Genomic DNA, 46,111 nt, shown 5'->3' with positions numbered 1-46,111 from the left:
ACCCGCGGCGCACCGACCGGATGCGCCGCGGGTAGTGTCTGCCGGAATCGAGGCCCGCGCCCAGCGCCACAAGCTGGAAGGCGTCCGGCGGGTGCACCCCTGACGCGGGCGCGTTCGGAAGAAGGGACCCGCCGAAGGCGGGTAGTGTCTGCCGAAGGCGGCCGCGATCAGGGGAATGCACGCGCCAGAGGCATCCGGCAAGTGGTCTCCCCAAGACGTGCAGTTCATATCCGACAAGTGGGGGGGATGGTTTCCTCTTAAGCGTTCCTTCCGACACGGCGAGAGGTACTGAGGCGGCCGATTCCGTGGAGAAGGGGCCCGCGCGAAGCGCGGGAAGTATCTCCGCGGAATCGCGGCCCGCGTCAGGGCCTCGAGCTTGTCGGAACGACGGCGCTCGCGCGTGTGTGATAGCGCGAGCGCCGTCGGGTACCGGCAGGGGAGCCGGCTGCCGTCGTGAGCTGGCCGATGTCAGTGGAAGGGACCCGCGCGAACGTGTGAGCGCGGGTAGGGTCCGCTGAGATCGTGCCAGGTCAGGAACGGCACGGCGGCTTCCCCCGCCCGTCCCGTGGACGCTTAAGAGGAAAGAAATTAATTTTTGCTCGGCGGCTTCTGGCGGGTGGCCCGTACCGCCAGAACGAAGCCCGGTGCGGGGCCCTGCCCGCCGAGGTACGGGAGTCGCGAACCCGGCAGATGCGGCCGATGAACAACGTGAACCACCCGCGCACGGCCGATTCCGGGAGAAGGGACCCGCCGAAGGCGGGTAGTGTCTGTCGGAATCGAGGTCCGGGTGCGGGTCGGTGAACGCAGATGAATCGGCCGCATATGGCCGGGCTGAGTCGTGCGTCGCCGCGCGCTGAACCGGTCGATTTCGTGTGGAAGGGGCCCGCGCGAGCTTGCGAGCGCGGGAAGGTATCCGCGCGAAATCGTGACCCGGTCCGGTTCAGCGTGCTGGCGACGTATGACTCAGGCGAACGGAGTGAGCGACGCGATCTCCCGTGCCTTCGGCTCGGCAGGCCCCGTGCCCGGCTTCGCCCCGACTCGCCGGGAGGCCGACAGAGGCGCCCGATTTCCGTGGAAGGGACCCGCCCCGGTGGGGGCGGGTAGGGTCCGCGGAAATCGCTGGTGGCTCCGGCGGCCCCTCCCGGTGAGTGCGCGGCGCGCGCTACTGCACGCGCCAGCGCAAGGGGGCCGACCGAGTGAGGAAACCTGGTCGTAGCACGACCCGATGTCTCCCGAGGCCGCCGAATCCGCTCGATGAGCGGTGTTACGAGGCGCCGTCGCGGACTGGAAGGGACCCGCGAGCGGGTTGCGCTCGCGGGTAGGGTCCGGTTCGCGTCGGTGTCTCGTGACCGCGCAATCCGCGGACTTCGGCGGGTGAGTGGACGACATCGGCTCCCACGGACTGGCCGGTGAGGCGGCCGATTTCGGGGAAAGCTACGCGATTCCCCGAAATCGTGGCCCGCCGTCAGCGGCCAGAGCGTGTGGAGCAGGTCCCGGAAATCAGCCGCCGCTACGACGCGGTCCTAATTCACCCACGGAGACCGTCCGACGAGCTCTGCTCGTCGCGGCGGTCTCGATCCAAAGCGCGCGCGACCCCGACGCGCGCGGCACCCTTCTCGAGACACACCGATTGGGCATCCATACGCGCCAGAGCAGCGAGCCGACGGCCGTCACGCCGGAACGCGGTGGCGACAGCGACCACTCGGCCGCCGAGGCCACACCACTATGCTCTCTCGACAGCCCACGGCGTCTCACGACGGCGCGACCCCCCGCCTCGAGTACAGCCGACAGCCCCTCGCGAAGTCGACGTCACCGTGCCCGGTCCTCACGCTGAGAACGAACCACGAGGCGAGAGCCGCGATACGCAGCACGTCCCTAGCCTGTTTGAGATACGCACCCTGACGTCCCCGTGCGATAGCCAGCAGACCCTAGTGTAGGCACCACCGCGACACGACCATCCACTCCCACTCGCTCGTACGCAAAGCCGTATGTTCCCCACGCGCGCTCGATGCTACACCTCGACGCCACCCACCAGCTCCCACGTTACGACAGGCCGCGCTCTCCACGCGACACACAACGGCTATTCACCTCGGCTTCGGCTACCGACTTCTCCACAATCTGATACGCATCAGACACTCGTCTTCGACGACCGCCCAGGGGGCCAGCCTGTACCCGCTGCCAGGGTACCCGCTCGCCGGAACACATCGGTACCCCCCTTTCACACGAATCTGCCCCCTCTATACTAGTGGGAAAGGGGGTGTTCCAGTTTCTCAATAGCCGGGGATAATCACTAGACTGCGTAGCGTTCCAGTTTCGAGAGTGCGGAGAGTCGCTCGAAGGGTGTTCTGAGCACGGAGTTGACTATAGGCCCGAAATCGCAAGACTGCGCGGAGTTCCAGTTTATCGAGATGCTGGTGTGTGGTGGTGCGTAGATGTGTCCAGGTTTCCGGTGAAAACCGCAAGACTGCACGGTGTTCCAGTTTGCAAAAGGATCCGGTCCTTTCGGGAGTGTATGCTAATGATTGACGTTCCAGTTTACCATCCCGACGCTATATGGTGATTTTGTGAGTCCTCAGAGATTCGCGTTCCAATTCACCGTTCCAGTATTGTATTACCGTTCCGTCCGGTGGTTTATCCAAAATATGCTATTCAGTAATAGTTCTAGAAAATCGAGGATTAAGGGACACCGTCAGAAGGGAAATTATCGGAAATATCAGTTTGAGTTCATAGTATTAGACGGGAGATCGAGGCGGTAGACTGAGAGAGAAAATCAAGAGGCTACTCGCGCCACTCGAGGTGCGTATAGCACCGCGTAGGCGACCCGTGGATCCGCCGGCGTTTCCGTTCGACCGAGACGCCGAACAGCACCGCACCCCAGATTTGGAGGAACCGTTTGAACGTCACACTCGAACCTCGGTCAGGGAGAGACTCGAATCCCCAGTCGGTGACGGTGTCGACGTATTCGTCATAGGTTTCCGAACTCGGAAGCGCTCCGTCAGGGTCGGACGTGAGCTGGTTCGCAATGAACGCCGCACCACCTGCCGACTGCTCGGGCGCTGCTTCCGTCAAGAACGACGTGTCTTCTTCTGTGGGATCAACCATCTTCACACCCAATATAACGGTTCGAGTGCTGTCTTCGTTTCCACCTGACGTTGAGACAATATTGAATCCCTCTTCGAGGGCACTGATGACGTCGCGATCGATGTCGAAGAGGTCTCCGTCGATTCCGGTGTCCGTGTCGAACGCATCGAAGAGGGAATCGATCGTTTCTGCGAACTCGTCCTCTGATTCTGGTGAGACGAGGTTGTGCGTGCTCGCGAATTCCTGACAACGGTCGAAGGCGATATCCACGTCCACGACGTTGTTCGGTGCAGGACGGAGGTAAGCCGCGATGAACGCGGCGGTAGCTGCTTTCCCCTCATCCTGGAGTGGTTCGGAAGTATCGTCTGTCTCTCCCTCCTCGGACTGCGTTGTGTCAGTATCATCGCCGTCAAGCTCTTCGTCCTTGTTGTCGGATGGCTCGGGAGTGGATTCGTCTGGTGCCTCGTCCGTCGATGATGACGCGCCAGTGTCTTCCTCATCCACTTCAGAGTCTTGTGCTTCGTCGGTCGAGACTTCGTCTTCGTGAGTCCTCTCGGGTGCCGTTCCAGGGCCAGCGGACGCCGGCTTGAGTTCGCCCGTCTGAATCGCTTCGATGAGGTCCTCGACGGGCCGAAGCGTCCCCATCTCCTCGTCGCCCGAGGTCCGATGATCGAACCAGGCAATACGTGCCTGTGCGTCGTCGCCGGCGCGGGGCAGCTCGTATCGGACGAGGATGGCATATGCGGTTTCCGGATAGTCCGGGTGCCGGAACTTGATGTCGGGTACGAATGGCTTGTTGACGCGGACCCAATCCTCACGGAACCGCTTTTCCGTCTCGTACTTGTACGTCTGCTCGCTTCCCGGAGTCTCAACGATGTAGCGAGCTGACTCGTTTGCACTTCCCGGGGGACAGGTAGCCCGGTACGGGATGCTCGAGGGAGTGAGGTTCTGGAAGTCACCGGGGGCGATACGGAGCTGAATATCCTCGTCGTCGGGGTGGCCGATGTCGTCGGCAGTCGGGTCGACGAGGAGGCAATCGTTCGAGTCGGGGTCCGGGTCGCGAATCCAGATTGACGTGCCTGCGCCCTCTTCGATCGATCGGGGGACGACAGCGGTGACACCGCCGTCGCGGGCGCCGCCGTCGAATTCGATTGGCGTGTTCGATTGCGAGTAGAACCGGCGACCCAACCACTGAGTGTTCATCGGATCACGGAGGATGTTCGATAATGCGGTGGCAGGTCCAAGGTCGGGGGCCCCCGCGTCTTCGTCCCACGGCGTTTCGGCGACGAAGATGGGGAGGCGACATTCGCCACTCTTCGTAGTAGTGTTAAGCGCCTTCTTGAGGTTACGGAGTTTCTTCGTGGGGTGTCGACGTGGGTCGGTCTCCTCTTCGACTGTGCATGAGATGATGTCGTCAGCGAAGCACTCCGTAGGCTCGCTGGCGAAGACTGTGAGGACGGCGTCCGGGATGTCCCCGGTGTCTTGGTCGATGATCCGGCCACTGACTCGGGTGGGGACTGCGTCTTCGAGTGCCGTCATAGCGTCTCGAAGGCCGGTATCGTGAGTATCGGTCCCAGCGGTTGCGACCCAGCCAGTCGAAAAGACGTTTTCGAGAAGGAGACGAGCACCCTCGGGAGTCAACCGAATGGCGTAGCCCTCGTCGCCGGGGACGTCGTCACGGTGCTTCGCGAGTTCGATCTCGAAGATACCGTCTGTTTCCGGGATGGGAGTGTCGCCAGCGACGCCCCGATGGGTCATAATGGTGCCTAACGCTTCGATCTCATCGGCGCACGCCTTGAGCGAGGGGAGGGCATCGCGGCGACGATTACGTTCTCCCTCGTTGAGGTCCTCTGTGGCGAGGACTTTCTCGACTTCGAGGCGAAGCCGGCGGTACATCTCGTCAAGGCGCACCCAGCGGTACGTTCCGGGTCGTGGTTCCTCCCCATCGAACGGGTCGATCCCAACAGAATTTCTCTCACTGGTCCGGCGGCGTTCGATCGCCGCGGACACACTCTCGTTATCCACAGTGGCGCTTTGCTGTTCGGGAGACGATTTGTCTGCTGGCGCAGTTTCGGACTCCGTGTCGAGACGATCACGAACCGCAGTCGGTGGCCAGTTCCCGGTATCCCGTGCGAGATCGATGAGTTCCTGAATCCGGGCCACTTCATCCTCGGTGAGGATACCTTGGTTGAGGAGAGTCGCGACACGGCTGTTGAGCGCACGGGCTTGGATGGATTCCTCGTCTTTCCGGTACGTCGGGAGGTCGGTGTGAATCGCCCATTCTTCTGGGGAAAGCGACTTCCCCTTCTCGAGGAGGTCGGTAAGCTCCTCCCACTCGTCAGTCGTCATACTGCCCTTCAGGACGTGATGAAGACTGGACGCAGGGCCTGAGCTCTCAGCGGCCGAGGGAGGAGTCTGGCGCTCGGTATTGGATTGGGTGAGCTCGGTCTTCGCCTCATCCCACTGGTCGCGAGCCCACCCACCTGAGTCGAACAGCGTATCTGGCTGCTCGCTCGTAGTGGATGGAGAATCGTTCTCGCGACTGGTAGATACCGATTCAGCTGTGTATTCATCGGGTCCTGCATCGTCCGATAGGACATCTATCGCGCTGACTTCCTCAGCCGGGGAGTCCTCTATCGTCGAATCATTATTTGGTTCAACTGGGTCTTCGAGGTCAGGGAGCTTGCTGTCGGTGTTGGAGACGCTGTGCAGAGTTTCTTCACCGGGCCCGTTGGGTGGGTCACGAGCGACTATCCAAGTCGCCCACGCGAGGACAACCGGGAGGAGTGGGTCGTCTATTGTGAGATGGTGGGCGAGTTCGGGGATGTTGAGAATCGCCCGGTTACGGACAGCCGATTCTGACTCGTCGTCGGGGATTCCGTACTCTTCGTTCGTCTGGTCGATGACATCGGCGCGAACCTCTCGGAAGGCCTCCTCGAAATCTTCGCGAGAATCGTATCCTTCGGGGGCTTCCTCGGCATCCTGATGCCAGTTCGGAAGGGGAATGCGGGCGATTTCGATGGTCTGAGACCGTGTTCCTTCGGAAGGTGTCGGATACTGGACGAGCCGGTGGTCGACGGGGAGATCGCGGACGTGATCCATGAAGTCCTCGACCTCGAGGTCGGCCGGACAAAGCGCCTTTGCCTGCTGACGCGTGATTTCACCGGCACGCACGACGGTCGTCTGAATATTACCGATGATCTCGGCGTACGTCGGGTCGTCGCCAACACTGTTGTCGGTGTCGGCGTCGAAGAGCTGGTCGGGCGTCTGGACGGCAAGTGAGAGGGAGACAGAGTGGTTGCGGGCGACGGCGATCATCTTTGCAAGGTCATCCGGCTCGACGAGGCGGCCGGCCTCGTCGATGAAGACGCTGACGTAGTAATCGTCCGCAGTTGCCTCCTCTTTGAGGAAGGACTTGTAGAGTTCGAGTTCGTACTGCATTAGGAGTTCGTGTGTAAGGACGAAGTCACGCTGGGCGTCCGGATCGAGATCCTCAACGTCGAAAATGAGGACGTCGTTCTGGCGATCGCCAGAAAGGAAGTCGGCAAAGGAGAACCGCCGGGTCGTGTTATTGAAGAGGGGCGCGAGACGGGCGTCCGTCGTAAGCGCGTTCAAACGGTTGGTGACACCGCCGAGGATCTGCTGGGCGGTGTGCTGTTGATTGTTGAACGGCGTCTCCATATTCCGCTTGACTGCGTGCGAGCCCGGATCAGGCAGTATATCCTTAGGATTGATCGGAATATCCGGATCCATCAACCTCGTCAGTTCGGTGACCTGCTGGGTCTGCTCTTGGAGCTGCCAGAGGGGATAGACGTTCGGGCTGGCGTCGTACCCCCAGCGGAACGGCATCACGGTGGGCTGTCGAGATCTTGAATCGTCCTCGTTTTCATCGTTGGAGCGATTTCCGCCGCTCACGAGGTCGTCGGCAGTTGGGAGCGTGTTATTGCTGGTATCACCGCCTTTCCGCTTGTACGCAGGCGTGCCATCGACGCCTGTCGGATATGTGTGTGGTGAAAAGCCAGCCGTCCCGAGGGCCCGAAGGACATCACGAGACACGCGGGCGTTCTGGAAGTCGCTCTCACCCATCAGAAGTTCAGCGATCTTCCGGACAGTCTGCATAACCTGTGAGCCGTGTGTCTCCCAGCTGGTGTCCTTGGAAGCGATATCAGGGCGCTGGGGAGAGATGTCGTCGGTCGCGACGCTCTCTGCAGCCTGGGGGTTGCCGTGGGCGTCGTCAGCCTGTTGGGCGGGTCGTGTGTCGAAGACCGTTAGTCCGGGGAGGACCTCGGGCATATCGAACCAGTGGACGTGCTCGCGCACCCAGTCTTCGCCGAATTCATCCAAGAGACCGCGCACAGCAAGTTCACCGACGTTTGCGCCGGGGCCGGCGTAGATGATAATGGGGCCGTTCGTGGCCTTCCGACGCTCGACGATCTCGTGAGCTTGGTCGACAGACTTCCCGGAGCCGGGGAGCCCTTGGTGGAGGATCGACCGGTCCATATAGTCCGTGCGATGTTTGACGGGACGAGTGAGGTCGCTAGCGTGGAGACGATCGAACGCATAGCCGAGCGTGGCCCCGTCAATGTCCGTACCGATGATTTCGTTGTCCTCGGCAGGAGAGAGTTCAGAGAGTGGGGCTGTGTGGGAGAGTTGGCGTTCCATATGGGCTGCGAGGTCGTCCGAGACAGCGCTGGTACTCGGGAGTGCTGTGAACGAAGGGAGTTCGTCGGCGGCGGCGAGGACGATCGGCCAGCGGCGACGGAGAGAGTAGTGTAGGCCGAATGTGGGTGCCCTACCAGCATACTCCTGAGCGCGGTGAAAACGGTACGAGTCACGGAGCTGTCCGAGCGTATGTCTCCGCCATCCAAACTGCCGTGCCCACTTTGCGAGGCGACTGTTCTCTGGTGGTTCAGTGAGCTTGTTGAACTCGCCGTCAGCAGCAGTCGCCCACGTTTTTGCGAGCCGCCAGGCGTCGTCGCGAGCCGTAGTCCGCTGGCTGGCTGCGGCTTTAGCGAGCGTCTCGGGAGTCACTCGGAGAGTGTCACCTCGACTCGCTAAGGTCTCGATGTCGGTGTCGGAACCAGATAGATCGGCAGTACTGTCTATCTCGTTGAGATCGGGCTGTTCTTCGGTGAAGACGCCCCCGTCACTCGCCGTATTTGTCGAGGCAGAGGTGGAGTCCCCATCTGAATTGAAGAGGAGGGAGGGGACGGGGTGGGCCTCTGAGGAGGGTTCAACTGACCCTCCAGCAGTCTCTTCGAGGGCATCGTTCAAGAAGGGTGTGGGTTGGGTGAAGACATCCATCGTGACTTTGAAACTCCGAGTCACACCCTTGTTCTGGAGTTCTTCGTTCCGTGTCCCTTCCGCGCTCGCGACTTCCCCACGGACCCGACTACTCTCTCGTTCTCGAGCAGCAGCCCGGTCTTCCTCGGTGGTATTCTCTCCCGAGCTTGGTGTCGCACGGCTACGCCCACGGCGATTTGTTCGTTTGTCGAACTGGGTGCTTTCCTCACCCTCGATGACGTCGAGTTTCTGCCGAATGATGTCGCTGAGGTCGCCTGCGGATGTAATCCGGGCACGGAGTAGTGCAGGTTCGTCGGTCTCGAGGAGTGCATCGAGAGCGGCTTCCATCGGAGGGGCTTCTTCGGCAGCGGTTTCGTCGAAGACGTTGAGTCGCTGGAGGAAGTCCCAACGGCGGGTTCCTCGGGAACCGAGTGGATAGCTCACGGGCGCTTCCGGGCAAACCGCAGTGAACTGATCCTCAAGATGCTCTCGGAAGTACCGTTGAGGAATCACCTCGGCTGCAGCTGCACGTTCGCTCGGTGTGGGCGTGTCCTCGTCGAGAGTCCGCCCACCGTCTGTCGCGGCGTCCGATGATTGCGCGTTACTCCAAGGGAACGTCGCTGATGGGGTCGCATCATTCCCGAGAAGATGCTTGCACCGCCGGTACGGCCGGGCGCGGAGGAGTCGCTGGAGCGTCGTCGAGACGGGTGTGACGTCGTAGTCGGGACCACCGAAGGCTTGTCGTACCCAGTTGTGTTTCGTCCGGTCGAGCGTGCTCGTCTGGCCGTCCTCGATGAAGTGGATTAGAACCTCGATTGCGAGTCGGTTGCCATCGCCTTCAGTAGTTTGAAGCTCGCTTTCTTCTCCTCCGATCTCGGGGTCGTGAGGTGCCGATCGGATGATGACTTCTAGCCCGTCAGTGAGATTGGGTAGACCTTCGATCTGTTTGGTGATTGTCTCCGGTGAGGCCGGCTGATCGGAGGCCGTAATGCGGTACCAGAGGTCGTCTCCTGGTCGCGGTGGTTCATCCTCATCGAGTTCGTACACGGCTGGTGCATCGAGAGGATCGAGGAGGCGCTTGCTCTTCGCGTACGCTGTCTCCGAGACGGCGGCATCAGCTGTGCTACTGGCGCTTGCGTGAGCGGGTGGTGCGATATACGACCACGTGCTGGAGTCTTCGTCGGTGACGTAGTCTGTGATCGTACGGTCGACACGGTGGAACCCTTCGCGGATTGCCCAGCCTGTTATCGCTGCGAGCGCGTGAGCATAGACGTTGAGAGTGCGACGGAATCGGAAGAATTTGATTTGTGTTCGCCGGAGCGTTCCGATGCCAATAGTATCGGCCACCCAGACGATCGCGCGGACGAATCGAGACCAGACCGCAAGCATCGCCGTCCACGTCCGCCGCATCCGACGGGCGACTCCGAGAAGGAGGAACACGACGAGAGACGTGAAGATGACAATCCCTGCGATAATGGGATTCTTGAAGCTCCAAATGAGGAGCCCACCGATGAACTCCTGCACTCCACTCATCCATCCACGAAATTGATTTGCGGCGTCGACGATCCCACTAAGATACGGAGCATACCAAGCGCTACTTGAACTCGACTCGGCGGTACTCTCCGATTCCCCTCCGTTTGAGCCCCCTCCTGCGGTTGCGTTGGTCGTGGTAGTCGTGGATGATTCTGAGTTCGGCCGCCAGCCCTGATCCCACTGAACGGCGTAGTAGTTGAGGAGGGCCATCCGGAGTTCGTTTACCGTCGCGTTATGAGTTGCCGCAAACCGGACGGCTCGAGCATCCTCCGGAAAGACGGAGAGAGATTGAGCGGTCTCGTACTCGTGAACTGTTTCGTTCGTGAGTGGATAGAGCTTGAGCTTCGGGGTTTGCTCAATCTGTTCCTCTGACGGCATCCACCAGTCGGGGTATTGCTCCGTACGATAGTATCGGAAGAGCCAATCCTCGATGGTTTCAGCCGACTCTCCGTTCTTCGCAGCTTCCCGGGCCTGTGTTGCGTCTTCTGGGAAGATCGAGAGATCCTGATCCTGCTGGTAGAGATGAACTTGGATACACGCGTAGTGTTCCGTCCATCCGTACGAGTTATTGTTCTGAGTTTGGCACGGCGAGGTTACATTCGTGGATTGCAGCGAAGTAGAAGAGAGGTTCTGGCTCTCTGTGGTACTCGTGGAGTCAGCGGGGTGTGCTGCGATAGCTGGGCCAGTGGCCGCCGTGAGTAGGATACCGATGACGCTGAGGGTCAACAGAACACCGTAGAGGGGACGTCGGTTCCTCGGGCGGCCTGAGCGAGGGGACCGAGACGTCTGGGTCGGCTCTACCGACCGCGACGGATGCGAAGTGCGATCTGTCCTTGTATCGGGCGGCGACTGGGTATGGTCATCGGTGAGCGGGGCCGGCGAGAGCCAAGCTCGAGTGAAGGCTGGGAGCGTCGGCATAGCCAGTAGTGGCCTCTACAGATATTTCATCTGCTCAGCGTAAAATACTATTCGGGAGTTTTGGGCCGATTGATTGCTCGCTCAGTCGAGGCGCGGTGTCTCCTAAGCACTCGTTTTCATAGCCAGTTGTGGGTCGAGGGACTGGAGCCCCCGGACAATTTTTGGGTTCAGATAGCATGATCTACGGTAAAAGATGACCTCGAATGGCGACTCAAGCCCCTGTCCACGGTGGCGACGAGTCCTATCCGAGGCTCGTTCGTCGCTTGCGTGGATACCTTCGCCGGTCGATACGTTGGTCTGGTGGGGGCTGGGTGTGTTTCTTACTGCCCCCATAGTGGCGGGCTTTAGTTATGTTCTGGTCAGATTCGTGTTTGGGGTTACATCGGCGACGGCGCTGCTCTTCGTCGGGGTGACGGTCCCGATGCTTATCGCAGTGGGACTTGGCTGGCAGATCGGTGCTGTGGTAAACCGTTACGATGAGTATAGGTTGAACCGCGAAGAGGCATCGGCGTCGACGGAATCATCGGAAAACACGGATCAAACCGCCTCGGAAGAATATGAAGTGTCCGAAGGCTTTCGGTGGGTCTCTTGGCTTCCAGATCACTTGAACAACTTCTTCGTGCTGTTCTTAGGGGGGTCTATCGTCAGTGGTGGATTCACCACTCTGGTCTGGGTGTTCTTTGTTAGACTAACGCCAGAATATCCGATGCCCTCACCGAATGTCGTCGTCAAAGGACTCTTTCCGATGCTCATCCTTGCGAGCTATTTCGGGTGTTTGGCGGTGACAGGTGCGCCGTTCATCTCGATGTTTTGGAGGGAGACGACAAGTCATCTTGAGACGCCGGAGGCGCGCCACGATCACGCTCTCCGGGTTGCGTTGGTCGTTGGTGGACTCTTTATATTAGTTGTAGCACCGTGGACGGCGCTGCCGATTCCATCTGAGCTCAGAATGCCGGTGACCTGGGCGCTCACGTTCACCTACCTGTTCTTCGCAATCACGCTCTTGCCGTTTCTGAATATGGCGCGGCCGCTCACACCTGAAGAATACGCAGCGATCGTACCAGAGGAGATCGATGCTGACCCCCACACGTCGATTTGGGTTGCCACGGTGGGGCTTCGTTCGACGGCGATGGCGGCGGGTGTCTGGCCCTTTCGCCGGGTCTTCGTTGGCGAGACCCTCCTCGAAGATGACAGTATTTCGCCAGAATCACTCCGCGCAATCCTCCACCACGAGCACGGGCATCACGTTCTTGGACATCTTCGCCTCGCTGCTGGGGCCGGATTGATTTTCTTCGGTGGTGTCGGTGGGATACTCGCGGTTGTTTCGCCATCGATGCAGACACTCGGTGTGGTGATGGGCATTCTCGCGTTCGGGTTCCGGTTCGGCCTCGTACGGTGGGTTCGCCGAGCTGAGTTGGCTGCCGACGAATACGAACGACAACGGGTGGGAAGTGAGACTGCGATAACCGCATTGCAGTCGGTTGCCGATCTCCGAGCGAAGGAGAGTTCGAAGAAGACCGGGACGTCGTCCCTTCCGTGGGGGGCTCCGTTTGTTATCGAGTGGTTCCTTCGAGTTCACCCCTCAGTCGAGGATAGGATTGCGGTGCTCCGAGAGCGACAGGGGTGTGGCAGCTCGCGTTAGCAAGAGCGTGGTCAAGGTTGTAGTTACTGATGACGCCGAGAAGGTGGGGACGGCAAGGCGGTAGTCTGCCAGCGCCAGTGATCCACTCAACGCCGTTACGTGGTGGGCGCACAAGTGCCGCCGGTCGCCCACTGGATGAGGTTAGCGATAGCGCCCCAAAGGAGGATGACGCCGGCGATCGCGACCGCGCCAACCATCAGCCGGAGGCCCCGCTTTTTCCAAGACTGGTTCCAGCCGTAGAAGTAGAGGATACCTCCGAGGACGAATCCTCCGGGGACGAGCGTCCACCCAAGGAGGAAGATGAAGTCGTTGATGTTGTGGATGGACTGGATGACTTCATTTGAGCTAACCTCAGTCCCATCTGGACAGTCTGCCTGCAAGATCACACTCATCTGCCGAGTCCAAATCGGCGCGGCCTGAGCCATCAGGTCGGCTTTTATCGTCGCGAACTGTGCGCGGGCAGCCGTGAGGAGTCCAAGCCCGCGTAGGCCACCAGGGAGGGCATCCGCGATGGCAAAAGCTACGAGCTGGACACCGAGGAGTACGCTGGTCATATCTGTCTCCCGGTTAGTTTGAACCATGCTGGTCTAACACTTAACTCCACCGGGGAGTACAGGCGAAAACCCGCTCTCTCCGACTGTGCTGGTGGACTACAGGGGAGGTGAGAAATGACGAGAGGCAAGGTAGACGGAGCGAGAAGAGAATGGAAGAGTATTATTCGGAGTTAGTGTCGTCAGCAGCGTCCCCAGAGGAGGGTGACCCCCCACTTCCGTCTGTGATGGGGTCAGTTGGAGGCTCACTAGTTTCGCTGGATTTCGTACTGGAGTCAGTAGTTTCCTTCTCAGCAACTTCTTCGCCTAAACCACCGGCAGTCTCAGCGCTCTCCTCTGGTTGGGTGGTAGTCTGTTCACTGCGAGCGGTGGCAGCCTGCTGGCGACGCTGTTCAACCAACTGAGCGGTTGCGGCGGCCGTCTCAGGTTCAGTAAGGAGATCAACCGTGAGCTCGCTCGCGTGGATTTCGAGATGTCGACGCGCGATTCCGGTGACGCTCAGGAGACATTCACTGAACTCGGATTCCTGTCCACGTGCAAAGCTCTGGATGGCCTCGACATCAGCTGGGGAGAGGTCGTAGTAGTCGATTACCTCGTCTGAAATTGATTCCTGGTAAAACAGCTGCTTGATGTCGCACTGGTCGTAGATCGCGCGTGGTGAGTGGACATCGTCAGTCTCCTGCATGAATTCTTCTGCAGTCTGGGAGATGAGCGTCAAGCCAGCGTTGAAGTGTCGGGAATGGCGGGTGAACAGGCCGATGAGCGAGCGGGCAGATTTCTGACTGAGCAGGTAGTGAACCTCCTCGAAGATGACCTCCATCCGGCGGGAGTTCTCGCGAGCCCGCTGGTAGCTCCAATCAAGCATAACGTGCTGGAGGAGAGGGGCTTGATTGGTATCCTGGAAGGCACTCATATCGAAGACGATGAGCCGCTCGTCCTCGAGGTCGACGGTCGTCTTCCCAGAGAGGTTCGCAGCGACGCCACCTGGCTGGAAGGCTTCGAGCGAGCGGAGGAGGCTGTTGGCTTCGGACTTGAGGTTGCTATCGTCCTTCGACTGAAGTCGGGAGGTGACTTCGTCAACGCGTTCATCGAGCTCGTCGCGTTCCTCACGGTGAAGTTCGGTAGCATCTCCCTGGTAGCTGACGAATTCAAGTGGGTCCTCACCATCAGCAAGAGCCTTGAGGATGTCGAGGACGTCTTCCATAGTGGGGTTTTCGCGTTCGTGAGTGCGGGGTTCGGAAGTGATACCGTACATAAGGTATGCAAGGTGGAAGACCTGCTGAATGAGGCCAGCACGTTCGGCGCTCAGGCTGTCACCGCTCTGATCGTAGAACGTCCGCACCATCCCCGTCAAGGAACGGAGTTTGTCCTTGTAGGGGTCTTCAGCCTCACCCGTACCGCGGTGGATTTCGAGCGGGTTGATGGTGACGTCGCCACCGAAGGTGACGACATCGCCACCGAGGGTCTCGAAGAAGTCGACAAAGTCGTCACCGGTGGGGTCGAATGCGATAGCGGTGAATTCAGGGTCGATGAGGAGACGGCGCCAGAGAGAAAGTTTTGCGGCGAACGTTTTTCCGGACCCGATCTTCCCAGTGATGACTTTAGAGAAGCCGGAGAGGCTGTATCGGTCGACGATGACAGGGTTTCCGGTCTCATCGAAGCCATAGAGGACACCGTCCTCGTGAGCGATGGCGGGCTCGACGAAGCCGAAGAGGGTGGCCGCCGCGTCGTGTTCCATAAGGTCCGTGTTCTGGATGGGGTCGGAGACGACAGGTGCGATCGCGTCTTGAGATTCAAGTTGGCGAAATTCAAGGGGAACGAGTTCGACGTCGCGGTCAGCCACGAGTTGCTGGACCTTCCGAGCGGTCTCTTCGAGTTCATCGCGGGTACTGCCAGCGACTTCGATGTAGATACCGATGTCGTAGAGTCGAGTCGTCCCTTCGGTGAGGCGACGAAGGAGACGATCAAGTTCTTCCCGGCGGTTGAGGTCTTCGTGATAGTCTGTCGCGCCTTTTTCTTCCTTCCGAGAGAGGGCGATTTGGAGTTCAGTGAGACGGTCCTGGAGGGCACCGCGGATCGTCGTGGGGTCGCGGGGAGTGTGATGATAGCTGACGCGGACATCAAGATTGGTCGTGGTGAGGTTGATAAGCCAGCCACCGAAGACACTCTCAGGAGCGCTTGCGGGAGTGAGGATACGGACGAATTCGCCGTTCCGGTAGAGAGTGGTTGGATCTTCGGGGACGATACTTGGTGGGGCGACGCTCGCTTGGTCGATCTGGGCTTGGCTGTCGGCGTCTTGGATGAGTCCAAGGCGGAATTCGTCGGGGTCGGCGGCCTCGAAGTCGATGAGGCGGGCAACCTGTTCACGGATGTTTGCCCGACTCGTCTCCCGGCCTTCCTGTTCGAGGATGCTGACGGCGCGGTCGAAGGTTTCGTCGTCGATTTCCTCGAGGTTGACGTTGGCTGGATCTGTTCGGGCGGAGGTACCGGCACCAGGGATAGATCCAAAACTACCGGGAAGCCGAGAGAGAAGACGATTCAGAACGCCGCTGTTGGCCTCCGTCTCAGGTGCGCCTTTCATTGCGTTTGTAGATGGATGTTGAGCCGAACCAACAAATCGACGTGACGCAAGAATACCGAGACCGAGGAGGAGGGCGACGCCGACAGCGACGCCGACAAGAATGAATGGTGACGGAGCGTTCGGGCTGCCTTGGATCGCTCGCTGGATCGTCTGAATGATCTGTTGCACTTGCCCGGTAGCAGATGCTATTCCGAGTACCCAGGCTACTGGGACGCTACTCATACCATCGTGGGATACGTAGTGCCTCGGTAAATGGTTTCGCCCGTTGATACCTTTCCACAAAGAAGGCGTTTCGACAAGTGGGTTGAGGGAGGGCAGCGAGTTACCCCACAAACTACAGAGATAATTCACTCGTGGGGTAACGCTGGCAGTGGTGCTACCTCAAGTGCCGCAGGAACAGTCGAGAAGATGGAAGAAGAGATGCTGGGATGGTCGGGAATCACTACGACCGGCGAGCTGGGAGAACTTCCGCGTAGGATTTGGGAGAATACTCGTCGAGTGGTGAGTCGGCGTGGTTGTAGTAGCGGTAGAGGACGTCCAGAACGTCTGCCCGGTCGTCCATCACTTCGGTCTGAACACCGGTCCTGGGGAGTGCTTCGGCAAACTCGTGTTGCCGACTTCTAACTTCAGAAATACACTGTCGTTCGATGACGTCGTCGTCGGTATTCGAGCCGATCCGAGAACGAACTGAGGAGGTAACAGAATTGACACAGCCCACGATCCGCTGGAAGAGAGATCCCGAAACAACGTCTGTAGAGTGGCCATAGGACTGTTCTCGGACGTGCGAGCTTTCGACCCTAACGGCGATGTAGAAATCACGGACTTTGACTCGCCGGGTACCGACCGACTCGTTGAGCCAGTCAATATACGTCGACCGACCAAGCTGCATAATGTCTGGCGGATCCTCAGCCTCGTAGGCTGCACGTTCGATCTCCTCGAAGTGCGTCGTCAGGTCAAATTCACGAGGAAGGGCGAGCACTTGGAAGGGGTAAGAGATTCCACGGAGAACGTCAGCGTACGCGTTGATCGTAGACTGGCGTCCTTCATCGTCGAGGGAAAGCCAACTCGTCGGGGTGATGTGAACAAGGCCGACGTACGCAGGTTCCTCGTTGTCGCTCTCGGTGACTATAATGCCGTCTTCGCGAACGTACTCGAAAGCTAGTTGCGACTGCGTTGTTGTTTCCTCCTGCGTGAGCTGGTGGTAGTACTGGCTCGGGTCACGCTGTGGGCGTTCGCGAGAGTGCATCTGCCCGCCGTCAGTTACGATTTGCTGACCGCTGTTATCATCTGAGGCGGACTGCTGGGGGGCACTCGAGGACGAGGATTCTGGGTCCGGATCGCTGTTGTCGTCGGAGGTTTCGGAATCCTCAGAATGGAAAGTGCGGATGTCATCAAGGTGCTGTCCAGAAACGAGACCGCGTTCGACGGGTTGCCAGAGATAGCGATCCGGGCCCACGATGTGTTTTGCAGCCCCGATGAGCCACTCGCGAGGGGTCTGACCGGCAGGTGTTCGCCAGAGAACGTACAAGCCGACGATGAGGCCGAGAATCCCGCTTCCGATAGTAAGTAGCCCACTGAACGAGGGCTCGAAGACGTTGTTGATACCGGACGCAAGGATGATAGCGGCGAGTGGGATTACGCCGACTTCGAGATCGCTGACGCTGAGTCCGAAGAAGAGGCGATGCTCGAGTAACTGGCCGGCTACTGGGTACCGTTTCATGGGACGTCTTGTGTGAATACGTGTCGTGAATGCCTAAAAATTCTCTCCCCGATTGACATCGAGGTCGATTACTTGGAAGCAAAAAGGTCGGGAACCTTCGACTCCCAGTCGGTGAGCTGGATGAGCGGGTGGTGCGACGGCCCAACGAGCGCGCCGTACTGACTCTGAAGCCAGCCGTCGATAGTATGGACAACTTCCGTATCCTGTCGTTTGTCGGCGGGGCGGTCGAAAAAGATGATCTCTTCCCACGTGTCATCCTGGCGGTTGAGACCGACGTAGACAGCGGTCTCCGTTCCCTCGAGATAGCCGACGACAGTCAATTCGCCCGGATTCTCATCAGTATTTAAGCCCACGATGGGAGCACCGTACTCGATAGATGGGAACCAGTCAGATGCCGCAGTCCACATACCACCGGGTGCTGGCTCTGGTGACATCACATCGATGTAGACCTCGATCTGGATGTGATCGGCCGGAGGCTCCACGAGCAAGTCAATCTCATTCAAGTAATCCTGATTGGCGTCATCGATGAGAGTGGCGACTGGCCGATCACGAAGACCGACTTCCTCGGTCTCTTCGCCGGGGATGATGTCAGCCCATGCCTTGCGCCAGACGCCGTCGGTGTGGAGGCGGTACCCATACTCAACGACGTGACCGGACCGATCAGGGGCAGTAACCTTCATCAAAAAGGCGATGACCTTGTCGGTGTGTTCGATCTGGATGATGGGAACGGGAACCACCTCAACGAAGGACTCCTGGTAAATCCCTCCAGGAGTGAGTATCTCACCGAGTTCACCGTGCTGGAGCGGGCGCGGTGGAAGCTGGGACACACAGGCGGCCGCGAAAGTATCATAGAACGACGGCCGGACGGTTTCCTCCTCGTAGAAGGTGGTTGCCCAAGTCGCGATACGATCATCGATAGCCTGCGAGAACTTCTCGTCGATGGAATCCTCGGTGAGGATGGTCCAGCCAGTCTCTGGTTCGAAGCCGACACCGAACCAGGTGTCTCCGGCGACGAAGCGGAAGCCGACGATGCCCTCACGGTCAACCCAGTCATCACCGATAGCGACGACGCCGCCCAGATTTTGGATGTTGGAGGTGTCGACTCGGGTGTGAATGTCGATGCCGTCCAAGGTGGAGGGGGACTCGAAACTATCGGGTGCTTGGAGGCTGATGAAATCCGAAATCGAGAGTGGGTGCCTAGGGAGAGTCGCCAGCACGCGACGGGCGGTGGTGGTTTCGGAACCCATGTGTTTGTGTTTCTGTACTAATCTACCGCGTTCTGCTATTTAAAATATCAGCCGGGAAGCACGCTCCTCGAGCAATAGCTATAGAAGGGCCAATTACTAGTTCAAACGTGGTCCTGGAGGAGATTCGGTACCAAAGGAGATATTCGGATTGAATCGTTATGAGTCTGTGTTGCGGGTTCTGTCGACGTAGTCGTCGACGGACTCCTGGATTTGTTCCTCCGATGGTGAGGAGGAAGGCGGGGAGACATCTCGATTGATGAGGTCAGGGCGCATCGCCTCCACTTTTTGCTGGTCCTTTGCCTTCACGCGGTCGTACCAAGCTTGGACTGGTTCGTTGACCGAATGCGGATTCGCCTGTTCGATGTCGGACCCGCCAGCGACCGCTTGAGCTTCCTTGGGATCGAGTGCTCTGTCTTCATACTCTGGGGTCAGCGTCTCACCCTCTGGGAGAGGCGGATTCCCCTCAGGTAGTGCCAACACTTCATTATCCGCTGCCACTTCGCTGTCCGTACTTATCCCCAGATCGTCATTCGGTGGGTTCCAATCGCCGTTCTTCGCCCTCCGATAGGCGTGGCCGGGCCAATTCGCAATCGGCTCGTTGAGATTATTTTTCACGTGGCTCACACCCGCTTTCGCCTCACGAGCACCGAGCGCCACGCCACCGCCTGCTAATCCGGCCCCAGCTCGAGCACCCTGTCCCCACGTAGCCTGACTCATCCATTCTTTCCGTGATTTTACGCCACGGTAGGCGCGCTGCGCGTTACTCCGTGCAGTATTCCGTGCCGACGAGACACGTTGTTTTAGATTGGTTTTCGTCGAACTAGCTGCCTGTCGAGGGTGGAATTCGGGTTTTGCTGAGCCAGTCGCTCCATACGCCTTTGGGCCGGTTCCGCTACCGCCGCCGAAGTTTCGGAGGGTGTGCTGTCCGGCGCCACCGCCACCGGACGGAGTCGGTCCACCGCCACCCCCTCCGCCACCACCACCTCCGGACGAAGACGGACTACCACTGCCACCGCCGCGTAACGCACTCAGGCCACTAAATCCGAGAAGATGACCGGCGGAACTCCCACCCATCGACAGGGCCTGGATCCCGACGAAACCGGCGAGGCCGAGGCCGGAAAGCCAGCCGAGGAACCGCTTCCAAAGGACGAGCTTATTCTGCGATGGGTCAATTCCGGCAGTGAGTGCTTCTGGGCCGTGAGCCCCGCTCGCGTTAGCCACACAGATGTCCGGGGCAGACATACTACAGCCGGTCTGAAGAGCGAGCGCGACGAGCGGCCCCGCGAGGAGGAGATACGCTGTGACCTTGAAGACAAACATAGCGACGTCGTTCGCGTACCGAAGTGGTCCCCAGTCGGTGTACCACATAACAAGCAGGATCGGGAAAGCGGTGTAGACGAGATGGATCATAAAGATGCGGAGGAAGAGGATCATCACAACGAGAGCGATAGCGATGAGAGAGATTGTACCGGCGGCGAGGTAAACGAGCACAGCGGCGATAGCCGAGCCCATCAAATCGCCGATGGCGTTGTTGAGGGCGGGGCCGGCGAGGGAGACAGCGTAAGTCTCGGGCATCACGAGCTTCGTAACGCTATTCGTGAAGACGACCGCGACGTGGAGGAATGGACGGATGAGAGCGAGTGCGAAGAGGGCTTTAACAATACGGATTCCCTGCCGTAAATAGGAGCCCTCTGGGGCTTCCGAAAAGAGTGCCGCGATCGTCCCGAGGACGATGACGGTCGGAAAGAGAATCAGCGAGTACTGGAGATTCTGTATAAAAGTTGCATTCGCTCCTTCCTGGTAGTACAGCGGGTCGATGACGAGAAATTCCTGGACCATCCCCACGAAAACCTCGCCGAGGACGTTCGTCAGCCCGGTCGCGAGCGTGTTGACGATCCCCTCGAACCAATCCTCTGGGTCAAGGGGGTTAAATAGCGGAATGATCGGGAGAACAGCCATCGCCGCAGTGGAGGAAACAGTCTGTTGAGCTGTGGGTGCGACACCCAAGAGACGGTCTTGAACTTTGGCCGAGAGGACGCTGGATGACGTCGACGGTTCCGTTGCGGAGGTTTCTGTTGAGTCCCCAGACTTTCGGTGGCGAAGACGGCGACTGACACGGGAGAGCCACCTACTAAGGGTGGTTGGAGAGCGCTCCATGTGAATCGCTGTGTCAAGATATGTTGTCCAATACCTAAAACTTCTACCCCCGAACCAATCGGAGATAGCCACTGACCGAGGACAGTGAGTCGCGCTACGATCTCATCGTCAACTGAAGTTCTTAAGGCTGCTGAATGACGCAGAAGTGGGTATCGTCAGTCTTGAGAAAATGTTGCGAGGGGTGGCTACTTGATGGTATACCAGCCGACTCCGACGAGCAAGCCTACGCTCACAGCCAGCGAGAGGAGAGCGGCCTGTAATGGCCGTAAAAAGAACGTCCAGAGATCGGCAATCAGGTTCCCGTTTCCGGGAGAGGTCGCGGTTGTGTGGCTGGACGAGTAGTAGATGTCGTGATTCTCTGTGTATGGGTCACCAGGGAAGCGCGCGGTGATCGTCGCACTATCGAACGTAGCGTAGGCGACACCGTTGTCGTTTGTAGTGACTGAGGAGTCGGTCGCTCCGGTCAAGATCAGTTTCCGATCCGGGAGTGGAGTTCCGTCTGGGCCAGTGAGACGGAGTCGGAGTTCCGGCGGCTCGTTCTCTTCTCCCTCTCCCGGCGGAATTGTTGTGTAGGTGAGCGACGAATCCTCCATCGAGGTGACCTCTGTTGTCGAGACGGGGATTTCATCCCCGAAGACCGACGTTACGGAGGTAATCTGACCGGGGGCGTCCCTGATGACAATTCTCGAGGTCTGGTTGGCAGTCGCCGTAGTGAGGTTCACATTTTCCGCTAGGGTCGCCCGCTTCGAGACGCCAGGAACAGTGCGCTGGCGGAGATCCGTCACCCGTCCGTGACGATACACATCCGTTTCTCCGACGGCCTCAACACTTGGGGACGGTTGTCGAGCAGTGAGCCGGAGGGCAAGTGTTGGTGGGAACTCCGTACGTTGTGGGTCTGTGTCCCAGTTCGACGTTGTTTCACCCCAGCGGTACTGACGGACACCATAGACCTGCCAGACGTTCGTTAGGCGGTGGGCACTGGCATTCGAGTCTCCTTCTACGTTGAAGGCGGCCCAACTCCAGAGTGCCCGCTCAGAGAGATACTCCGGCCCCTCGATAGAGAGGACGATGGAGCGGCGGTCGTGTGGTTCCTCAATTACGCGCTGGGAAATCGAGACGCTGTCTGGTGGGACAACGTGGACTGGCCGATCGTCGCTAACGGTGAGCTCATCATAGGTGGCATTAACCTCCGTGTGGGTGTACGTCCACGTATCGTTGTGCGGATGGTAGAAATAGTGATCAGTGGTGACTTCCGCGGTGACGTTGATCGTCGCCTGGAGCTCTAGATGTTGCCTCTCGCCATCCGACGGGGGAGCGTTTGCGTAGTCGATATGCCGGGCCTCTCGTGGCGATGTTTCTGGTGTCGTGTGTTTCGACCACGTCTGATCGCCGATGCTGAGGTTACGCTCAACCCGTTGTGAGGCGAGATCGTATGTGGTATTAGTGCGATAGCCGCCGACTATGGCCGTCACAGAGCGATTTACGGTTAGCGGGCCACGACCGGTGGCGCTGACGGTACGTGTGATGGTATGACCGTCGAGCGTCTCGAACTCAACTGTCTTGGTGACAGTCTGTACGTCGTCCGACGAGTTGTTCTCCGGCGCAGGGATGTTGAGGGTGACGTCCTTTGTTTCGCGGACATAGCGGGTTGTCGTATTTGGTTCTGGGAGGGCGACGCGGTAGTCGACGTACTCAAGGACACGCCCGTCGGGCCCCATCAGATAAGTACCGTTTGTTTCCGCTCCCGGGGCGTTCACTTCGGCAGCGCTGGTCGCACCCATATACGCGATGAAGCCGTCTTTGATGAATAGGCTATCCTCCCGGTCCGGTGCGCTCGCCGGCCACCGACTCGTTGAGTTTGTTCGTTCGACTCTCGCTAGCTGGTCAAGGCGGTACTCCTGCAGTGTCCGGGGTGACCCATCAATACGGACGCGCGTCTCTGGATTGGTCGTAAGCGTGTAGGTGTCAACTGCGCGGGAGAGATTTTCAGTCGACGCGTTGGCCTCCACAACATACTGGAGGAGGATGCCGCCACGACCGCCACCCGGAATGCCGAGAGCCTCCGTATCGCGGTCACTCGCGACAAATACACGAGCATTCCCGTCAACCGGCGGTTGCGCGGTGGAGTTGGATTCGTTGGTCGCGACTACCGCAATCGTAGAGAAGCAGACACTCGAAAGGAGAAGGAAGGCGACGAAGAGGCTGGAAAACTGCCGAGGTGTAGCCCTAGTGATCGTCAACGAAGGCTCGTCGGATGGGCGGGGGTTGTCTTGATCCCCCGCGGGGGTATCAAACCGGGAGGTCATACATCACCACTCCGGGACTGGATGTTAACCCGGATGATGGTAGCTGCGAGTGCTACTGGCCGCATAGGGGGCGAACTTACCTGCGGATATGTGGTCCGGCGACAAAGTGTTTTCCGCGATCGGGAGACAGTAGAGCAGATACTCGTAGGCGTGATGAGTGAACGTCAGGGCGGTCGGATAGAGTCGTATATGGGAGCCAGAAGTCGCGTCTTCGCAAAAAGTCGTTGAGAGATTAACCCCCCGCGGGGGTATTAAATCAATAGTGAGCAGCGAGAGCTATCCTACGACTTCCTCAACATCGTCTCCGTAGGAGATGGTCTCCCAGTTGGTTGGAGTGACTTCGTGACCCTCGAAGGCGTTGTACTCGGGGAAGGCGGAGAGGACGAGGACATCGACGCGTTCGGAGAGGTAATCGACGAGGTGGTGGATGTTGGTATCGTCGAGACCGGTATGCCCGTCGAGCAGCATAACGGGAACCCGGTCAGCGACATCGAATGCTTCGTGGCCGGCAAGAGCAGCGATGATGCCGAGGAGTTCCCGCTCGCCTTCACTGAGAGCGTCAAGGCTGGCTTCGCGGCCTCCACGTGCGACGATGAGGTCGAAGTTGTCGGTGAGGCGTGCTGTCTCGAACCCGACGTCGAATCTCGTGAGAATGTCGGAGAGCGCCGAATCGAATGCGTCCCGAGTATTTCGCTTCACACGCTCTTTGCGTGTTCGGAGGTCCTCGACCTCAGAGCGGAGAGATTCGAGTTCCTCTTCGAGGACATCACGCTGCGAGGCTTCCGAGTTGACTGTCTCAAGTTCGCCACGAGCGTCTTCAAGCTCGGCTTCCGTGTATTTGATCTCACTCTGGAGGTCAGTCGCGTGGTCTTGCGTCTCACTGACCTGATCTTCGAGTTCGTCAATCTGTGCTTCGAGGGAAGCTTTTCGTTCTCTGGCCGATTCAAGATTCGTCTGTGCGTCATCAAACTGTGATTCAAGGTCTCCGATGCGGTCGCGAAGGTCGCGTTCTTTCCGCTCCGCGTCCCGTACGGTCTGTTGTTTTTCTTGAAGCTCGTTTACCTTCTTGCGGAGAGTCGACTCTTGGTCGCGAAGTGAGTTAAGACGGTCAGAGATACTGTCTAACTGTGCCTCGACCTCTTCACTAGAGGTGTCGTTCCCACAGATCCAGCACGCAAGCTGGTCAGAGAGCATATCGTGAGAGACGTCTGTGAGAAGCGAGAGACGGTCTTCTTCGAGAACGCGCTGATTTACCTCATAGATCGACTGGAGGAGTTCTTTATCGCGTTCGATTTCGTGGAGGTCAGATTGGAGATCCTCGAGGTCGTCTTCGAGCTCCTCGTGTGTTGGGACATCCAACGTCTCAAGTTCCTCTTTCTTTGCTTCAAGTTCATCCCCGACGCGATCTGCGGTTGATTCGTACCGGTTGATGTCTGTCTTGGTCTTCTCGAGCTGGGCGCGGAGGTTACTCAGCTCGTCTCGAGCGTCACTATCTGAAGAAGCTTCGTTGTCGAGCTCGTCCCACTCTTCTTGGAGGTCTTCGAGTTGGGATTCGAGCGTTGTGACCTTCTCTTGGAGGCGCGGGAGGCGGTTAGCAGCGTTTTGGGCTCGCTCGAGTTCGGCCTCGACCTGTTTCTGTTCGGCTTTGAGGTCGGCAATCTGCTCGTCGACGTTCTCGAAATCGAGGGGACGTGTGAGGAGGTCCTCAAGGTTTTCACCCATACGGACGGCTTGCCGGACCTCATTGGTCTCATCGAGGAACGCAAAGAGGGCAGCACAGACACGATCGACATCATCGGTGAGGTATGGATTGCCGGATTGTGTAATCGTGCCGTTGGTACGGGCAAGATCGACAGCGTAGGTGGTGTCGTCGATTTCGAGCTCAACGTGACCGTGATCTTGGCCTTCAGTGAGGCTTGTTTCAGTCCCGAAGGCTGTTTCAATTGCGGTGAGGAAGCTCGATTTTCCTTGCCAGTTGCTCGCTCGGACGGCGTTCACACCGGATTCGATCGTAGCCTCCCCTCGATGGATGCCTGCGATATTTTCGATTTCTAGATTCCAGGTCATGGTTACGCGGTGTTGAGCATACTATCTATTAGCATAGGCGATTGGGACGAGAACGAAGTGGCTCCGAGCGCCAGTAGAGAGAGCAGGAGAGAGGTTTGTGATGAGGGCACAGAATTCATCGTTGTATCTGATTGGTGGTGTGAATCGTTTTCGTCAGATTCGGTATTCTCCGACGGATCTGGAGTTGAATTGTTGGGTGGGTCTGTATTAGTTGGATCCGTCATATGGTCGTTACAGACGTATCCTCGCTTGATTGCATCTTCGATGGGGACCCGTGTGTCGCATTTGGGGCATTGTAGTCTGATTTCGACGTCGACGGTGGCTTGGTCTGCAAAAGGAACAACGCCGTCTTTGGCAAGTTCTGGAAGGATGTTTTCTGTTTTTGAGGCAGCCATTCGTTTCGCCGACGCGATGGCTTTCTCTCGAGTCGTAGTAGTGGAATTGGTTGTGGACTGAGTGTCTTTTTCGACTTCGAGACAGTTTTTGAGGTGATTTCGGATTGTACCGTGAGAGACGAGAGTTTTCTTGAGTTCGTCGATGTCCATCCCGTCGCCTTCGAGGTCGGCCGCGAGCTCGGCGCGTTGGATGTTATCTTCGTTTACAATAACATCGTATTCTCGGTCCAGGTGGATGCTAACAGTTGATCTCCCGTAGTTTTCATATATCGACTTGAGAACACGTTTGTTGAACCAGTCTGTGAGTTTTTTATATCCTTCTGAAGTGCGGCCGTCAGTTCCAGTCCACCGTTTCGCGAGGTAGTCATCTACAGAGTCATAGTCAGATCCGGGGGCTGTTAACCCATACTCTGCGATGAGATCGTCGACTTTGCACATCTCCGGGGAGGAATTCTATGTCCACATCAATAAAAGCGAAGTGTTCTTCAGACCGCCCGACATTCAGTTAGACTGGTGCTAAATATCCGTTTCTCGTCCAAGGAGTGCCTAATTGAGCGGTGAGTACTTTGGAGATGTGTTCTCAATAGCTGTGCTTCGTAACGCTGAGCGAGTTGCTGCCGGCCTATTCAGTTAGTGTGTGATAGGGGATGTGGAGGAGGTGTGTCCGGCATTCTTTGCAGACGATCGAGAGCTGTGGTCCTCTGTTATCTGTAAAGTGGTCGAAGTCGAACTCGCCGTCAGAGGAAGTGTAGGTGGCTTCTCTAAGTTCCATAATAGCGAGTTCGGTATTTTCACAGACAGGACAAGGGTCACCTCGGGACCAGTTTGGATATTTGGTACTCTGTCGGGCGCAGATCTCATCTTTTGGCATCTGTTCGATGAGGTCGACCACTGTGTCGAGGTCGAGGTGACGATTGATATTGTGAGAATCGGTGGTCGGAGCCGTCGACTGGCTGGACGAAACATCGATTCCTCCGTCGGTGGATATCTTTCCGTTTTTCAGTGTGATGACGATGGTCGTCATGGGGGCATTCTACTATTGCAGGGAGCGGTTGGCAGGGCGGTACTTCCGGAGTGGTGTGTTTTGAACTAGTGGTGTACTGACATTATCTAATTCGGATGGAACGGGCAGGCGGATATCGATCCGTAATGACTGCTTTAGAGATGGGAAGAGTAGGAAATCGACGATTGAATTCCGGTTCATGAGATACGCTTTTGAATATTACCGGATTGTGTGTTATACTCACCCGTGTTTACACCGTCAAAATGTATGAACATTCACAGGTCCAGAAGACGGAGCTTTAATCGATGATTACGAAGGGAATGTGTATCGGATCAGGTGTAAGATTGTACCCTCAACGGGGTCGAATTCGCAATGGGATGCCTTCTTTTGATCGAGTTGTAACCCGTGGTTCAAGTTCAATTGCTTCGTCGTTCTCCCAATCAAATTGGAATTTCTGCCCGACCGTTGCTAGGACTACTTTTGCTTCTAAGAGAGCGAACTCCCGACCGATGCAAGTTCGACGTCCACCACCAAAGGGGGCGTACGCAAAGTCGTGGAGTTCCTCCTCAAGCTCATCAGTCCATCGTTCCGGGCGGAACGCCATAGGTTCATCATAGAGCCGTCCATCTCGATGGACATGGATTATGGATAGATGGATCTCATGATCCTCGGGAATCCGATATCCACCGACTTCGACATCAGTGAGCGTCCGGCGCGGAATCGTATGAACTGGTGGGTAGAGCCGTAGCGCCTCAGTAATTATTCGGTCTGTGAACTCCAACTCTTGGAGGTCGTCGTAAGTGGGCGAGTCTCCATCGAGAACTGTGACCAGTTCCGTATGAAGTTGCTCTTGGAGGTCTGGGTTCGTCGCCAGCGCGTACCAAGTAAATGCGAGAGCTGCGGCGGTCGTCTCGTGCCCCGCAAAAACCATAGTGATCAATTGATCTTCGATCTCTTCGATTGTAAGATCTGATCCATCCGCCCTATTACGCGCCTTTTGGAGCTGTGTGAGCAGGTCTGGAGTATTTGAGTGAGCACCCTGCTTAGAGTTCGATTGGCCCTCGGACCCACCTGCCTCGTCTTCTGAGATTCTTGTTCGGTCGCTTCCTTCTTCGAGTAATCTTCGAACCTCCTGACGAAGGCGCTTCGTGGATTGATTGAATCGACGCCGTGCTGGTGTCGGGACCCACGGTGGCAGAATCCATGATGATGGTGTGAACCATTCGTTGAGTCCATCGGCGGCATCACGAAGTTCATGATCCTCGCCTGGGACCAACGAACGACCGAACAGCGTGGAAAAGAGAACCTCCAGAGTGAGGTTCTTCATCTCAGGCTCCATATCTAGTGTTTCACCCTCAATCCACGTCTCGAGACGTCGTTCGGTACACGCAACCATTTGCTCTGTGTAGCCTCTTATGTGGTCTCGGTAGAAGAGCGGTTGTAACATATCACGCTGTTGTCGCCACTTCTGGCCCTCGACCGAAAGGAGACCGTTCCCGAACGCGCGTTGATAGTCCTCGGTTTTTCCGAAGACTTCGACATCGGACACAAGGACACGGTCAAGATGGTCTGGGTGAGTGAAAACAAAAACATCGTCGACTGCCGGGAGAGCCATCCGGTAGATGTCTCCGCACTCCGACGTCGCCCTCTCTACAAACGTGAATGGATCGCGAGCGAACTGGACAGCGTTTTTTAGGACCGGATAACCCGACGGTGCCGGTGGTAGTTGGGAGCTCACGATAGTCGCTCTTTGTATCAGTATATGTAAAAAGTACCGCTGAGAGACGGGTTTTGGTTGGGTTTTGAAAGGGAAGGGTATTCCAATAAGCTCGAATCAATATCAGATTTGTGCGATATATTCATAGCATTGGGTGTGCACTTTAGTAACGGGTGAAAACAAGTGACGCAGTCCGAGCGTGCGACCACAAATCCACTCACGGACGAACGGATTGTCGTCCGTGAATTCATTAGTGATCTTGCTGGGTCCACCTCTTTAGATATACTGCGTTCACTCGACGAGGGCGCAAAGACGGCCTCGACTATCGCACAATCGGGAGAGATCACCCGACAGACGGTATCGAAACATCTCGTGCAACTCACCGATTTGGGGTTGACGAAAACAGCTGATACTGGTGGATATGAGCTGACGGCAGGTGGGAAAATCACGCTGGAAGCGTTTGAATCGTGTCCAGATGGTCTCGATCGCGAGCCACTCACCCAGCTAACTCGGTCAGAACATACCATCCCGCTGTTACAAACGCTTGCAGAGCAACCCAGCCGCCCGAGCGAATTGGTGGACATAACCAACGGGTCTCCGTCTCGCGCAACTGTTCGGAGAGCGTTACGGATGTTTGAGACGGAAGGATGGAGTGTAGAGAGCGACGGTGTTCACAGGCTCACGCCCGCTGGGCAACAAACAGTAGAACGGTATGAGGAACTGGCCGAGACAATCGAGCAGGTGTTGGATAAAGCACCTTGGTTCCAACGGCTCAATCCAATTAGAACGGATATTCCAGTTCGAGCCCTCGCTGACGCAAAGCTGTATGTCTCCTCACCCCACTCTCCGGGAATCGTCCTGGCGACAGCTCTCAAACTCTGCGATCCACGGCTTGACCACTTCCGCGTGTTGACATCGATTTTCAACCCGACGCTCTTTAGCGCGTACAATAAACTGCTCAAACTTGGTCTGAAAGGGGAGGCAATCGTCGACGCCTCGCTCTACCAGCGACTCCATGAAGAAGAGATGGAGTACTTTCTGGACGACTCAAACTACGACAACTTTCAGATTTTCTATCTCGACGAACCACTGACGCTCGGCATTGGTATCTACGATAGGGAGCAGATCGCGGTTGGGGCGTACAATAAAATTGGGGAGGGAGAACATATCGCGATGATCCTCAGTTCAAATGAAGCAGTAGTCCAATGGGGAGAGGATCTTTATAATCAGTACCAGAAGCAGGCTCACGACCCTGCCGAGATGTAAACGCATCAGTCCATGTCGCTCTCGCAATGGGCGAGGTGTACCTACATAGAACAGCTTGAGGGGTTGTTGTGTGAATAGTTCTAAAAGGATGGAAGACGCTCTTTTAGTGTTGTTTTGAGGTCATCAGCCCACGCCGATTGTTGTGACGCCAGTTCTTCCTTGAGGGAATCTCGTTTGTCTTCAGCTGTTTGCCGAGTTTCGCGCTCCGTTTTCAACTCGTCTTGGAGGGCATCCGGAGAGAGTGAAGCATACTCTACTGGCGGAGCACTGGGAACGTTCCCACTGTATCCAGTCGAGACACCGAATACGGCCCCGACTGCTTGCTCGATTTTACGGATTCGGGTACATGAAGTGTCGATGGTATCTTGAGCAGCGTAGTACTCTCTCACTTGCTTCTTATACGCTGAGGGGGGTGAGTGCTCTTCGAGATTGTCTAGTGCAGTAAGTACCTCGTCAATAGGGATGTCGCGTTCTGTGAGGAAGTCGACCGCGTCAGCACCGATGAAGACACGAATCCGGTCACTCGGAACCGACCGGAGATGGTGACCGATTGGGAGATCGTGGACATCCAAGGGGAGGAAAGGTGTGGCGAGCGTTGAGCTCACCCAGTTGATTATCGTATCGACGAGTTCGTCGGGACCGGGGCGGCGCTGTCCGACATACCCACCATAGCTGTTCCGATGATTCTCGATTATCTTCTTCTGTGTCGTAACACGGAGTCCCCACCACGTGTCGGAGAGCGTTCGATAAACGTCCACCTGGACGTGGAGATATGCGTAATCGAGTTTTTCGGCCTCGCAGGTGGACGTCCATTCGTCAAGTTCCTCACTGGCGTCGAACGTTGTTATCTGGTCCTCATCGATGTCTGTCGGTGGTCCACCAGAGCGGCCGGTGGTCGATGGATTAGTTGAAGTCTCCGATTCGGCTGACGTAGAGGCGTCGTCATGTGGAGGAGTAGGTGACGAAGATGAGCTGTCGGAGTCGTCTGGTGACGCGTTCTGGGTGGTTGACGTGCTGTCCTTATCTGAATGACCAAGGGAACTGAGGGTTGATTGTTCGGATGTCATAGGATGAACGACCACTTGAAGCGGTGGTGTGTTCGTGACTACTCCGACTGTTCGTCGGCAAGTTCTCGGGCTCGTCTCGCGAGGAATCGTTGTACCCACGTTCGGTTTTTGTGCTGGTTCTCGTAAGCGAGATACTGCTGGATCGTCTCTCGGGAATGCATACAGTGGAGGCCCGCCTTGATGAGGCGTGCGTTGGACGTGTCGAGAAATCGTTTCGGTGGAAGTTCCTCGAGGATCTTGTCGTCTGAGTCAGTCACGATGTCTTCGCCTCCGTTGGATGACGCCTTACTCATAGGCCGAAGGTGGGGTGTGGATCGTCGGCGGGTCAGGCCACGTTTCTACTTCTTCCTGGACGGCTGTGAGGACGGCTTGCGCTTGCCTCGAATGTGAATCTTCGTTCGTCGGCAGGTCAATGAGCACCCGGAGTTCGAGGACATCCTCGAGTTCGATTCCCGGGACGGTGTAATAAAGCGTGTAGAGAACCTTGTCGCGGATGGTTTCAGGCGAGTCACCGGCTTGTGCGATCGTGTCCGGGTCGACGGTAGAGGCAGCTGTTGACATATGAAACACTTCATCTGCTTGGCGGTGGCGAGAAACCCGCGTGTCTGGGTGAATTCCGGTTCAGAGGTGATAGCGGTCTCCGTAGTTACCCCACGAGGAACGTTGTGGATGCCTCGTTGTGGGGTAACTTGAGAGAGACTAATCACCGTTGACGGGCGTGAGTCCCTCCTGGTACTCGATACGCTGTCGTTCCGACTCGTTGCGGTACGCAAGCGTCCATCCGTTCTCGTACTCGACAACGATCGCATCCTCGAGCGGATCGTAGTCGGGATTCTCCGGATCGTAGACCGGTGCATCGTCAGGAGCGAGGGGACTCGGGTCTTCGTAGATGTTTCGCCCGTTCGCTGCCCAGACGGGGTCCTGAGGCTCCTGAACCGCTCCTCCGTAGACGTCACAGGGGGTCGTCTCCGGCCAGAGGTCGTGTTCCTGCCAGAAGGCACGCATCTCACGGAGACTCTGACGGACAGTCTCGCGAATCCCGAGATGGTCAGCGGATTGCCAGCCATCGCGACTCCAGTACTCTCCGAGGTAGGCGACCTTCGCCGGCCCGTTCCAGTCCATCCCGACGATGTTCGCCGGCGGCGCATCTGTGAGCGTTGGCTGCGTGAGGTCCTGGAGCGCCTCATACTGGACGGAAGGACTCCCACCGAGGAGGTGAATATGGCGGCCACGCCAGTCCGCAGGGTCACTGTAGTCGTCTGCGTGGAGGGACGAGTAGCCGAGCGGATACCCGAGGACCTGGTCGTCGTCGATGATCTCGATTGCCTCGTGGCACTTCGGGACGATAATGTACGTTGTCGACGGGTACTCTTCGCGGAGGTTGCGAGCGAGTTGGGTGTACTCGCGAGCGTCCTGCGGCGTGTCAGCGTCACCGATGACGGCTACATCGGGCTCGTACTCGCGGAACCGGTCGACGTATCGGTCGGGATCGGGGTCGTGGAACTCGTTGTCGAGCATAACCACCGGGAGGTCGACGTTCCGGTAGGAATCAATCTGAAGGCGATAGTCCTCTCGGATGCCCGTGGTGAAGCCAAGTTTGTAGGCGTCTGTCGCGAACGGCGCTCTGAAGAGGAAGCCGATATATTCAGGGCGGCGAGCCGCGTCGAGGGTGTCCGGTTCGGGTGTCGCATGCGGTGGTGCGAACGGACGCTGTAACTCGGCCGGTGCCGAGGCTGTCTGAAGGGAACTGGAAGCCATACGCGGGACGTGTGAACAGCTGGTTGCGAGGAGTCTTGACGGACGATACGGATACCGTGCTGTGCAGCGGGTCAGGCCAGCTGCCGCGAAGAAAGACTTGCGAAGAGCGTAAGGAAGCGAGAGTGAGAGTCGGCCACTTTCCGTGTTCGGATGGACTGTTCAGCGTCTCTGTGGCGTCGATTGGCTAGTAGTTGTAGGCGTTCAGGTTTCTTTATTCAGCCGTGATCCCGGAATTGAGATTAGAGTTCGTTAAATTGCCTTCTTAACGCTTGATGACGATTGTCCGATCGCTGTGAACTGTAACTGGATGTCCACAGTACCGAAACAAAAAGGATTGCGTGTGTTCTTCAGACTCTTGTGGCGGCGAGTCAACGAGTTCCTCTAGTTCCTCTATATCAATTACGTCTTGAAGAGTTCCAAGTTGGGTCGGTCGGCATTCCTCTACCTCTGCAATAACCCGCTTGACTGCAGTTTCGACCGATTCCGTATGTTGTACCTCGCGCTCCATACCCTAGAGAAATAACGAAACCCCAAAACACCCATACAATTTCATGCAAATCATTCAATAGAATGAAAAGCGAGCTTAACAGCTATTGTGGGGATCTATTTCACTGATTACGCTGCGTGCGTAGACACCGTCTGTTTCCGGGGCGGCTACGATCGCCTGACGGGCGGTGTTCGCGGCCTCGACGTCGACGTCGTCAGTGAAATCGAGTCGGAAAACCGATATCGACGAGACAGCGACAGTAGAACTCATTCTGAGTCGTCATAGTCGGGATTGTTGGAGAGGGCGAGCCAAAGAGCGTATGCGGCATGGCGGTAGAGAACGGTCTCGCAGTCGGGACAGCAATACTCGACTGTATCCAGTCGATCGATGGCGGCGCTAAACGCGCTCGACCCCTCGTGATGTATCGCACATTCCTCGTTCAGATGCAACTCGTGAGATGAGTCGTCCCACAGTTAGGGCAGGGCTGTCCTGGCTCCCAGTCATCGCGTTCGATAGCTTTGACGGAGTATGGTTCGTCGCTGGGATGAGGACCTGTGAACGTGTAGGGAGTCTCGCTGCGGGCGTCGGTCGACGTAGTGGAACCTGTCTCAGTCATATGGATCACACAGCCCGTTCGACGGGCTTTCAGGCTCGATGAGCCAGAAAAACCCGCGAGCGGGGAGGTTCTGTTAGAACGGTGGTTCGACATCGATCGCTGCGACGTACTCGTTGAGATTCTCCTGCGCTAACGGCGCTTGACGGGTGGGTTCGTCCTCAGTTGGTGGGACCGTACGGAGCGCTGAATCGAACGTACAATGTGGGCAGTCGAACCAGTAGGTTGCGTCCCCGTTCGGGGCGGGGTCAGTGAAGATGATGATGAGCGGATCAGCTCCGCATTCGGGACAGGCGTGGGCCGAGGCGCGCTGATGATGCTGGCGGCGATCCGTCGTGGAGTGAGCACGAGAGGACATAGTGCGGGGAAGGGGAGCAGTAGTTAGTTCGGCTGGGAAGCGAACTGTTCGAGCGTTTCCTGTTCGGTTGGTGCTGTCGAGGTAGTTGTAGAGCCGTTCTCTTGGTTATTCGAGCGGGTGACTGGCGTTCTGGAAGTGACGCCGGGGTCGCATTCGTGTCGGTCGTGATGCTCTTCGAGGTAGGCAAGGCGCTCGGGATGTGACTGGTGAAGGATAGAACCTTCGTCGGTGACGCAGTAATTCTCGGGTCGTGCGCCGCAGGTAGGACAGTCGACGTACCAGGAGGGATGGAGATACCAGCCCTCACCACACCGAATACACGAGTGCTGTGCCTCGGCATCTGAGTCGGTCACGTGGATATCCTGGGGTGAGCGGTCGGTCGCGTGGACATCGAGTCCCGTGGTCTGTTTCGTATCGATACTGATGAGACAGTCTTGCTCAGCGTCGGGATGCTCGATGATGGCGACGTGGGAGCGACGATAGTCGAGGCGCTTCGGCATACAGGTCGCGGTGTGGCCAACTTGAATGATGTCACCGCCTGCGGCGATGAGTGGATGGAGTTCCTGTTTGAGTGCTGTATCCCGGCCAGTAGTGCGGCCAGCGTAATCGGTGGTCTGCTGGAACGCCTCACTCGGGAGGTCCACGAGGACGGTGTTGAAGATGCCGGCAGCTAATTCGGCTGCGAGTTCGCGCTCGTCGAAGTGGTACGCGGCGTCGACGGATTCGTCAACGCTCATCTGCACCAGGTGGCCGTCGTGGGGGAGAGACCGTTCACGCGTCGAGACGTTGAGGACACGTCCGGAGAGGTGGGTGGCAAGGTAGTCGGCGACGCCGGCTTGAGGCATAATCTCAGGGCTGAGGCGGATGTACTCGAGGGTGAGGGGCGTGTTCCCGTTTCCGCTGGTCGCGGCGCCACCTGATGCGGTGGCTCCTGCGTTCGGAACTGCGGCGTCGGTCACGTGTACTGGGCGTCGTGCCGACGTGATCTCGTTTGTGGGTTTCTGAGCGACGACACCGAGCCAGTCGTGCTGGCGGCCAAGGGTATTCCAGACGGCGACTTCTTCGAGCGTGTACTCCTCTTCAGGCGGCATAAGCGACGTCGTATAACCGAGCCGGATGACGCGACCACGGGGTTTCAGGAGGGCGTCGACGACGCGAGCGAGTTCGGTGACCGTGGGTAGTGTGTCCTCCTCGCGGTCGTAGGTGGTCGTGCTCTGTCGTTTCGAGAATGGCGGGTCGAGGACGATCGTGTCGAACGATTCAGCCTGGAGGATGTGAGGAAGGTCGCGGACGTCAACGTGATAATCGGCATCGATCTCGGGATTGATGTCGTTCCGGACGATCCGCCCATTATGGGTGAGCTGGGTCCGTCCAGCACACGCGTTGAGGACGCGACCGTCGAGGTGCGATTCGACCCATTCACGAAGCTTCTGTGCGTTGAACGTCCAGCGGTCGGGCTGGATCGTCCAGTAGGAGAGCGAGGTGGGCATACTGGTGAGTGGAGGATGGTTCGCGAAGCGGGCGCTATAGGGGGGTTGAGTGCTACTGATGGGTTACGCCGGGGGCTTGGCCGGTTCGGCCGAGATTGTATCTGACGTATCTGATGTTAGTGAGGTATATGAGTTATTCAACGGAGTTGATTGAGTTTCAAGCATACGGAGTCCTCGAAACCGCTCGGACGAGAGAAACCAGGAGATAGAGGCGTTAATAATTAAGCCGGAGTCTGATAATCGGGAAATCGTATGGCAGACCTGATTGTCCAATCGAAGGTTCGAGAGCATCTCGATGGAATGAACGTCTCGGCAGACATCTTCGACACGCCTGACGAGGAAGTCGCTGACCTCCTTGACGATGCTGCGCGTCGTGCAGACGCGAACGACAGGAAGACCGTTCAAACTCGAGATCTCTAAGCCGATTTCGTCATCCTATTTCGTTTGATTCGCTGTTGTTATATGCACTTTCTGTAGCCGCCGCTCTGAGACACTATACAGTGACGATGGTGTCGCAGTTCACGCATCGAAAGAGGATGGTTTCGCAGTCGGGATCATCGTAGTCGACATCGTGGTCGGGGAGGACGGTTGGATCGGAGACGAGCTCGTTTCCTGTGAGGTTCTCGCCGCAGTCACAGGTGAGCGGCCAGTCAAGGGATGAGAGGAGGTCGCTGTCGGGGAGTATCCCATATGATGCATCATCGACGTACTCGTTCTGGATAGGGGTGAGGAGATCCTGCGAAACGGCGCTATGTTGGCCGTCGAATCCGCCGTGCCAGAAGACATCAATGGCACGATACTCGATGGTGAGCTGGGTCTTGCATCTCGCACATCTGACGTGGACGTAGTGGGTGTCGAAATTGTTCGGCACCCCTTCTTCGGTAGATTCGAACTTGGAGTTCTGACAGACTGGACACGCTGGCTGTATACTGATGTATGTCGGCTTAGCGGCTGGGTCTGCGTTCTCGTCAGTATCTTGATTCTCGGACGTTGTATCTGGTGGTTCCATAATGATGAGCTGGGTGTGGGATTACGCAGACGATTCAGACGGTGCGTCGGGAGTTTCCGTAGCCGACTCCTCGGACGGGTTCTCAGGAGCGTGGTCGAACGAATTGTAGGTAAGAGTCCCATCAGGCCAAGCGACCCACTGGCCGGCAAGCAGCGGAAAACGGCACTTCTCGAAGCCGACGGTCTCCACGACGAGTTGCTCCTCAAGATGGGGAGCGAGACGTTCAAGGAACTCTTCGGTACAGTGTTCTTTTCGATCGACGACACTCCCGTCTTCGTCGAGGATGGGCTTGGTGACCTCGAATGCAACGTACCCGTAGATTTCGAGGTAAGGGTCGGTGTCCTCCTGGCAGGGGTCGACAACGCCGATGGTCAGGGAATCGAAACTTCCGTAGAAGTCGTAGTCGTCGATTATTGCTTCGATTGCCTCGACAGCTTCGGAGTCGACAGTCGGGTGGTTCGATGCGGTGGTCGCTTGAAGGGTTGCCATAAGCGGTTCAGGCCCGTGGCCGCAAACAAAGACACATCAATAGAGAGACAACAGGGATGATCGAGGGTACCAATATAATTAGGCGGTGACGGCTTTAGAGAACTCTTCACAAAGGGGCTATTTCCAGAGTGAACTGGTTGAATATGCCGATCAGTAAATGTGCCTACTAATCGAAACAGGAGACAATCTCATTGGTACACAATGCAGGACTGTTTTCGGGATAAGAGTCTTGATTGTGATATGGGAGTGGGCTCACCAACTTCGAAAGCGGAATTACAAGAAGCGCTTACAGTGTTGATTCGGAGATCGTATCAAAATAACGTGGCTATCGAAGGGGCATATGAAATTCGCTCCCCCGAAAAAACAATACCAGATTGGGAGTGTGTCTGTATCCGGCTGAAATAATTCGCTCTTCTATTCGAATTGTAGCCTGTATTGAGTGAACAATGGGTAAATAAATAGTGTGGCAACTGTTCTATGCAACCCTATTAGGCAGTTTTAGTTGACGAGTGGATAGTATCTTGAAGAGTGCCCCATTCACCGGGGTACTCGACCCCAGCGTCCTGGTTGATCGTAGTCTGGACGGCGCCAGATGACTCAACCTCGACGAGGACATCGTCGCGACCGAATCGAGTCGCGAGGAAGTCGTGAATCTCCTCGGCCGAACAGATGCCAGCTTCGGGAGCGTCTTGTGCAGTTTCGATCGTCATATACGGATCGCTCAATAAGGCCGTGGACAAATCTCCCAATAAAAGCGATAATGCTAATGAATAACACAGATTTATAATACCGACGAATAACACATCTGTATGGATGAGCAGCAGTGTGAATACCATCAAACGATAGATCCAGATCGAGGATCGATTACCCACGAGTTGGTACAGGTGGTGGCCTGTTACAAAAACCGACCTATCGAAGACCTCCCACCGTTCGCTTACTGGATCGATCCAGATGCTCTTGCTGAGGTTCTCCAGGGTGAGAGCGGCCAGTCTTCACAAGGAGACGTGAGGGTTCAATTCGATTACGACGGGATTCACGTGCGAGTATCAAGTGCTGGCGATGTCTGGATATGGGAGCCTAGTGACACCGCAACCTGAGAACGGATGGAGGCGGGTATCGTATCGTCGAAGTAGTTGTGGTATGCCATCTTCTGCTACTCGCGTGAACGGTGCTGTTCAAGTCGGTCCTTGATCGCGATGACCTTGTCTCGAAGGTACTGAACTTCTTCAGGGTCAATCTGTCCGTTGTTGACCAGGCTATTGATAGTGTTGTCGAGGGCTTGGATGTGTGCGTTGCTTTGCGCGGTATCGGGAAAGACTACCCATACGTGAATTCCTCCATCAACAAAGGGGAGAGAGAAATTTGCTCGATGATCGAGCCGAGTTACCCCACACGGGGGCGACACTCCCCTTTCGTGGGGTAACTGATAGAGACTGCCTGCTCGATGACAGCGTTAAAGCCACAGTTACGCGCCGATCGTCGCGAGGATCTGCGGGATATAGATGGCCGCTCCTGTGGCCCCGAGCCCAGCGGCGAACAGAGCGTTGTTTGCCGTGCTGTTCGCTGACGTCGTAAGCTTCCACGTGTACTCCGTGTCGTCCACGGGCGCGAACGGTTTGATTCCCATCGGCGTGATCACGTCACCGATAAGGTGTGTCGTGAGCCCCAGCGCGACGAGAAAGCCGACGCCGAACGCAGGAAGAACGAGGGATGGAGCACTTGCTGTTGACAGCGTCCCGTTTACCGATTGTGTTCCCTGGAGCGTCGTGGCCCACGTCACAGCCGTAGCGATCGTGGACGCGACGATAATGAACCAGACGGTGTGCGTGATGCCCCGGTGCGAAACGAAGGGGATACGCTGGTCGATATCGGGAATCGGTGCTACGCCGGCGACGATGAGAATTCCTACGAGGGCTTCGCCAGATGCGTGACTAACGGTAAGGAGAAACGCCAGCGGTGAGAAGGCGAGAAGAGCGAGTCCGTAATGACCACGTCGATGCATCTCTGGAGCCGTAGCTCCATCTTCTTCGTCCGGCAAAAAGACTATTCCGGGGGTGATAATGTCTCATCCTCACTGTGGAAGCGCGATGGCTTCAAGAACCTCCTCGACTGGCTGTTTGAGGATAGGCTCGATGAGCAGCGGGGAAAGCGAGGAGGCAACAACGGTGGTCGCTCGCTCGGTTTGAGTCGCACAGGCGGGCGGGATCGAATCAGGTATGGGGACAGGCACGCGGTCGTGGTGAGCTGATGACTCGTTCTCCTTGAGCCCCTTGAGGTAGACGCGATCCTGCGTTGCGGTGAGACGCAAGTAGTCGTAATCTGTTTCGTTTGGTGCCAGCCGCTCGTAAGTAGCCGTCCTGAGGCCGTATTTGGACAGCGTCCACTCCAGGTCGTCGGTGTCGGGGAGGTGCGTTCGGATTGTGGAGGGCTCTGTATGGAGTTGGGCAACGACCGTCGCGACTGCGGTCTTGATGTCTTCAAAGCGTGCGTTCGTCCCTCCGGAGACGCCGTAGTCGCCGTCGTTGTTCTGGACGCTGTGGCCGCGTATCCCGGAGAGTCGCGCCTTATCGCTGGTGTCTGCCTTCCGAACCTGTGAGGGGTTCCCGTAGCCGGTCACGAGTTCGGTCATATAGTGCCACATCCCGTCGCGGTTCGCTCCGGAGTCGTTCAAGTAGACGCGGTGACGGACGATCGACCCGCCTTCTCCCCATCGTTCGTCGAAGGCACGTCCCGAGGCTCGGTAGGTGATGGTCGTATCGTCGTGGTAGTCGAGTTCCCACTGACCGATACGGGCTGGGGCGACCTCGAGCTCATCAGGAAGGTCAGATGTACAGAAGACGTTATGATCCGGAGTGAGCGCCATAACCTGATCGACATTCAACAGTGCTGACGGATATGTTTCCTCGAAGACCCTCTGGATATCCTCGTAGAAATCGTTTAGCGGTGTTTTCGCTGTGGAGTGGGTCGCTTCAGACTTCTCAGTCGTCGATGTTACTGCGGAAGTATTTGTTGAGTGGTCGGATGTCGATTCTTCGGTCGTCGTGAACGCATCGAGTTGGGATTGGGAATTCGATGGCATCGTGAGGACTCCGTAATGTTACGAATGACCAACGTGAACTGGCTAGTCGTCGACGCGAGCGAGCGTGTAGTCGTCGTTCCTATCGAGGAGCAGTGTTGTTCACATATTCGTCGATGGGTCGCAAGCTGGTTGATATCGAGTGCGCTGATAGAGTGCGTGGACGTCTCGAGCGGAGCCAACAATCGTTTTCTCAAGGACACGTCGACCGTCACGGATGATAGGAGAGAATTGCTCGCTGGCGATCCGGAGAATTTCGTCCAGTCTCGTGCAATTTTCGAAGTGGGTAACAGAAAGATCGAGGACGAACACTTGACAGGTGACGAGGTGATCTTCTACGAAGTTCCCTTGGACGTGATCGCGGGGATCCGTAGTTGGTTTTCGAATGTGAGTCGGGTCGAAACAGTACGCTCGGAAGACCTGCGCTCCGGTGGTTTCTTCGCTGGCCTTGAGATGAGGATATCGCTCGAGGAACCACGCACGGGTGGTCATCGGGGCGGGCCTGATCGCAGCTACGACGCCAGACTTGGTTTGTGCGAGACCTCGTGGCGGCGGCGTATGGTCCTCAAGGGCCTGGAAGAGTTCTCGAAGGGCTTGACGCCGGTTCGCCTCGGATTGGAGAACAACGGACATTGTGGAGTGTGGAATACAGATAGTTATTCGCTGAAGGCGTCAAGCGTGACGTTCTCGATGGTATCGGGATCATCGATCGTGACGGCGTCCTCAACGTTTCCTTCGGAGAGGTCGCTATCGTTGTTGGTGTCGTCCTGAGCGGAGCCATCGGCCTCCTCAAAGCTCGTTATGATGGGTGCGTTGTCAGGGTCGAGTTCAGTGATAGCCCCGTTGACGGTTGAGTGGGTAAGGATTCGCGTGGGATGGTTTACTCGCCATACGTGCCACGTCTCGTAGGTGAGGGAGTTTCCGTGGACGACATACGCGGGGATGGCGTGGAGTGCAAAGTTGATGACGGCCATATGAGCGCACGTCTTGTCGATGTCGCGTCCAACGACGACAGTGGGCGTGTTAGGAGAGATGTGACGGAGCTGCTGGACAGCGTGGAACGGGAGTCGACCACTCCCGCACGCCGGATCGCTGATCGTGATAGGGTCCTTCTGAGTGGCGTCACGAATGCCTTCGGGGGCGCTGAAGAGCATCTGAGCCTTCGCGATGGCGACATTCTGGGGTGTGAAGTGCTGGCCGAAGGCATCACTGTTAGCTCCGTAGTGTTCGTAAATCCCGCCGAGGAGTTCCGCCGAGTGCGGGTATCCCGGAACGGTCGTTTCTTCCATTGTATTGACGAGGGCTCCGAGTGCAGTCCCATAGGTCTCGAGAACATCTCTGATGAGATCGTCATCATCGTGGAGACGATCTGTGAGATCGTGAACGAGGTCAAGGTAGTCGTCGTCGTTCCGACTAAGAGCGGTGACGGTGAAATTGAGCCAGTTCGTGAAGACGTCGTATGTACGAAAGCCCGTTTTCTTGTGGACTTCATCGAGATTCTCGGTGATTGGTTCGTATGTACTCGGGTCGGTGATGGAAGCCATCGACGAATCGCCTCAGTTCAACGTAGGGAGAGAAAAATCCAGAGAGGGGACACCCCACCAGTTCCGTCGTAAGGCGAGGCGAAAAACACCCCACTGGTTCCGGCGTTATCGCAATGAGGACACCCCTGGACTTCCGTCGTAAACGAGGGACAAATCGTATGAAGTCTCCAGATCTCGGGTGGGGACACCCCACCAGTTCCGACGTTAGCGTGCGAATTTACTCTCTTTAGATGAGAGTAAGAGCAGGATGAGTGGAACGATAAAACGGAAGAAAAGCCTCATAACTCTCGTCAAGAATGAATACTTCAGGATACCACGGGCAGAACAGGTCTATAAACGAAGGTTAGAGACGAGAATTGGTCTCGGGGAAATCCTACCACTACTTGATGACGGACCCACACCCCTTCGGTTCCGTCGTTAGATAGACAAGGGCAACGTAGCTCAAGATCACGATGACCAGACACACCCCACCAGTTCCGACGTTAGCGGCCGCGAAAGCGGTAACTAGACTGAGATTAGCAAGAGTCGCCTGGATTCTGTCCCACGATAAGAATATGTAAAAGTTGAGTTATTTCACCCATAGGTTTATTACAATACAGCTTAAACAATTCCGCAGGACGAAGTAATGGGGATGAAGAAGCGGAGCGACTGGTACGTTCGAGACGAAGCTCGGTAACGGGTTGGAACGTCCAGAAACGCCGTAGAGACGCGTTCTATCCTCTAAACCGTGATTGCACCTATCCTTCCCGTGGGGGGTACACGTTCATCGGTAACGACGGAACCGAAGGGGTGTGTGTGTTGGGTTCCGTGATTGTTCGAAGATCGAGGTAGTCCTTCCAGTAGACTTTCCGTCGTGGTAGATTTACGTCGGAAGTCGAGGTGGGAATACTTTTAAGTAATCGGGTTTCGTCGGTGCTTCTATGTCAAACGGCACCTCGACTTCCGATGAAAGTCGAGATTTGGATTCTACGTCTTCAGACGGTCAAGACGACCGATCTCGTGTCCAAACATCGGAACCGGAGGGGAGTCCAAACGAGAATGGAAAACCGCCATCAAGCGAAGGGGACGGTCAACAATTCAAGGTTGACGACCCGCTCTTTTCTCAACGGAAGGGGGTTTTCCAAAATAAAGAGATGGTCCGTGTCGGTTGGGTACCTGATGGCGATCGAATTGTCGGACGTGACGATTATATTTCCACTATCAGTAGCTGTCTGAACGACGCTGTCTATGGTGGTGCCCCAAATCATATCTCAATTACCGGGAAAACAGGAACGGGAAAATCTCTCGTCTCCCGATACGTCACTCGGCGAGCTGTCAATGCGGCAGTTGATGATATCCGAATAGGTCATACGTATCTAGACTGCTCGAAATCCTCAACTGAAGTCCAAGTCATCTCGACAATCGGACAACAGCTGAACGACGAGGATATCTATGACGAGGATGAGGACATCGTAAAAATGCCCGATACCGGGCTACCGAAAGACAAGTTCTACAAACGGCTCTGGCAGATTCTCGATCACTACGACTCGGCTATCATTATTCTTGACGAAGTCGACCTTCTCAAGAGCGACCACGTTCTGATGAGTCTCGCGAAGGCCGTCGAATCGAATGATACGTCGTGTCAAATCGGAATTATAGCAATAAGCAATCAAATCAACTTCTTCGACGAGCTGAACCCACGCACCAAGAGTGCCTTCCAGACCCAAGAACTCAACTTCGACCCATATAACGCAAATCAGATTCAAGAGATTCTTCGAGGGCGTGATGACGCATTCCGTGATGGTGTTCTAACTGATGAGGTTATTCCTCTTGTCGCGGCTTTCTCAGCCCAGGAACACGGAGATGCACGGAAAGCAATGCGGTTATTCAGGACCGCAGGAGAACTAGCCGATCGTGAGGGAGCTGACATGGTCGAAGAAGACCACGTGCGAAGAGCCCAAGACGCACTTGAAAAGGATCGATTCCGCGACTTCCTCCAGGGAACCCCCACTCAAATGAAAGCAGCTTGTCTCTCGATCGCTGCTAAGTCACTTTTCTCGCGTGACGATTACATCATCACAGGTGAACTCTACGATGCGTACCAGCAGATCACTAACGCGATAGATATGGACACGATCGGGATACGGCGGTTCCGGGATATTCTCGATGAGATGCAACTCAGCCAGGTAATCGAAACTAAAGAAGTGAATATGGGAAAAGGCGGTGGCCGCCACAACTCTCATCGGTTACTCCACAATCCTGAGGCTATCCTTGATATCGTAATGGAGGATACTCGATTCGGAGATATCTCTAAATCCTCGCTGAAACGGTTCGCCTGACAAATTAGATGTTATACTGATGAGACGTACCTTCGTTTCGTCCACTCGTCGCGACGGGGCACAGTACGTCCTTCACGGTTCTCCCAATCAGTACTCGAGACGGGTTTGATCCGATCGAGTTCGAACCCAGCGGCTCGGTAGCAGACTCCAGTGTTGTCGTCGACGCCGGCGATCGCGACGAGCCGTTTTCGGTCGTTATTCTCACGTACCCAGTCCCGAAGACGCGCAAGCATCCAACTCGACGTATTCGGTGGGCGATTCGGGTGATTCGCAAGCCGTGTAACGTACAGCTCTTCACGAGCCCCGTCGTAACTGTATGTGTACGGCTGTGCGAGCACCGCCACTGAGTACGGATGCCCATCCTGGGTAGCGATGAATCCGGCCTTCCATTTCGCGACACCGCCGAGGCGGTGGTCGATGCGGCCGTCCGGACCACCGATAAGAAGGTGATTGACGAGTTGCCGACTCCCCCGTCCACAAACGCGGTGGACTGTGAGGTCGGTGACGTCCTCGAGAGGCGGTGGCGTGACACGCTCGGGTTCCCAATGGGAGACCCTCCAGTCCGGTTTTTCACCAGGTTCGACGTCCAGTCGTGGGAAATCCGGCATTCCCGCTGGCGGGTATGTACGCCACTCGGGATCACTCGAATGGAGCGCTACGACTATTGACTCATCGGCAGGGAGCCGTTGCTGGAAGTTGACGACCAATGAACGTCCTTCCTGAGTGAGCTCAACGTTAGTAATTACGCGACGTCGGTAAACAGCCTTCACTTCGGGAATGGGGAACCGATTTCGAGAGTCGATGACGGTTCGCTCGAAGATGTGATCGCCGGCGCGGATCGTCGATGCGAGCTCGGTTGGTTTGTTGCTGGCCAGCGAGGAATGGTCAAAAGGTGCTGGTTCTGACCCGTCACGAACGGGGAAAGCAAGTGCTGACATACTGAAGAGTCGACAGAGTGATGGCGGTTACTCGGTCTCCGGAGCGATGTGGTGGAGGGAGTCACCGTCCGGAGAAAACCACTCACAGTCGAAGGAGACTGATCCGGGGATATCCCCACAGCCGAATTCCAGAACTGCTTCAACAGTCGTGTCGTCGACGATCGTGACGCGATATAGTTCGCCGTCGTAGGAATTCCAGTACTGCTCGCCGACTGCAACGTCGGTCCGCCCAGTCGTCGCGAACGCTGTTAATTTCCCGCCCGGAAGATCTACCCGAAAGGCTATCCGATTCGGGTCGTTAAGCGTCTCGAAGAGGTGTGACTCACTCGGCATAAAGCGCTAGAAATGGACGTCGGCGGGGACGAGCCATCCCCCGGACATCTGCTCATCTTCTTTTGTGGCCGCTGCGGCGTCACCGTCGCCGCCGACAGTACCGGACGAGGCGTTCTGTAGGCGATCGGCATATTCGTCGACGACTGTCGGTGATACGAGACCGCCTCCGTATTCGTTATAGATGTACACTGACGGTCCTCGACATTCGGCGAGCTGTCCTAGGTGGAATCGTACCCCGTCGACGTTGTTCATAACGCCCTCGACGGAGAGATCTTCGACTTTCGACTGGAATCTCGACAACGTATCTCGGAACTCCTCTGTTTGTTCCTCAAGCGCGTCATCGAGGAGTGCTTGCCCCTCGTCGCTGTCGAGTGGGAACGCTGGAGCGACCGTTGTCTCGTCGACAGTCTCAGAGCTGCCGTCACTGATGACATTCGCGACGTGTGGCTTGTAACGTGAGTCCGATTGATCGAACGTTCCGTAATAGTCGTAGACACCGACGGCGTCGACTCCGACACCGACGAGTTTGTCGAGGGCGCTGTGAGCGCGGGCGAGGGCATCGTCTTGAGTGGTACCGGGAACAAGTACGCGGATAAGTTGGTGCATCTACCGATAGAACCTCCACTCTTCGTGGAGGGTGAGAAACTCTCGGTGAGGTATGTGTTGTACAGTGTATGGATGGTAAACTACTGTGTCCACGCTGTGAGGTTTGCTTGCCCGACGGCAGGCGGATCGGTGTCATCGCCGATTACGGCGGCAGCATAATCACGAGCGATCGTCAGTGCGATGTCGAGTCCGCACTTGTCGGGTGGATTTCGGACGTCGACCATCTCAGTTTCGTGTGCATAGTCCCACGGGGCGAGCGCGACGGTAGCGGTCCCTGCACTCGCCACGGTTTGACAACAAAGTATGGATATGTTTTCATGGTCACTTCGAGACCGTCTGTAGTCGTGCTCCCCGTAAGTCGCTGACCTTCGCGAGCACCTTCTCGATGGTAGTAGACGATTCTTTGTAACGTTTCTTCAGTTCGAAGTATGTTGATGTGAACCGATCTTCAGCAGGTACTGATTCCTCAGTGTCCAGGTTCTTCCGCCTGCATCCGATCAAGACGGCGGTTCTTTCGTTACTGCTATTTTACTGTGAGTGTAATATCGGCACAAAACC

At 56.8% G+C, this 46,111-nt stretch carries 31 protein-coding genes; 5 read left to right on the top strand and 26 right to left on the bottom strand.

The annotated features are described in order from the left end of the window. Positions 1–2,778 precede the first annotated feature (2,778 nt). On the bottom strand, positions 2,779–10,623 hold the full coding sequence (locus tag B4V06_RS01105) for a P-loop NTPase family protein (RefSeq protein WP_498166842.1): 7,845 nt from the start codon (positions 10,621–10,623) through the stop codon (positions 2,779–2,781). Between the two features lie 505 nt (positions 10,624–11,128). Between B4V06_RS01105 and B4V06_RS01100 the strand changes: the two genes are divergently transcribed. Beyond that, positions 11,129–12,457: a M48 family metallopeptidase gene (locus B4V06_RS01100; protein WP_311173274.1), complete on the top strand. Its 1,329-nt coding sequence runs from the start codon at positions 11,129–11,131 to the stop codon at positions 12,455–12,457. A gap of 95 nt (positions 12,458–12,552) precedes the next feature. On the opposite strand, the gene B4V06_RS01095 is transcribed toward B4V06_RS01100, so the two are convergent. From B4V06_RS01095 to B4V06_RS01050, 10 genes are all read right to left on the bottom strand, one after another. After that, positions 12,553–13,011, bottom strand: a complete 459-nt coding sequence (locus B4V06_RS01095) for a hypothetical protein (protein WP_123623000.1) — start codon at positions 13,009–13,011, stop codon at positions 12,553–12,555. Positions 13,012–13,171: 160 nt separating this feature from the next. Then, positions 13,172–15,811, bottom strand: a complete 2,640-nt coding sequence (locus tag B4V06_RS01090; protein ID WP_498166838.1) for a VirB4 family type IV secretion system protein — start codon at positions 15,809–15,811, stop codon at positions 13,172–13,174. Positions 15,812–16,031: 220 nt separating this feature from the next. Continuing rightward, positions 16,032–17,309, bottom strand: a complete 1,278-nt coding sequence (locus B4V06_RS01085; RefSeq protein WP_498166835.1) for a TraC-like domain-containing protein — start codon at positions 17,307–17,309, stop codon at positions 16,032–16,034. Between the two features lie 68 nt (positions 17,310–17,377). After that, a complete protein-coding gene (locus tag B4V06_RS01080) occupies positions 17,378–18,439 on the bottom strand; it encodes a hypothetical protein (RefSeq protein ID WP_498166832.1) in 1,062 nt (353 codons plus the stop codon). Between the two features lie 273 nt (positions 18,440–18,712). Beyond that, positions 18,713–20,515, bottom strand: a complete 1,803-nt coding sequence (locus tag B4V06_RS01075) for a TrbL/VirB6 family protein (RefSeq protein WP_498166829.1) — start codon at positions 20,513–20,515, stop codon at positions 18,713–18,715. 383 nt (positions 20,516–20,898) lie between these two features. Continuing rightward, the gene (locus tag B4V06_RS01070; protein WP_498166827.1) at positions 20,899–23,019 is read right to left on the bottom strand and encodes a DUF8186 domain-containing protein; all 2,121 of its coding nucleotides are present in this window, start codon (positions 23,017–23,019) and stop codon (positions 20,899–20,901) included. Between the two features lie 276 nt (positions 23,020–23,295). Continuing rightward, a complete protein-coding gene (locus B4V06_RS01065) occupies positions 23,296–25,086 on the bottom strand; it encodes an archaea-specific SMC-related protein (RefSeq protein WP_498166824.1) in 1,791 nt (596 codons plus the stop codon). 2 nt (positions 25,087–25,088) lie between these two features. Beyond that, entirely contained in the window at positions 25,089–25,919 is an 831-nt protein-coding gene (rdfA, locus tag B4V06_RS01060) for a rod-determining factor RdfA (RefSeq protein WP_498166822.1), read from the bottom strand. A gap of 184 nt (positions 25,920–26,103) precedes the next feature. Further along, positions 26,104–26,505 carry a hypothetical protein gene (locus tag B4V06_RS01055; protein WP_498166819.1) on the bottom strand — a complete coding sequence of 134 codons (402 nt, stop codon included), beginning with the start codon at positions 26,503–26,505 and terminating at the stop codon, positions 26,104–26,106. A gap of 331 nt (positions 26,506–26,836) precedes the next feature. Beyond that, positions 26,837–28,222, bottom strand: a complete 1,386-nt coding sequence (locus tag B4V06_RS01050; RefSeq protein WP_498166817.1) for a cytochrome P450 — start codon at positions 28,220–28,222, stop codon at positions 26,837–26,839. Positions 28,223–28,384: 162 nt separating this feature from the next. Between B4V06_RS01050 and B4V06_RS01045 the strand changes: the two genes are divergently transcribed. Beyond that, on the top strand, positions 28,385–29,467 hold the full coding sequence (locus B4V06_RS01045; protein ID WP_498166814.1) for a transcriptional regulator FilR1 domain-containing protein: 1,083 nt from the start codon (positions 28,385–28,387) through the stop codon (positions 29,465–29,467). Between the two features lie 80 nt (positions 29,468–29,547). Here B4V06_RS01045 and B4V06_RS01040 read toward each other — a convergent pair whose 3' ends face one another. From B4V06_RS01040 to B4V06_RS01015, 6 genes are all read right to left on the bottom strand, one after another. Further along, complete coding sequence (locus tag B4V06_RS01040) at positions 29,548–30,534, bottom strand: hypothetical protein (RefSeq protein WP_498166812.1); 987 nt, start codon at positions 30,532–30,534, stop codon at positions 29,548–29,550. A 38-nt stretch (positions 30,535–30,572) separates the two neighbouring features. Further along, on the bottom strand, positions 30,573–30,791 hold the full coding sequence (locus B4V06_RS01035) for a DUF8129 domain-containing protein (protein WP_498166809.1): 219 nt from the start codon (positions 30,789–30,791) through the stop codon (positions 30,573–30,575). Positions 30,792–30,819: 28 nt separating this feature from the next. Beyond that, on the bottom strand, positions 30,820–31,095 hold the full coding sequence (locus B4V06_RS01030) for a hypothetical protein (protein WP_498166806.1): 276 nt from the start codon (positions 31,093–31,095) through the stop codon (positions 30,820–30,822). A 138-nt stretch (positions 31,096–31,233) separates the two neighbouring features. Next, entirely contained in the window at positions 31,234–32,175 is a 942-nt protein-coding gene (locus tag B4V06_RS01025; protein ID WP_498166914.1) for a DUF6610 family protein, read from the bottom strand. Positions 32,176–32,554: 379 nt separating this feature from the next. Beyond that, positions 32,555–32,800 (bottom strand): HalOD1 output domain-containing protein, encoded by a 246-nt coding sequence (locus B4V06_RS01020; RefSeq protein WP_498166803.1) that lies wholly within the window; start codon positions 32,798–32,800, stop codon positions 32,555–32,557. A gap of 973 nt (positions 32,801–33,773) precedes the next feature. Next, positions 33,774–35,240, bottom strand: a complete 1,467-nt coding sequence (locus tag B4V06_RS01015) for a hypothetical protein (RefSeq protein WP_498166800.1) — start codon at positions 35,238–35,240, stop codon at positions 33,774–33,776. 252 nt (positions 35,241–35,492) lie between these two features. Here B4V06_RS01015 and B4V06_RS01010 point away from each other — a divergent pair, with 252 nt between their 5' ends. Beyond that, the gene (locus B4V06_RS01010; RefSeq protein WP_498166798.1) at positions 35,493–35,660 is read left to right on the top strand and encodes a DUF1931 domain-containing protein; all 168 of its coding nucleotides are present in this window, start codon (positions 35,493–35,495) and stop codon (positions 35,658–35,660) included. A gap of 73 nt (positions 35,661–35,733) precedes the next feature. Here the strand turns inward: B4V06_RS01010 and B4V06_RS01005 are convergent, their stop codons facing one another. From B4V06_RS01005 to B4V06_RS00995, 3 genes are all read right to left on the bottom strand, one after another. Further along, positions 35,734–36,249, bottom strand: coding sequence for a hypothetical protein (locus tag B4V06_RS01005; RefSeq protein ID WP_311173288.1), 516 nt, complete (start codon positions 36,247–36,249; stop codon positions 35,734–35,736). Positions 36,250–36,270: 21 nt separating this feature from the next. Further along, entirely contained in the window at positions 36,271–36,738 is a 468-nt protein-coding gene (locus B4V06_RS01000) for a hypothetical protein (RefSeq protein WP_498166795.1), read from the bottom strand. 488 nt (positions 36,739–37,226) lie between these two features. Beyond that, a complete protein-coding gene (locus B4V06_RS00995) occupies positions 37,227–37,463 on the bottom strand; it encodes a hypothetical protein (RefSeq protein ID WP_498166793.1) in 237 nt (78 codons plus the stop codon). Between the two features lie 84 nt (positions 37,464–37,547). Between B4V06_RS00995 and B4V06_RS00990 the strand changes: the two genes are divergently transcribed. Then, positions 37,548–37,835 carry a HalOD1 output domain-containing protein gene (locus B4V06_RS00990; protein ID WP_311173291.1) on the top strand — a complete coding sequence of 96 codons (288 nt, stop codon included), beginning with the start codon at positions 37,548–37,550 and terminating at the stop codon, positions 37,833–37,835. A gap of 368 nt (positions 37,836–38,203) precedes the next feature. Here B4V06_RS00990 and B4V06_RS00985 read toward each other — a convergent pair whose 3' ends face one another. The 3 genes from B4V06_RS00985 to B4V06_RS00975 all read right to left on the bottom strand — a co-directional run bounded on the left by B4V06_RS00985 (position 38,204) and on the right by B4V06_RS00975 (position 41,358). After that, a complete protein-coding gene (locus B4V06_RS00985) occupies positions 38,204–38,740 on the bottom strand; it encodes a metal-dependent hydrolase (RefSeq protein ID WP_498166790.1) in 537 nt (178 codons plus the stop codon). Positions 38,741–38,809: 69 nt separating this feature from the next. Then, positions 38,810–39,817 carry a hypothetical protein gene (locus tag B4V06_RS00980; protein ID WP_498166787.1) on the bottom strand — a complete coding sequence of 336 codons (1,008 nt, stop codon included), beginning with the start codon at positions 39,815–39,817 and terminating at the stop codon, positions 38,810–38,812. A 653-nt stretch (positions 39,818–40,470) separates the two neighbouring features. Further along, positions 40,471–41,358 (bottom strand): N-6 DNA methylase, encoded by an 888-nt coding sequence (locus B4V06_RS00975; protein ID WP_498166785.1) that lies wholly within the window; start codon positions 41,356–41,358, stop codon positions 40,471–40,473. 920 nt (positions 41,359–42,278) lie between these two features. Between B4V06_RS00975 and B4V06_RS00970 the strand changes: the two genes are divergently transcribed. Beyond that, complete coding sequence (locus B4V06_RS00970; protein WP_498166782.1) at positions 42,279–43,676, top strand: Cdc6/Cdc18 family protein; 1,398 nt, start codon at positions 42,279–42,281, stop codon at positions 43,674–43,676. Positions 43,677–43,687: 11 nt separating this feature from the next. On the opposite strand, the gene B4V06_RS00965 is transcribed toward B4V06_RS00970, so the two are convergent. The 3 genes from B4V06_RS00965 to B4V06_RS00955 are packed head-to-tail and all read right to left on the bottom strand — an operon-like array spanning position 43,688 to position 45,553. Next, positions 43,688–44,614: a hypothetical protein gene (locus B4V06_RS00965; protein ID WP_498166779.1), complete on the bottom strand. Its 927-nt coding sequence runs from the start codon at positions 44,612–44,614 to the stop codon at positions 43,688–43,690. Between the two features lie 27 nt (positions 44,615–44,641). Next, positions 44,642–44,947 carry a hypothetical protein gene (locus B4V06_RS00960; protein WP_498166777.1) on the bottom strand — a complete coding sequence of 102 codons (306 nt, stop codon included), beginning with the start codon at positions 44,945–44,947 and terminating at the stop codon, positions 44,642–44,644. A gap of 6 nt (positions 44,948–44,953) precedes the next feature. Further along, positions 44,954–45,553: a DUF7995 family protein gene (locus B4V06_RS00955; protein WP_498166774.1), complete on the bottom strand. Its 600-nt coding sequence runs from the start codon at positions 45,551–45,553 to the stop codon at positions 44,954–44,956. Positions 45,554–46,111 lie beyond the last annotated feature (558 nt).

The organism is Halorubrum sp. B53 (assembly GCF_059752395.1).
Note: the sequence above shows the minus strand (reverse complement) of the source record. Positions and strands in the feature narration are given on the sequence as shown.

Bases quoted from the DNA above. Each gene is read 5' to 3' on its own strand.
- B4V06_RS00960 (WP_498166777.1), bottom strand. From the start codon at position 44,947: ATGCCGAGTGAGTCACACCTCTTCGAGACGCTTAACGACCCGAATCGG.
- B4V06_RS00965 (WP_498166779.1), bottom strand. From the start codon at position 44,614: ATGTCAGCACTTGCTTTCCCCGTTCGTGACGGGTCAGAACCAGCACCT.
- B4V06_RS01085 (WP_498166835.1), bottom strand. From the start codon at position 17,309: ATGAAACGGTACCCAGTAGCCGGCCAGTTACTCGAGCATCGCCTCTTC.
- B4V06_RS00955 (WP_498166774.1), bottom strand. From the start codon at position 45,553: ATGCACCAACTTATCCGCGTACTTGTTCCCGGTACCACTCAAGACGAT.
- B4V06_RS00980 (WP_498166787.1), bottom strand. From the start codon at position 39,817: ATGCCATCGAATTCCCAATCCCAACTCGATGCGTTCACGACGACCGAA.
- B4V06_RS01075 (WP_498166829.1), bottom strand. From the start codon at position 20,515: ATGGCTGTTCTCCCGATCATTCCGCTATTTAACCCCCTTGACCCAGAG.
- B4V06_RS01055 (WP_498166819.1), bottom strand. From the start codon at position 26,505: ATGACGACCATCGTCATCACACTGAAAAACGGAAAGATATCCACCGAC.
- B4V06_RS01065 (WP_498166824.1), bottom strand. From the start codon at position 25,086: ATGACCTGGAATCTAGAAATCGAAAATATCGCAGGCATCCATCGAGGG.
- B4V06_RS01005 (WP_311173288.1), bottom strand. From the start codon at position 36,249: ATGGAACCACCAGATACAACGTCCGAGAATCAAGATACTGACGAGAAC.
- B4V06_RS00970 (WP_498166782.1), top strand. From the start codon at position 42,279: ATGTCAAACGGCACCTCGACTTCCGATGAAAGTCGAGATTTGGATTCT.
- B4V06_RS01020 (WP_498166803.1), bottom strand. From the start codon at position 32,800: ATGGAGCGCGAGGTACAACATACGGAATCGGTCGAAACTGCAGTCAAG.
- B4V06_RS00985 (WP_498166790.1), bottom strand. From the start codon at position 38,740: ATGCATCGACGTGGTCATTACGGACTCGCTCTTCTCGCCTTCTCACCG.
- B4V06_RS01095 (WP_123623000.1), bottom strand. From the start codon at position 13,011: ATGACCAGCGTACTCCTCGGTGTCCAGCTCGTAGCTTTTGCCATCGCG.
- rdfA (WP_498166822.1), bottom strand. From the start codon at position 25,919: ATGTGCAAAGTCGACGATCTCATCGCAGAGTATGGGTTAACAGCCCCC.
- B4V06_RS00990 (WP_311173291.1), top strand. From the start codon at position 37,548: ATGGATGAGCAGCAGTGTGAATACCATCAAACGATAGATCCAGATCGA.
- B4V06_RS01070 (WP_498166827.1), bottom strand. From the start codon at position 23,019: ATGACCTCCCGGTTTGATACCCCCGCGGGGGATCAAGACAACCCCCGC.
- B4V06_RS00975 (WP_498166785.1), bottom strand. From the start codon at position 41,358: ATGGCTTCCATCACCGACCCGAGTACATACGAACCAATCACCGAGAAT.
- B4V06_RS01030 (WP_498166806.1), bottom strand. From the start codon at position 31,095: ATGTCAACAGCTGCCTCTACCGTCGACCCGGACACGATCGCACAAGCC.
- B4V06_RS01090 (WP_498166838.1), bottom strand. From the start codon at position 15,811: ATGAGTAGCGTCCCAGTAGCCTGGGTACTCGGAATAGCATCTGCTACC.
- B4V06_RS01010 (WP_498166798.1), top strand. From the start codon at position 35,493: ATGGCAGACCTGATTGTCCAATCGAAGGTTCGAGAGCATCTCGATGGA.
- B4V06_RS01000 (WP_498166795.1), bottom strand. From the start codon at position 36,738: ATGGCAACCCTTCAAGCGACCACCGCATCGAACCACCCGACTGTCGAC.
- B4V06_RS01015 (WP_498166800.1), bottom strand. From the start codon at position 35,240: ATGCCCACCTCGCTCTCCTACTGGACGATCCAGCCCGACCGCTGGACG.
- B4V06_RS01040 (WP_498166812.1), bottom strand. From the start codon at position 30,534: ATGACATCCGAACAATCAACCCTCAGTTCCCTTGGTCATTCAGATAAG.